This is a genomic window from Paenibacillus oralis, from assembly GCF_003863965.1.
Lineage (GTDB): Bacteria > Bacillota > Bacilli > Paenibacillales > Paenibacillaceae > Fontibacillus > Fontibacillus oralis.
Genome location: NZ_RRCN01000001.1, coordinates 2,013,675 through 2,071,216, shown reverse-complemented (window position 1 = coordinate 2,071,216; position 57,542 = coordinate 2,013,675). Strand labels below are relative to the sequence as shown.

The window sequence follows — 57,542 nt, the reverse complement described above, 5'->3', positions numbered from 1 at the left end:
TCACTCAATATGCATCCTGTTTATGATAATTTATTAATATCCCAGTATCCCCTTTTGGATCAAAATATGATAATATCTCACCCCAAGTATAATCATATTTTATACATGCCAGCTTTCTTTCAGTTGGTTCACCTAATTGATTCATTAACCATTCATCATGACTTTTTCTTTTTAATTCTATTCTATCTTCTGACCAATTGTCATAAGAATTTTTTAGTTTGGGGTCGGCATTTTTCAACTCAATAGACGATATACATTTCTTTTTAAATACAATTCTTATCCACAATGATAGTCCATCAATAATTCGTGGATTTTTAAAATTATATCTTTCAATATCTCCATTGATATAGCTATTTACTTCAGATGAAAATATATTTATAAAAATGATTAGTTTCCCTTCATCTAGTCCCATCGTTCTCATTTAATTAAATAGGCAAAGGGTACCTTTCAAGAAATTTACTTAATAGAGTGTTTTTATTAGAGATAACATTTTCAATTTTTTCATATGGTGAGTCACCATACTCTTCTACAATCTGTTCATTCAAGTCAATCAAAACCTGCTTTACTCTTTGATGTATACTTTCTTGACATCTTATCACAATTGCGCAATACCAGTCCTTTTTATTAAATTTAATTAAAATAAAACTGTGTGGGTCCTTAGGATCCTTTATTAAGCGAATAATCTCTGTATCAGATTCATAATCTTGTATATGTTTCATCATATTGTCTTTAGTTAAATCAACGGGAATCTGCATTATGTCGCCTATATTCATTACTAGCTCATGAGTATAGTCATTCGGAAACTCAAATTCGTATTGCTTTAAAGATCCATGTTCCATATATATATCCCCTCTCTCTTCAATTATTTCATTCCGTAATAATAGAACCATTTTTCAGTTTATAACATTTCCTAGATACTGCCTGTACTTCTTTTGCCATTCGTTTCGTCCTCCTTTGATTTTGGGCATGCAAAAAAAGCTCTTTCCTACTCATGGTTCAAGTGGGAAAGAACTTTTGAAAATTTATCAAACATGTTTGTCAAGCTTTAAATGGAGCTTCTACTTAACGCTTATGGATCAATATATCCCTCAAGCAATTCAATAATACGATCTTGATTGCAGCGTTTTGCCAAAGTAATTGCATCCATATTTCTCATGAATTCATTTGTATATTTGACATTAGCATCCATTCCATATTCCAACAACATCTTAGATGCTTCATAATTACCTTTACGAATAGAAGTAAAAAGCGGATTTAATTTGGGAGTGCTCACATCAATCATAATATTATGTGATAGCAACAGTCTAACAATTTCATTTTCAGATTCAGCAACTGCATTATTCAATTCAATTCCACTGAATTTATTCAAATCGGCCCCTAATAAAATTAATTCTGTTACCAACTCTACATTTCTTGATTTAATTGCAACATTTAATAAAGATCCGTCCTTTGTAATTATGTTATAAAAAGCAGAATGATCATAAATTAATTTTCTATCATTATTTAAGACGCCGTTCCTTAGTTTTTCAGAGATAACTACTATATCGTCTGGTTCCCCCCATAAACAATCAATATTGTAACGTTTCTCATATGCTTCATACTCGTTCGATCCTGGCTTCGGTCCATTAATTACGGCACTCATAAATTCTTCTGGAGGGCAATAGTTATGATCAATTACATAATGAAGTATCATGCTGGGGGCTGCGAATTTCTGTTTACCATCTTCAGTGATTACTCGAATTTCAGATGATCCTAATGCAGTGAAGTCAGTTGAGTTTGATTTGATGGGAACCATTCTTATTTCGTTAAAAGGATTTTTTACGTACAACCACAAGTTTTCAATAAACTCACTTGATACATTCCCTTTGCTATAATCTTTTGCTTCATTTATCCACCCAATGTTTTGTGCATTTTCAAAATGATGAAGAGAATAAAAAGTGAAATCTCTGTAATACTTAGTCATCTGTAACACTCCGGTTATAATTTTGATCAATAAACTACACTATTTCTTTGTCGCCGAGGTTTATAATGCCACACTTCCTCAAACATTAATTTGTATCCTCCTATTGTTTGTATAATCCTGTAAGTACATCAATAGCTGGACTGGTTCTTACCGACCCAAAAATGACCTCTTCCCAAGAACCATTTTTCACAAATAATTGTTGAGGAGTTGGTCCTTCTGCTGCTGGTCCACTTTCATAAGTGCCATGTCTTCCATCGTCTTTCCTTCATTAGTTATTAAACACTGAATCTATCCGTTGACTTATATCCGACATAAATGTACAATACTTATGTCCGGCAAAAGTAGGAGGTGAGTGTTTGGCCGACAAGAAAATGGGTCGTCCAACTGACAATCCAAAGCCTAACAAAATTACCATCAGAATAGACAACGATACGCTTGAAAAACTGGATAAGTACTGCAAAAACAATAATATTGAGCGTTCAGAGGGTGTTAGGCGAGCTATTCATAAGTTGGATGATAAAAAATAAAAGGAAGCGGCGCACTCTCGACAAAGAACCACGCCACTTCCCACCTGCAATCACCTAAAAGGCAGACTGCATAAATATCCTATCATGTGCAGTCGGTCCTTTCAAGGAATTGCAAATATAAGAGACTGAAAGGATGACGTATATGAAAAGCATTTTGGAAGAACTTTTTGACGGGAATATAAACCCGGCTGAACTAATCATTCCAAGACATCCAGAGTATCGTCCTTTAAATCGTAAAATATCCGATACAATACTTATGTGGAAAGACAAGCTGTCTGAACATGATTTTCAAGAGCCCGAAGAATTGTTGGACTTACGCTCCCAAGCGGATTCCATGTACGCCGAAGCTTCCTTTGTATACGGTTTTAAGCTTGCCTTATGGATCATGATTGAAGTGATGACCGGAGAGACGGAGCCTGTGCGTTAGTAAGATTAAAGCCTGCACGTACCAAGAGATTTGATAAAATAAAGCCGCCTCCGACATACACACGGAGGCGGCTCGACTATCGCAAAACGCATGCAAATATTATCTGTATCTTCTGTTTCACAATTTATACTCTTTTATAATAAATCCCCGGTTTTCTTATCTGTTATAAAGAACCTCGAACCTTCCTTGAGTGTGCATTTTTGTTAGCCATGCAAAGAAGTCAACATCATCTTCATTACTCCATGGGTCGAAATCAATGTACTTTTCCCGCTGATATTCTACCTCGTATACTACCTTACATTATTTCTTAGTCTGAATACACGAGCTTAATCATTAAGATTTTCAAACTCCATCGTAAATTTAGAGTTACTGAGATTGTAGATATTATTTTGTAAAACCAATTGAATCTCACCATTATAAGAAAATACAGCAAAAATACCACCATCCTTAAAAATATATGAGCCAATTATTTCCTTCTTATTAGCTTCTTCCTTGCTAAACATCATTTCTTCGCAAAGTTCAACATTAAAAAGCTTTAAATACTCACTGGAATTTCTTAGATAACCTTCTTTTATAGACCATTTTTCGCTCGTAACCATTTTTTAAATCCTCCTAGTTTGTCAACATCAGGATTTGGCCGAGTAGCAGGGTCAAAAATATCAGCCCTATAGCCCCCTAATGAATATCGTCCGAAAGGTGATTTAATACTCTTTTAATTCGCAATTGAAGCTTTTGTTTTTCATCATTAGAAAGTTGTTCGCCTACCTCATCAACAGTAAATTCCTTTAGAGTATTTTTAATATTCTGATATTCCATGGACTCCGTCAAACCATCATTTAGTAAACGTTCAGCAAGCGTAGTGTAAACCACAACTTTTTCACTCTTTGTATTTCTACAATCCCTTGTAAAACGGTTAAGGACGACTTTAGCTATTACATCCTTTGTTTCGCTATCTGAAGAAATAGAACTATAGTAACGATTAACTTCATTGGTCATTTCATCGTAGTACCACATGGCTCTCGCATTATTAGTTACAGGCTTATTGTTGAGATTGTATAAAACCTGAACTTTTCGTGTAATCAAGTCTTGATATTGGATAATCGATAGTTCTTGCTCTAAAGAGTCATAGTCTATTTCGTTTAAATATTGTAACAAGTAGTTTTTTGATTTATAAAATACATACGGTTGCTTTAATACCAGTTCACAATATCTAATTAATACCGTAGCTTTTTCAAGGTCACCCCCACTCATTATTAACTCAAGATCCTCGTATGTTTTGACCAATGCCTCAAGATTACTCATATTTTTATCTTTATACTCTTGAAAAGTCTCATCAAATAAATCGGTTATTTCTTCATAGGTTAACTTTTGACTCATGGCCACTCCCCCTTTTTCTATTATTTGAAGAAAAAATCCGTACTTTCATTTGTTTTCTAAAATGTAAAAAGGCTTATTCTTCAAAAAAGCTCATTCCTAACTTGTAGTCAAGTCGGAATGAGCCTTTGATCCATCCTTAAGTAATTTCGCTTCGCCGTTGCCTTGCTTAGAAAGTGACCAACACACTAAATGTTTTTGGTTCAACTTATATAGACATTTTATGCATCCTGTTTATGATAATTTATTGCTATCCCAGTATCCCCACCTTTTGGATCAAAATATGATAATATCTCACCCCAAGTATAATCATATTTGATACATGCCAGCTTTCTTTCAGTTGGTTCACCTAATTGATTCATTAACCATTCATCATGACTTTTTCTTTTTAATTCTATTTTATCTTCTGACCAATTGTCATAAGAATTTTTTAGTTTGGGGTCGGCATTTTTCAACTCAATAGACGATATACATTTCTTTTTAAATACAATTCTCAACCACAATTGTAATCCATCAATAATTTGTGGATTTTTAAAATTATATCTTTCAATATCTCCATTGACATAGCTATTTACTTCAGATGAAAATATATTTATAAAACTTCCGCTACTCATTCCATGAAATATCTCTTTATTGTTAATGATTATTTTCCCTTCATCTAGTCCCATCGTTCTCCTCCTATTATTATTTTAATTCTTCTAGCAACTCCTCCTTGTTGTTCAAGTTTACAATATTATTCTCTTCATCATAATTTTGTACTATTATGTCGATCAAATTACTCATCTACTTCACCTTCCAATAAAAAAGGAGGTTTATAACCCTCTAGCAGTTAAACTGATACATTCTCCATCTTCACAAGATATCCTATATGAAGTTAAATTTCCTTGAAACTCAAGTTTTTTACCACAACGAGGACAGACAATATCATTATTTCCTTTTTCACAAAAATCTTTGACTGCTTTATACAATACATGGCGTTCAGCCTTTGTTGTTTTTTTCTTACTAGTATCCATAATAGTTTGATTGCCCAAAATCTTATTAATACGCTCGGTTAGTTGCTTTTTTTCTACTTGAAGAAGTTGATCTTTTGTATCGTTAATATTGAAACTTTTTATTTCTGCAAGAATTTCCTCTGGAATTATAAAAAAATGCGATATGAGTAGCTCTCCCAAAGTTGTATATACAATCATTTTTTCGCTGAGAGTATTATTGCAATCACGATTAAACCGACTAAATATATCTCTTATAATTTGTTCTACATTCATATCATTACGTTTAATATCTAAAAAATATCGATTCACCTCTTCTACTAATTCTTCATAATACCATCTTGCTAAACGACAAGTATCTAGCGGCATTCTGTTGATTTTTTCTATAACATCATTGAATTTAGACTGTAATTCATCGTATTGCTCTACAGTGAGCTTCTGCTCTTGCTTAATTGTCATAAAATCTATACTATTTAACTTTTCTAATAGATTGTCCCTTGTATTAACCAACACCCTTGATTGTTCGGAAACAATTAGTTGACCATAAAAAATAAGAATAATGGCTTTCTCAGTTTCACTACGATACATTAAGCCCTCAAAGTCATACAAAGTTCTTGCAATTGCTTCAACCGTACTTAGTTTATCTTCATTTTTGTAATCATCATAACATTCATTGATTTCGGTAATGTAGTCTTCATACAAAATCTTCATCATTTATCCTCCATTGACTTAATCAATTTTCTGCTATACCCGGTCCTCCAATTTATAAAGCAAAGAAAGCTACAGTGAGCACTTGTACTCTACTGCAGCTTATTTTTGGGTAATCTAAATCAACTTACTTTTTGCACTGGAATTCTTCCTCGTTTACAAACTATTTATGCATTGTCCCCGCCATAAAGTTTGATGCTTTAAACTACAGGAAGCCAATTTCATATGGAAATAAATATTGATCCCAGTAACTGCCCTCCGCTAATGCTTCAGGCTCAATTAAAACAAACTTTTCTTTCATTCTAGAAACTGCTGCCATCATTTCTTCTTCTTCGTACGCTTTTACTTTATAAAACTCTGAACGGCAAATTTGCTCAAAAATAATATAATTACGAATAGATGAATTAATGTATACTACATTACTACCATCAAGAATAACAAACTCATCCGTCTCACATTTAATACAATAATAGTCACTTATATCTTTTTGCTTCCCAACAATGATATACTTTTCATTGTTTATAATTTTTTCATCAAAATTTGTACTATCATAGAAATAATGATTTATTCCATTTTTTTTCAATATTTCTTCATTAGGTAAACCTACATCTGTTAGAAATGATATAGTTTCGTTAGAAAGACCAAATTTTTGAAGGCTATTTTCCTCATATTTTATAAATTCATCTTCCCAGAATTCTCTGATAACTTGATTAGATACCAACATTCAATACCACCCTACTTTTTCGTATTTTGTTGTAAAAAATGCTCTTTAAATTTCTCCTTTATGTCATTTATCATTTGCTTTCTGCTTTGAACAGCCTCTTCTTTAGTAGCAAAAGGATAGGTATAGCTCTTCTCAGCGTTTGGATAATTTTCAAAAATAAGTTTTGAACAGTTATGACCTTTTAGATTACAAAAATCTCTTTCTGAATATATTCTTTTAACTTGTGAAGGATCAATTCCTTCGCTTTGAAGATATTCATGTAGAACTCTTTCGGAATGACGCCCTTCAATGAATTTTCCATCAACTACTTTCCCTTCACTATTGGCTATTTTAGAAGTTAAATTCCCGTTGTTATCAATATATTCAAATATAGCATAGTTTTTAGCACTCTTATCGCCCTTTGCTATCCTTTCCTCAATAATCTTTCGCGGGATAGCTTCACTTGTGATACAACATTAGCTTGCCCCCCAGCAACTCTATTCGGCCCTTCCTCCACATCCGGTTTACGATTATTATTAACCTCCAACTCCTCGATAGGAGTCGGCCTGTTCAATGTAGCCGTATTAGGCTTAATTCCCTTTTGGAAAAGACCTTGTACAGCGTTCTTAATAGGCTTGAAGAGTACTAACGCGCCGGAGAACATAGCGCCATAAGCGCCAGCATTTAATGCCCCCGATAAAGTTGGCCGACGTCCATTGATGGATTCCGTCAATACATAGTCAGTATATCCACTGGCAAAACCGGTAGCAAGCATGCCTGTATATGCACTCGTTAGCTGACTTGCCGTCATCGGAGCCAAACTAGATGTAGCCCCACCAATAGGGCCAAAAAGTCCCCCGGTTATGGCTCCGACAATCCCCCCGGTTACCGCACTCCTGAGGTAGGTAGCGCCGCTGCTTAGTTCGCCGCGGGCCAAGTCGCCGATGGCGGTTGCACCCACGGCCGCAATGGCTCCGCAAGCCGCGCCCATTAATATGGCTCCGGCGACTCCACCGGTCACCACAGTAGCGGCGACCACCAAAGCGACGACCACGACAACGGCCACGGCGGCCAAAACTGTATCGAAGAGGCCCCAGCCCTTCTTTTCTTGCTTCTGCGGCGTATAGGTCTGAATATCGTCATCATATTTGGAATAGGTTGTCCGGTCAGCTCCAACCAATTTGACCTGGCTTCCCAATACATGGTACTCGCTTTCCAGCGTAAACCCGCTCTGCTTGCTTAATTTTTTGGCCAAAATCATGTTGGTCGTCCGGAAGACAACTCGTTTGGGCGTATATAGCGAAATCTCCTCACCGGCGTTCATCATAAGCTTCCGATGGCTCGTCAGGGTGACGCCTGCCGCGTCGTCAAAGCTAATCTTTAACGGCTCTTTGGAGCCGCTCACGATATTGATCGCGGTCGGCGTCATTTCAAGCTCGCTGCCATGTTCGGTGCCAAAGTAGCGGTTTTGCGGATTCCCCGTTTTGCTGCAGTCCTCTCCATTGGTACGCACACACCCGGTGACTTTCGCCTTACTTCCGGCATCATCCGGAAAGTAAAGACTGGCCGTCGTGCCCTTCTGGGGCATCGAATACATCACATTCCCCGTCGGTGGAGCAAAAGGAAACCAATACGCCGCGGCCGGCGGCTGCTTTTCATCGATTTCCAGATGCAGCTTGACCTGCTGCCCTTTGACATCGAGCACCTTGCCGTTCAGCGAGACGCCAACCAGTTGACGATTCCATATCCGGTTTTGACGAATGCCCTCGCTTCTCGATAACCGGTAAGTATAGACCAGTTGGCCTTGATCCATCCCGGCTTTTATTTCGCTGATCACCAGCGGTTTCTCGCGAAAAAGAACCTCATCGCCAATCGAGTAACGCTCCCCCGTTCTTACCTCATAAGTAAAAAAATCCGTAGAATGCAACGGGGATGCCCCCGCCGCCATAGCCTCCTGATAGGCGAACAAATCTTTGCTTGCCGTATACGGCAAATCATCCGGAAGCCGAAGGCTGTTCCTGCTGGGCACCCCGATGTAAAGCCGCGGTTTGGCTTCGGAAATATCACTGAACAAAACCGTCTCAAAATGACTCGCCATCCGTTTCAGAAACTCCCAATCCGTCTCGTCATACTGGACAATAGGTTGGCCGATAGGTTCTTTATCGCCGATCAATTGAATCACATCGGACCCGGCATAACCTTTCAACACATTTCGTACAAGCTCGCCGTAGGTCATCCGGGAATCCTGAAAAGACCTGCGCCGCTTCTGGACATCCAGTTGGCTTGTGCCGGAAACGGCCTCCACCTCGACCACATAAACCCCGTTATGATGCTTGGTCTGCACGGCGGAGATCAGGCCGCTAAAAATTTTGCCCTCCCCCGATTCCTGACTTGCAAAAACCTCAATCCGATCATCCGCAGAGGCTTTGAGCACCGCATTCGTCTGATCCTGGTCATCGGCAACACCGCAGATAAACAACCGCCCATGCTCATTGGGCTTCCATTGCATTTGAATATCTTGAACGATCTTAATCCGGTACGGCGATGCTACTCTTAGGCTTTCATACCCTACCATATCCACTAGCCCCCGATCGCATAACTAATCCTTTTCCTGTTGGCCGCTGCTGTTAAACCGGATCACCCCGCCTAATGAGCAGTGTAATTCCGACTCCGTAGTCAACGCTGGTTTCCCATCGACCTTGGCCTGCTCTTTGGTTTTCTCCCATTTACTGCCGTCCAATAGAGCAAATTTACAGGGCTTTCCCTGGATTTCTTTGCCCTCCATCGAGATCAAATAAACGGTCTCACCGCTCTGATTCTCCGGACTGTCGCATGTCCCGAAGCTCGAAATATTCACCTCGGGAACGCAGTCCGCTTCATTCATCATCGGCTTGTCGTTAACAAAGGCCCCATGGCTTTGCGGTAAATTCAACCTTCGGACATGCGAACCGCATTCGCAAAAAATTTTCGCGCCGCGAACCGCATATTCGTACTTATCCATCATTTCTCGCCCCTTTCACACCTGTATTTAGTTCACTCTACGGCAACCTTCTTCAAGCTGACCCCGACCAAATCCCGTCGCATGATACTCTCTGCTACATCCAAACGGACAATGATCAGAGGTTTCTCGCTTTCCCGTACACGGAAAATGCGTTTCTTCACCACCTTATCGCTTTGAAGCACCAGCTTCTTGATCACGCTGCGATCCGCATTAAATTCACTACGCGGACTTAGCGCTTCCACTTCCTCAAAAAAAGGCAGAAAGTACAGGGTCTGCTTGCCATTAAAATGATCCATCAGCGGAATATGCTTGAACATGCAATCCGGCTCGTACATGGCAATCAGCTTCTTCAATGGCTCTGACACCAGAAAGAGCTGATCGCTGAGCAGATCCGGGTACTCGGTCTCGGAAGTGGCCTTCACCTGAAAGATGGTCGTATCCGCGATGTGGTGGGCTTGCAAACGATTCATATGGCGGATATCGATTTTTTGCCGAATATGTTGTAAGACGGGTACATCAGCATAACGTTCATCCTGTTGCATCACAAAGAAATCCATGGCTTGCCTCCTCCCATCACGGCTCCTCCGCGATCCCTGCTGGTCCTGCTTCCGGCTGCCCGTAAATGACCTCGCTGCGATCCCGATATTCTCCCGCAAAAATGCAAAGATTTGGCTTCTTCGCCAGCAGCTTGTAGCCTTCACAATCGAGAACGGCCGGAACCATACTTCGCATAAACTCGATAGCGACCAGATGATAACGCTCCGCTTCCATTTGCAAAATCCGCTCAATGTCCATTGACGATACTTTCCGGGCATAGCTTGATTTGAGCTGGTCCAGCTCCCGCATTCTTTGAAATAATGGAGCGAAAATGAACTCGGCCTGCCAGTTCAAAGAACACTCTACCGGATCAAAAAACCAGCGTTCATCATAAAGGTCGATCCGGTAGTCAGCCTGATGCTCCTTTACACTTGTACGCAGCAAAGAAAGGTAGATAAACTGGATTTCTCCCTTCACTCCCGTATCTTGAAACCCGGCGCCCTTTCGGCAAACCGCGTCCATGACGCCGGCGAATCCCGCTTTAATGGAGTCTTGATTTTTAATAAAGGTCTCTGAAATCGTCTCCAAGTCTCCCTGCCAACGATCCAGCACATGATTCTCCAAAAACAAACCCAGCGCCTCTTCACGGCTCATGACCGAACTCATTTGATATTCACCCGGCCCCCGGTAAACGTCACCTCGTCCTCCACTTTCAGCGACGTGTTCCCTTGAATGAATTCAATACCCGACTCCCCTTGAATCAGAATCTTGGCGCCGCCGGTGATTTCGATATCCTCCATGGCCGTTAGCGAAATTTTCTTGTCGCTGTTAATTTCAATCCCGCCTTCGTCGGTGAGCCTCATCAACAGCTGGCCTCCGCCGATAATTTCAACCGCACCGGGTTTAAATACAATTTCTTTTCCGTATTTGGTGCTGATGCTCTTCACCGCCGGATCGCTTCGTTTCTGCGGATTTGCCGAATCCGTATCGACCGAGCTTGCAGCAAAAGCATGTTTCTCCTGCTCATCCGGAAAATAAAGCCGCACTTCATCCCCTACTTCCGGCATGCAATACCAGCCGCTCCCGTCCGGTGAGGAATAAACCGTCGAATACGCAAACCACATCGCTTCATTTACCGGCTGATCCTGATCGATATGCAGCTTCACCTTTACCTTATCTTTGGCCACGTCAAGGATCGTCCCGAATAACGACGTTCCCGCAAGCGCATAAGGATATTCCGTGCGGCAGCGCAAGCCTTTGGCATCTTTTAAATCATATAAACTGCTCAGTACGCCGTTCTCCAGCTTCGTCTCTACCCGGCCGACATACCATGTCCGCCCCTGAAACGTTACGGCATCACCTAATTCCAGCAGCTTGTGGCTGGCTACCGTGTAACAGATGCTGTCTTGCTCCGAAATATCCTCAACACCGTTCTCGGATTTCAGTTTGTAATCTTGCAAATCTTTTTTCATGGAGTAGTTATATTCATCCAGCTTCCGGGGATTATCGCCGCCCGGCACTCCCACATACAGCTTAACGCCAGGTTGGGAGCTGACCGGAACTAGAGAAGCATGAAAATGCGAGGCCAATCTCCGCAAAAACGTCCAGTCGGTCTCTTGGTATTGAACCAGCAATCCGCCGATGGTTTTGCCTTGAGACGCTTCATCGATGAGGTCCGAATCGGGATAGCTTGCGATCAAGCGGTGGAATAAACTTTTATACGTTAACGTTTTGTTCTGAAAAGATCGGGTCTGCTTGCGAATGTCCATCAGGGCTGAGAGACTATGCGCCTCTATGGTAATGCTTCTTACGCCCCGAGTGGCCTGAACGGAAATATTCGTAATGACCCCGTAAAACAGCGGGACCGGTTTGTCCTGATCCTGAACCGCCACCTGAATGGTATCGCTGGCCTCCGCTTGTTCTATGTACTTATCCTTCAGGTCTTCGGAAATAATGCCGCTGAGGAGCAGCTTCCCATGGTCGTTCATCAGTTTATGGATGACGAGCTCCGTAATTCTCTCGAACTTGTAATGGGACACCACGATATGGGCCGACGTATAAACCGCTTCACTCATACTTGCGCCACTCCCTCATCCTCCGCCTTGACCGTAATGCTGCGAACAGCCTGATAGGCGATATCTCGCCAATCCGGGTAGTCCTCATACCGGCAGCAAAAAGTTCCCATCAGGATCTTGCCGGCAAATTCAAGGAAATACATGATATTAAACAGGGCACCGTCAATCACCATATTTTTGAACTCAAAGTATCCCAACGTTTTCCCGCTGACGGTCTCTACCCCGCTGTTATAGAAAATATGGGAAGGGTTCGATTTTTGAATCATCGTTTTCATGTCCGCTGTGAGCTCTTCGACCATCTCATCTTTGAGGTCAATTTCGACCCGATTCAGCGTAAAGTTTACGGCCCCCGCCTCGTCGCTTCTTATAATTTCCGGCCGCTGCTCATACGGATACTTAATGGAGCGAAACTCCTTGGGCATCTCTTCAAAGTCAGCAGGAAGGTAGAGGGAAAGTTTATCCTCATAAAAAGACTGCAACGTAAATTCATAATACCGCTTGCCGATTTTTACCGGTCCGTCCGTAATCGAGCGGGGAACCATGGATTGCTCCACTTCATTGATCAGTTGGGTAATCTTTTCATCCATAAACGACATCCCTTTTCCTCCTTCTACTTCCGAAGCATCAATTTTGTGAAATTAGACCATCTATCCCTATATTTCGGAAATTTCCTCCGGTAAATTAACCCAGCCTCATACAAATAACCCCAAATCGAAAAAAATCACCCTGACCGACGAAGCTTCCGCTCCGGGGTTAGAGTGATTGGGACTTTCTATATGGACTCCGATCTTTTTTTATACTTCCCTTATCACCATCATTGCCGGTTAAAAAGAGTTGAACGGGAATTTGGCCGTACATGAAGGCGTGAAAATGGGGAATAACCTTCCTTTTTATTCCATGCAGAAAAGCGACCTTGTCAGGCCGCTTTTCTGAAACTATATAGAGGCAAACTTTGGCTGGGGAAGTCCACAATTCGCTATCGCGGTAAGATGAGAGGTAGCTTAATGAGTCGCATACACCTGCATTTTATTTGAATCAATTATGAGTCCTGCTGTCCGAATGAAATCGAATCCAAGAATACCGTCAATTTCTATGCCATAGTCCATAGCGCCGATTTCAATCTTGCATTCGGACACTGTCCAATCACCTAAAACAACAGCGTCAAACCATTTTGTAAAAACAATTTCCGTTCCACCAACACCATGTATAATGGCTGTCCGATCCGTACCTTCCGGTCTCACGCCGATTTCTGCGACCTTATCGGCATCCAATATCGTTCCAGCCGACCCGGTATCCAGCAATACATTTTCTAGATGAAGTTGACGCCCAGAAAAAATAACGTCAATACAAACAATGGGTAATCCGTGTACCACCCTCAGATCTATCGCCATCTCTTGAACCCGACCCATTTCTCTTCAATTTTTAAATCCGGACGTGACGTATGCAGAAAATAAATTTCTTTCCCTGGTTGGTCCCTGTGTAATTGCTTATATCGTTTCATTGCATCAAGCGAGTCTTCATAACGATCAATAACAGTCACTGAATCAATGAACCGGAATCCACCTTCCGAATAAGCTTCGACCGCCTCGAATACTACCCATTCTTCTGGAAATTTTTCCCGAACCTCTTCCCATCGCATTCCAATACCCCCTGCGACCTGAATTCATAACTTCATTATAACATAACAAAAATCGACTTGACCTTCTAACGTGCTGCAAGATTACTGTAAAGACAACGGTATTGAGCGTTCAGAGGGTGTTAGGCGAGCGGTTCATAAGTTGGACGATATAAAGAGGTTCAGTTTTCAGACGGATATCAAGACAGTGCTTCTCTAACCGACATTAACCCAATAATAGAGAATGGATGGTTGTCTTTTTTGTGATAAAGTTTTCCAATAAATATTTAAAATCAAGTTGACAACTCGTAGCTACAGATATATATTTATCTTGTAGCTACAAATTGGAGGTGATATGTTGGTAGCTAAGAAGAAACCGGGGCCGAAAACGGACAATCCTATGGATACTATGCTGCGTGTTCGGGTAGATAAGATTACACTGGAAAAACTGGATAACAGCGCAAAAGAGTTAAATACTTCACGTTCAGAAATCATCCGAAAAGGTATCCATAGGATCCATGACGACCTCAAAAAATAAAAGGAAGCGGCGCACACTCTCGTCAAAGATCACGCCACTTCCCACCTGCAATCACCTTAAAGGCAGACTGCATAAATATCCTATCATGTGTAGTCGGTCCTTTCAAGGAATTGCAAATATAAGAGACTGAAAGGATGACGTATATGAAAAGCATTTTGGAAGAACTTTTTGACGGGAATATAAACCCGGCTGAACTAATCATTCCAAGACATCCAGAGTATCGTCCTTTAAATCGTAAAATATCCGATACAATACTTATGTGGAAAGACAAGCTGTCTGAACACGATTTTCAAGAGCTCGAAGAATTGTTGGACTTACGCTCGCAATCGGATTCCATGTACGCCGAAGCGTCCTTTGTATACGGTTTTAAGCTTGCCTTATGGATCATGATTGAAGTGGTGACCGGAGAGACGGAGCTTGTGCATAAACAAGATTAAAGCCTGCATATACCAAGAGATTTGCATAAAATAGAGCCGCCTCCGACAAACTCACGGAGGCGGCTCCAGCTATCGCAGCCTTACTTCATCTCATAAACCACGTTAACCGTCGTCCGCAACTCGATTTCTCCTGCTTCTACGGGCGTGCTTCCCGCGCTGTCCATGGCAGCCTCGTTAACCGCCTTGTACTGCACCGAAATACTCGGCATACTGGCGTTTTCCAGACTGATGCTTACTGCCTGGCCCAACGTGCGGCCGGCCGCTTTGACAAGGATGCCCGCTTTCCGGCCCGCATCGGCCATCGCTTTTTGGATGACTTGCTCTTCGTATTGCTCCGGTTTCTCGGCGCCAAAGCGGATGTCGTCGATTTGATTGGCCCCCGCAGCGGAAGCCGCATCCAGGAGCTCTCCCACCTTATCAAGGTTGCGGTAGGTTACATCCAGCGAATAACGGGCCGTATACCCGCTGATGGATTCCGCTCCAGTTTTATCGTTATACGTATAATCGGGGCGGACTGAGAATTGGCCGGTTTGGATGTCTTTTTCGTTAATGCCCCAAGTTTCCTTGAGCAGTTTGGTCAGTTTGGCGGCTTTTTCGCCATTTGTTTTTTGCGCTTCCTGAGCTGTTTTCGCTTTGGTGACGACGCCGATGGACAAATAAGCCACATCCGGCTTCACGGTAATCTCGCCTTCACCTCGGACACTGACTACGTTGGTTTGAAAATTGCTCTCGGCGGCAGTGGCCGTTCCGACCACCCCCCATGAACCATTGACGTATGCCCCTCCCATCAGTAAAGAACCGGCAATCAAAATGGACGCAGCAGGCTTTAACCACATTTTCATAACTTATGACCTCCAATGTTGGTTGAATTTAACTACTAAACGTACCCCGCGGACAAATGTTGCAGCAAATAAGAATAACTATCAGAAAAATTTCGCTCCGGCGGCCCTTTGAATTGAAAACCCTTACTTTAACGGATATAGACGCAGCTCCTTTAAACGGGGCATCATTCTAACGGTTGTGAGCAACGTTATTTCGTTAAAAAGCAGGGGAAAATAAATTTTAACGGTTGCGGCAGAGCTTATTTTGCCTTTTTGCTGCGGATTCGAGCCCTTTTCGCCCAAATAAGCGTGATTACAACCGTTAGGAATTGAAATCCCGTCTTTTCGGCTAAATAAGCTCGATTACAACCGTTAGCGCCAAAGCGACATGCTACTTGCTGATCCGGGATACATAAGCGTGTTTAGCTCCAAACAAGTGATTGGCCAACTGATTTTGCAGTCCAAGCGCCGATTTCCAACGCAACGACAAAAAAAGGATGAATCCGCTTCACGAAGCGGAACCATCCTTTTGTTTCCGAAGAAAATCCGGTGATTACTGGTTTTCCAATTCCTCTTTGCTGACCAAATTGATTAAAGCGTTTGCAGCCTGTTCTGCATCCGCACCTTCCGCACTAATGTAAATTTCAGTTCCGGTGCTGATGGCCAAACTCATAATCCCCATGATGCTCTTGGCGTTCACTTTTTTATCGTCTTTTTCAACGAAAATTTCCGAAGAATATTTATTCGCTTCCTGAACGAAAAGCGCAGCCGGCCGAGCGTGCAGTCCCGTTTTCAAACGAACGGTAACCGGGTTTCTAACCATGAAAACTTACCCCCTATACGAATTCAATCATCACGTTACAAATTCGTGGTCATTATAATTTATATCATTATATCATACACAACGTGCAACACACTAGCAAAACCGCTTTAGCCCCCGCGAATTTTTTCCGCCAGCTCGTCAATTTTGCGCAACCGGTGGTTTACTCCGGACTTGCTGACCGTTCCTTTCAGCAGCTCGCCCACTTCTTTCAAATTCATATCGGGATGCGCCAAACGGACCTCGGCGACTTCGCGCAGCTTATCCGGCAAATTTTCCAGGCCCACTTCCTTTTCCAGCAGCTTGATGTTGTCGATCTGACGAACGGCGGCGCCGATCGTTTTGTTCAGATTCGCGGTTTCGCAATTGACGATACGGTTGACCGAGTTGCGCATGTCGCGCATGATCCGCACATCTTCAAATTTGAAAAGCGCCTGATGAGCGCCTATGATGCTGAGCAGCTCGATGATCTTCTCGCCTTCCTTGATGTACAGGATAAAGCCTTTTTTCCGTTCGATGCAGCGCGCATTCAAATGGAACTCGTTGGCCAACTCGACCAGGGCTTTGCAGTGTTCCTCATACATGGAGGCGATCTCCAAGTGGTAGGAGGAGCCTTCCGGATTGTTAACCGATCCGCCGGCCATAAACGCCCCGCGAAGATAAGCCCGCTTACAACAGTTTTTCCGGGTGAGCTCCGGATTAATCCCCGGCGTGAAAACAAATCCTTCGGAAACAATTTTCAGCTCATTCAAAATTTCTTCCACTCGCCCGGGAATCCGCACGATGTACACATTGTTTTTCTTGAGGCGCATTTTTTTGCGCACGAGCAGTTCGGTGTGAATCTGAAAATGCTTCTTGAGCAAAGAATAAATCCGCCTTGCGATCGCGGCGTTTTCGGTCGAGATGTCCAGCACGACCTTTTTGTTGGAGACCTGGACCGAGCCGTTCATCCGGATCAGCGCCGATAACTCGGCCTGCTCGCAGCAATCGGAGGCTTCGACCATGGTCAGCTCTTTTTTGGTTTGCGCCGCAAATGACAAGGGACTCACCTCTTTCGCAAAATCCAGTCATGGACCAGTTGATATATATGATGGCTTAATTTGTCGGCATCATGCCGTAAATATCGGCGGAACAGCACCAGTGTATCCGCAATGACCTTGTAGCCTTGACCGGTGACGTTGTCCCAGTCGACTTGTACCGGTTTAGCCCCTTTTTCGGCGTAAAAATCCTGCACCTGCGCCGGAATTTCCCCGTCGTTGACGATGACATAATCGAATAAGTGCTTGCCCACATGGTTGTAGACCGCCTGCAAATGATCGCTCACCGTATAATCGTCCGTTTCCCCCGGCTGGGTCATGACGTTGCATATAAATATTTTGATCGCCGATGTATTCTCCAATACCGCCTCCGCCAGCTTCGGCACGAGCAGATTTGGAATGATGCTGGTGTACAAGCTTCCCGGTCCGATCAAAATAGCGTCCGCCTGCCGAATCGCTTCGACCGCCTCAGGCAGCGGCTCCACTTCCTCCGGCTCCAGGAAAATACGTTTAATTTTCCTCCGGACTTCGGGAATTTTCGATTCGCCGGTGACGATCGTCCCGTCTTCCATTTCCGCATGCAGCACGACGGCCTGACCGGCGGCGGGCAGCACGCGCCCGCGTACGGCAAATACGCGGCTGAGCTCGCGGACCGCTGTCACGAAATCGCCGGAAATATCCGTAATCGCCGCTAAGATTAGGTTGCCCAGGCTGTGCCCGGCTAGTCCCGAACCGGACGCAAACCGGTAGTTAAGCATATCCGACAGCAGCGGTTCAACGTCGGCCAGCGCCGTCAGCACGTTGCGAATGTCGCCCGGCGGCGGCATCTGAAGCTCGTTTCTCAGAATCCCCGAGCTGCCCCCATCGTCGGCTACGGTTACGATAGCCGTGATATCGAGCGGTTTCTCTTTCAATCCGCGAAGCATGACGGATAAACCGGTTCCCCCGCCCATCACGACGATCCGCGGGACCCTTTCTTCCTCGGCCCGATGTATCACTAATGGTTCACCTCTTAACTTGAGTCCACGCCAGTGAGCGTTCTCTTAAGGCCGGTCCCGTCCTTCGTCCCGGTGGCTCACGCGGACCATCTCCGTTTCGCTGGTTCCGAGCATCCGGCCCAAATATTCGGCGATCGCCACCGAGCGGTGTTTGCCGCCGGTACAGCCGATCGCGATGATGATCTGGCTTTTGCCCTCTTTGTGGTATTGCGGCAGGAGGAAATGCAGCATATCGAGCAGCTTGCTCAAAAACTGCTGCGTCTCCGGCCACTTCATAACATATTCATATACATCGCTATCTCGTCCCGTGTGTGGGCGAAGTTGCTCAATATAATGCGGATTCGGCAAAAAACGGACGTCGAACACCAGATCGGCGTCGATCGGGATGCCGTATTTAAATCCAAACGAAGTAATGTTGACGGATAAATTGCTGCTCTCCAGATGGGAGAATCGGGAAATGATCTTCTCCTTCAGTTGGGCCGGCTTCATGTTGCTGGTATCGATCACCTGGGTGGCCGACATCCGCAGCTCATTCAGCATCTTGCGCTCCAGCTTAATCCCGTCGAGCGGCATGCCTTCCGGCGCCAGCGGGTGGCGGCGGCGGCTCTCCTTGTATCTTTGAACGAGAACCGAATCGGTGGCATCCAGAAACAGGATTTCGCACTTGATGGTGAAGTGGTTCTTAATGTAACCAAGCGACTCTTCAAGCGCCGTAAAAAATTCCCGCCCGCGCAGGTCGATCACAAGCGCCACCTTGGCGATTTTCCCTTTGGATTGCTCAATCAATTCGGCGAATTTGGGAATCAGTACCGGAGGCAGATTGTCTACGCAGAAAAAACCGAGATCCTCCAAACTCCGTACGGCAAGCGACTTTCCCGCACCCGACATGCCCGTAATAATGATCAGGTTGGCAACTGGACTCGTTTCAATATCCGGCATCGTTATTCCCTCCCGCAAATTCTCCATATCCTAAAATCCTATAATCTATATCGGCTTAATCACCAAATCCGCTTAAGAACGCAGGAACAGGCCGGCGGCGCCAACCATGCCGGCATCGTTCCCTAAGGTAGCGGGGACGATTCTCATCCCCCGCTGCACCGGTTCCGGCGTCAGCTTGGCAAATACGCTGCGGATTTCGTTAAACAGAATATCGCCCGCCTTGGACACCCCGCCGCCGATGATAAACAGCTCCGGATTGAGTACCACGGCCACCGCCGCCAGCGATTTACCCAGATAGAAAGCGGCGCGGTTCACGATGCGGATAGCCGCTTCGTCGCCGGCCTTGGCCGCGTCAAAAACGTCCTTGGCCATGATATTCTCCACCTGCGCCAGCGAGGTAAGGTCCCCGCGGGCTACGGCGTCCTTGGCCATGCGGATGATGCCGGTAGCCGAGGAGACCGTCTCCAGGCAGCCCATTTGGCCGCAGCCGCAGCCGATCGCTTCCAGGTCGGGAACGACCGACATATGTCCCAGCTCGCCGGCCATGCCGGAGAAGCCTTGATAAATTTTACCGTCGATGATGATGCCGCCGCCAACGCCGGTTCCCAACGTATAGCAAACGCAGTTGTCGACGCCTTTCCCCGCGCCGCCCCAGGCTTCGCCCAGCGCCGCCACGTTGGCATCGTTGTCTATTTTGATCGGCTTGCCCAGTCGCTGTTCCAAAATCTCGCGAATATGGAAATCTCTCAAACCTACATTCGGCGCCAGAATAATGATGCCTTCACGGACGTTCGTAAACCCGGCGACCCCGGCGCCGACACCGGCCACCTGATCCCAGGAGAACGGAGACTGTTCCACGATCAGCCGGACATAACGCTCAATGTTGGCTACGATCGTATCGGCGCCTTTTTCCGTTTCCGTCGGGCCTTCATAGGTATGAAGGAGCTGTCCTTCTTCATTGCAAATGCCGACTTTTATGGCCGTACCGCCCAGGTCAACACCAATGTAGATTTTTTCAGACATTTCACAAGCCACCTTTATCATAAATAATATGCTGCCGGAACAACGGGTACGCGCATGCCGCGCCCGTAGTATACTCCTACGTACCAACTATAAGCGAACCCTCCCTTTCGGTCAAGTGAAGGCAAGAAACGCCAAAGCCCCGTCGAGACAAGGGATTTCGGTGTGACATAGCTCATGGAAACCGGGCGAATGTACCTAAGAAAAACCGCCGGACGGCGTCCTTTAGTGGGTCTGACTTCTACTTTGGAGCGATTGGAGGCTCTTCCTGAACTTTGGACGCTGCTCTAACGGACACCAGCGACCTTATCCGCCCATTTCCCGGGTATTTCCCAGCCTAACGGACACAAACGCCCCTATTCCGCTCTAAACCCGTTCATCCAGGCCGATTTGAGGTAAATAAGGTCTTCTGTGTCCGTTACATTTTGCAAACCTCCGTTTTTCCCCAAATAACGGCTCTGGTGTCCCTTAGCCCCCAGATTCTTCTTCTCTCCCCCTCTCTACCTGCACTTCGCCCTCTACCATGTCCGGAATTTTATGAATTCTGGAAAAAAACGCCTGACGGCGTCCTTTTATGAATCTGACTTCTACGTTAGAGCGATTGAAGTGTGAAAATACATCCAAATAAGCTTGACTACAACCGTTAGAATTGAATCCTTGTTTTTTCAGTTAAATAAGCTCGTATACAACCGTTAGCGAAAGACTGAAACCTCGGATGCCAAACCATGTATTCCAACTAAAATGATTTGGACGGTTGACCCTGTAGCCAAGCACCGATTTCGAGGTTGGGTCCTTCTTTACCGTCACATGACTTCCACGGCTCCCCTTCACCTCCACAAAACTGCAGGCCGCCTGCTCCCCACTAACCAAAAAGCCCCGGCATTCGCGAAGGCGCGAACGTCAGGGCTTCACCATCAACATTATGAACAAACCTTACCCGAGACGACTTCAGGACAAAATCCGTTTTTGCCCTTCCAAAGCGCGGATCGGGGCGATGTTTTGCGTAAACTCCAACGTACCCAGGTAACGGCCGTCTTCGCTTCTCACCGCAAAATACCGGATATAAACGAACTTGTCCTTGATCGGTATCCAAAAATCCTCGACGTCCTTACGCCCGGCCTTGAAATCCGCCAGCAGTTCGTTGACCACATGCACGCTTTGCGGCGGGTGACAGTTCTGCACAGTGCGGCCGATCACGGCTTTGGTCCGGGCAAAAATCCGCTCCTTACCATGAGAAAAGTACCGGACCACGTCATTCTCATCGATAAACGTCAGATCAACCGGCAAATGGTTCATCACCGCTTCCAGCTGCTCCATGGACAGGATGCCGGTGTCGAATTTGACATATCCCTGCGGCACGCCATGTCCCTGCTCCGCCAACGCGCCGCCCTCCAGGCCTTCTTCCCCGGCCCCGCCGTCACCGGACTCTAGCGGCACCCTTTCCGGGATCCATTCCTGCTCGGGCGCCGTCAAACAATACCCGATCACATCGCTTTCTTGGGCGATTTTGAGCCATTCGTCTTCGGTCAGCTTCTCCAGAGCCATCGGGAGCAAAATATTTTCTTCCTTAAAGATCATTTCATTCACTTCGGTGATGATCCGCTCCAGATCGGTGCAAACCGTCTCTTTATCAGCGCTCCCGTTCGCTAGCTTGGCTTTGGTTTCCTTGATCATGGCGCGGATGCCGTCATCGATGCCCCACATCACCTTGGTCGGCCCGTAAATCCCGTACTTCTCCAGGTAAGGAAACAGCAAGTTTTCCTTGCGGCTGTAATGTTTGTCCAGGTCCAGCAGCAAGTTCAAATCGTCCAGCAGCTTAAAAACAAGCTCCTCCTTATCCTCCTTCCGGAATTTATCGAGATGGAGCTGCAGCTTGAAGTTAACCAGCCGTTCTACCTCGCGGTTTTCCAGCTTGAAGGTATGCACGGGATGGCCGGGCTGCTCCTCCGGCTTCGACGAACGATGGATTTCCTCGATCGAGCCTTTGAAAATCGCCGTATGCACCGAGCAAAGGCGCTGCACCTCCGCCACCGGAATGCCTTCTTCTTCCATCAAAGCGTGCTCCAGCGCCGAAATTTCCGCGACCGTTACGTCGCCAACCGCTTCTTCAAACCGGGCCTTCACTTCCTCCACGCTTTTCCCCTGATGCAGCTCTTTAATGATTTGCTTCAGCAGTTCCTGCCGGCGGCGCTGCTCCGGCTCGCCACCCTCCCGGTTTGCGTCGTATTCCCGGTTATTGATCAACTCGCTCATCTCCGGTTCCTCCTCTTCTTTATTTAGATCAGCCTGGCTGTTTCAAATTTTAGTGATAAACATTCTCACAACTAAAAAGTAACACGCGGCCAAACCAACCCTTGTGACTCAAATCACAAACCGCAAAAGGGAGTAGCGCTGTTTCTTTTTCGGAACGATTTTGCCACAATAGAGACAGGAGGGGTTTTGATGCCAAATGCCAATTTGCTATACATAGAAGACGATATTGAAATCGGAGAATGGGTCAGCCAAAACCTGCAGGAGCGGGGATTTAAAGTCATCTGGCTGACCAGCGGGGAGCGTGCGTTGGAGCACGCCGAAGACTGCCAGCTCGTCATTCTCGACGTAATGCTGCCGGGGCTCGACGGCTTCACCGTCGGCAGCCGGATCAAAGAGCGGTTCCCGAACCTGCCGGTGCTGATGTTGTCCGCGCGCACCTCAATCGACGACAAGCTTCAAGGGCTGCGGTTCGCGGACGATTATTTGACCAAGCCGTTTCACCCGGACGAACTGGCCGCTCGAATCGAGGTGCTGCTGCGCCGCAGCGGCAGTCCGGCCGAAGAAACGCTGAAGATCAAACATCTGCTGGTATATGAAAAAGAAAACCGGATCATCAACGAGGACACCGGCGAGGAAATCGTTCTGACCGGCAAGCAGTTTCACATTTTTACCTATCTGCTGCGCCATCTCGGCCAGATTATGACCAAGGAACAAATTTACGAAGCCGTCTGGGGCGAACCGTATTTCGACGGGGACAAAACGCTGATGGTCCATATCCGTCACCTGCGCGAAAAGCTGGAACGCGATCCGGCCAATCCCGAAGTCATCGAGACGGTTCGCGGCATCGGCTACCGGGTGAGAGCATGAAGCTGCACCCCGTTCGAAAATACCGCAAATCGCTGCTGAACAAATACATCCTGATCTTGATGCTGGCCTTCGTATTCATTCCCGTGCTCATTCCGTTCAGCTTCGTGGCTTCCTGGGGCGTCAACATTCTGCTGTATCCTCCGCATACCGGTGAAACCACGCGCCCCTATTACGGCAGCGGGCTCGATATTGAAACGGCTTGGCACAAGGAAGCGGCGGCGCTGCGGGATGCAGCCCCAGAGACAATCGACGCCCGGCTCGAAGCATGGAAAAAGCAGTATCCCGACGCCGCGCTGTACTGGGTGGATTCGTCCGGAACAACCCGGCTGCAAATCCCCAAGCAAGCGAATGTGCCGGCAAAGTGGACCCTGGAAGATACAATCGCTTTCATGAAAAAGCGGGTCAACGCCGACCCGTTTACCGTCGTGGCCTTTATTGGCGGGGACGAACAAGCGAAGCAGGGAGTTATGGTGTTCGAGCTCCCGCGTAAATTCATGACGAGAGACATTGCGGACCGGAACGACGGCCGCTTTTACGGTGTGTTCCTTGGAATCATGCTGGCCATTTTCGTGCTGCTGTCGTATTTGTTTTTTCGCGATATCCGAAAAAGGCTGCTGCGCCTGGAAGCCGGCATGACGCACACCGGGCCTTCCGGGCTGCCGTCCCCGATCGAGGAAGGGCGGCCGGACGAAATCGGCCGGCTCGAGCAGGCGTTCAACCATATGGTGTACGAGCTTCAGGACAGCCGCCAGCGCGAGCGCGAGGAGGAAGAGCTGCGCAAAAACCTGATCAGCCAGCTGTCGCATGATTTGCGGACGCCGCTGACCGTGCTGGGAGGCCATCTGTATAAGCTTCGCAAGGAGCCTTTGACCGAACAAGGCCAGCAATCCCTGGCTCTGATGGAAGCCAAACTAAGCGACCTGTCCGGCCTGATGGATCATTTGCTGTCCTACAGCCTGCTCTCCTCCGGAAGGTACGCCATGTCGCCGGAAAAACTCGACGTCCTGCGGCTCGTGCGGGAAAGCGCGGCGGCCTGGTATCCGCTCTGGGAAAAAGAAAGCATCGCCGCCGACATCGAGCTGCCGGATCAGCCTTTATACTGGAACCTCGATGCGCAGGGCTTCCGCCGCGTCCTGGATAACCTGTTCCAGAACCTGGTGCGGTACGCCCGCTCCGGCAGTTATGTCGGCATCTCCTTGCAGCCACGCGGGGAGGCCATCGCCCTGACCATCAGCGACCGCGGCCCCGGCATGAATGCCGATTCGCCCTCCGGAGGGGCCGGACTTGGCCTGCAAATCGTCGACCTGCTGCTCCGGGAAATGGGCCTGGTCCGGGAGACGGAGTCTTCCAGCGCGGGGACGAATGTATACATTTTTCCGAGCCGGCCGCTTTCGCAACATTTAAACAAAACTTAAACTTGCCCCACCTTCCCGTTTAAACTCATCGCGGTATCATGTTTCCCGAGGTGATAAATCGTGAATGAATTGATTATTCAAACGGAAGGTTTAACGAAAAAATACCGCGGCCGCGCCGCGGTGGACAATTTAAGTCTGAAAATCGCCAAAGGCGACATCTACGGTTTCCTTGGGCCCAACGGGGCCGGGAAAACGACGACGATCCGGATGCTCCTCGGCCTGATTCAGCCGACGGCCGGGACGATCCGCATGTTCGGCAAAGATCTGCGCAAGGACAAACTAGCGATTTTGCGCCGCATCGGTTCCCTGGTGGAGTCGCCGTCTTACTACGGGCACCTAAGCGCGATCGACAATCTTGAGGCCATCCGCCGCATTCTGGAGGTGCCGAAATCGCGCATTGACGAAGTGCTCGACATCGTCTCGCTGCGCGGCGAAGCGCGCCGCCCGGTCAAGGGCTTCTCGCTTGGCATGAAGCAGCGGCTTGGCATCGCCGCCTCCTTGCTGGGCAGCCCCGAGCTGCTTATTTTGGACGAGCCGACGAACGGCCTCGACCCGACCGGGATTCACGAAATTCGCGAGCTGATCAAAAACATGCCGAAGCAGTACGGCATCACCGTGCTCGTCTCCAGCCACCTGCTCGGGGAAATGGAGCTGATGGCGAATACGGTCGGCATTATCCGTCAGGGCCAGATGGTATTCCAGGATACGATCGACAACCTGCGCCTCACTGCGGCGCATGATATGGAGCTGGTCGTCTCGGAGCCCGATGCGGCCCTGTGGATCGCCCGTGATTTGGGGACGGTCGGGAAGCTGCAGGACGGCACGCTCAAGTTCCCCGGCCTGCCCGACGCGCAGGTCGCCCGTTTGGTGAAGGCCCTGGTGGAGAACGGACACGCCGTCTACCGGGTCGAGCAAAAGAAAAAGTCCCTGGAGGACATCTTCATGCGGATCGTCGGGGAGGGAAGCTCTCTATGATGCTGCGCGCGTTGTCGGCGGACTTTTTGAAAATCCGCCGCAAAGGCATATGGTTCCTGATCTTTCTCGCCCCGCTCGGGCTGGTGGCCATGCAGGCGCTGAATTTCGGACTCCGCTTCGACTATTTAATGAAAAGATACGCCGACGACCCTTGGGGCGGCTTGTTGCAGAACATTTCCGGGTTCGTCCCGATCGCCCTGTTTCTGGGCTGCACGCTGGTCAGCTCCCTGGTGGCGAATGTGGAGCATCAATTAAGCTCCTGGAAACAGCTATTGGCCTTGCCGATCTCCCGCACGGCCGTATTCGGCGCCAAGTTCCTGCTCTGTTTGCTGCTGCTGTCCGTTTCCTGCATTTTGCTGCCGATCGCCACGATAATCCTCGGCCTTGTCTTTGGCTTCGCCCCGGACGGAATGCCGCTGGCGGATTTGGCGCGGATCGGATTTTTCCCGCTGTTTGCGGCACTGCCCTTACTCGCGTTGCAGCTGTGGCTTTCACTCACCTACCGCAATCCGTCGCTGCCCGTATCGCTTGGCGTGGTCCTGTCGCTCGTATCCCCGTTTACGCTGGACCTTTCCGAGTGGTTCCCGCTCAACTGGCCGGTGTTCGGGTATCTTGGTCCGCATCGCGAATGGTTCGTTGCGCTAGGCATCGTCGTCGGCGCGGTGATACTGCTGGCCGGACTCGTTCATTTCAACCGAAAGGATGTGGATTGACATGAAGACGTTTCTGAACGTGCTTGCCGCGGAACGGCTTAAAATGTCGCGTTCCCGCCTTTGGCTGGTTTTGCTCGCCAGCCCCGTGCTGTCCGCCCTGATCGGCCTTCTCATGAACCTGCCGGACGGGGCCGAGGCCTGGCCGGCGCTCCTTGGCGGAATGTCCATGCTGCACGGCTTGCTGTTCCTGCCGATCATGGCCGGGTTGTTTGCTTCGTTCATCTGCCGATACGAGCATACCGGCGGCGGCTGGAAGCAGCTGCTTGTCCTGCCCGTTTCGCGCCCGGCCGTATATATGGCGAAATTCACCGTCGTGATTTCTTTATTAGCCGCAACCCAACTGCTATTTCTGGTCATGCTGCTGATCGTCTCCCAGGTGCAAGGCCTCGTTTGGCCAATTCCCTGGAGCATGATCGCCGTCAGCCTGATCGGCGGCCTTGTCGCCTGCTTGCCGCTGGTGGCGCTGCAGCTCGGCGTCTCGCTGGCTTGGTCCAGCTTTGCCGCCCCGCTCGCCGTCAACGTCTCGCTGACGATTCCGAGCCTCCTGATCGTCAACTCGGACAAAATCGCCCCCTTCTACCCTTGGACCCAGCCGGTGCTAGCGATGATGCCGAAAGGGGAAGCCGATTACGGCGCATTTAATCTGCCCATAGAAAACCTGCTTATCACAGTGCTGGGCAGCTTCCTGGTTTTTCTCGCCGCGGGCATGCTGTATTTCCGCCGGAAGGCCGTCTGATAGCGGCCTTTTAAACTGCAGCCTTGCTAGCCAGCGCTCTTACTGACAGACCTGCGACGGCGTTCTCATGACAGACCCGCTGCGGCGTTAGCACACGCCAGCTTGCTTCTCCATAGCACACCTTCCTCCATCAAAAAAATCTTCCCGGCCACACCACGCGGCCCGGAAGATTTTTTCGGTTAATTTGTTACTTTAAACGTTCAATCGACAGACTGAGCTTGTAATTGCCAAAGGCCAGTAAACTGTTCAGCAACTCATTTAAAGCGGCTTGCGTGCCAACCTGTACCCGCAAAAGATAGCAGCCCTCCCCGCCGACCCGGTGCGCTTCGGCAATGCTGCCGTTTTCGGCGACGAACCGCTGAAACTTGGAATGGGTCGAACCCGAAGCCATAAATACCGTAATAAAAGCGTGGACCGCAAGGCCGATCCGCTCCGGATTCCAGCGCAGAGTGTACCCTTCGATCACGCCGAGGTCCTGCAGCCGGCGAACCCGGGCACCGACGGCCTGGCCGGTCAGATGCACCAAACGGCCGATATCTTTAAAAGATAAACTCGCATCCTCAAGCAAAATCCGTAATATTTGCAAATCCGTTTCATCCACTTCCGGAGTAGCAGTCGACATCATCCCGTCATTCCTTTCATCGCGAAAGCGCCCCGCGCCTTTTTCTTTCATCAGGTTATGGGTAAACTGCTCGCGCTCCCTTACAATGAATTTTAACAAATAACTTTTTGGGAAATAAGAGGTGTTATTGATGAAATTACAGTTAGTGCGTCATGCTACCTTATGGCTCGAATACGCAAATCGCCGGTTTTTGATCGATCCGATGCTGGGCGACGCCGGCTCCAAACCGCCGATCGACAATACGCCAAACGACCGGCGCAACCCGCTCGTTCCGCTGCCCCAGCCGGTTGAGCATTGGCTTCGTCCCGACCTCGACGCCATCATCGTCACACATCTGCATCCCGATCATTGGGACGAAGCTGCCGCGGAAAAGCTGCCCAAGGACATCCCTGTCCTCTGCCAGCCGGGAGATGAAGAGACCTTGCGCTCCTGCGGATTTACCCGCGTAAAGGCGATCCAGGATCAGTTGGAGCTGGAAGGCGCCGAAATCTCCTTAACGCGCACGGACGGCCGGCACGGGACCGGTGAGATCGGACAGCGGATGGGCCGCGTTTCGGGCTAAGTGTTTCGGGCCGCCGCCGAACCTTCGCTCTATTTGGCCGGAGATACGATTTGGTGCGATGAAGTGAAGCAGGCGCTGGATCTGCATCATCCGGACATCTCGGTCGTCAACGCCGGAGGGGCGCGGTTTAACGTCGGGGGGCCGATTTCGATGGACGCCGAACAAATCGTCGAGTTATGCCGTTACGACTCCGCCACCCAGGTCATCGCTGTGCATATGGAGGCGATCAACCACTGCCTCGTCACCCGCAGCGATCTGCGGCAGCGCCTCGAAGCCGAAGGTTTGCTGCAGCGCGTGGCGATCCCTGAAGACGGGCAATGGGTGTAACAGACAGCTATTGAGAAAGGCCTGGCCATAACGGCCAGGTCCCTTGGTGACCAGACAGAGGTCATGCGAAAGAAACCCCTCACCCCCACGAAATGCAAAAGTGCAGTCCTTATGCGCCCATATGCCCCGAAAATGGTTCGCCAAATGCAAAACTGCAGTTCATTTCCGGCCAAAAGACCCTTTTTTCTCGAACAGCCCCAAAACAGATGTACTTTTGCATTTCAATCGCTCTAAAGTGGCAATTTACCGCAAATAGAATGCACTTTTGCACCTGATCCAGTCAAGCCGCCCTTCCTTCAAACCACTCCCCGATTTATACACGTAAGAAAAACGCATGACGGCGTCCTTTAGTGGCCCTGACTTCTACTTTGGAGCGATTAGAGGCTCTTCCCAAACTTTGGACGCCGCTCTAACGGACACCAGCGACCTTATCCGCCTATTTCCCGGGTATTTCCCAGGCTAACGGACACCAACGACTCTATTTCGCTCTAGACCAGTTCATTCAGGACGATTTGAGGGAAATAAGGTCTTCTGTGTCCGTTACATTTTGCAAACCTCCGTTTTTCCCAAAATAACGGCTCTGGTGTCCCTTAGCCCCCACCTGCGCATCGCCCTCTACCATGCCCGAAATTTTATAAATAAGGTCAAAAAAGACGCCTAATGGCGCCTCTTCTTAAATTCCGCTTCTCTTACATCCCGCTTCCCTTAGTTTCCGCTCCAATCGTGCACCATGCTGCCTTCGAGGAATTTCTCGCAGTCCATCGCCGCCATGCAGCCCGAGCCCGCCGCCGTAATCGCCTGGCGATAGCGCATGTCCTGGACATCGCCGCAGGCGAACACGCCCGGCACGTTCGTCTCCGTCGTTCCTGGCTTCACTGCTATGTAGCCGTGATCATCGGTGGCGATCGCCCCGCCCAGGAACTTCGTGTTCGGCGTATGGCCGATCGCCACAAACACCCCTTGCGCCTCCAACAGTTCCTCCTGGCCGTACGCGTTGTTGCGGACCTTCAGTCCCTTCACGACCCCGGTCTCGTCCGTGGCCACCTCAAGCGGCGTCCGGTTCAGCGCCCAACGGATCTTCCCGTTGCCCCTAGCGCGATCCTGCATAATTTTCGAAGCGCGCAGCTCCTCCCGCCGATGCACCACCGTCACCTCGGTGGCGAACCGGGTCAGGAAATTCGCTTCCTCCATCGCGGAGTCGCCGCCGCCTACGACGATGATTTTTTTGCCGCGGAAAAAAAATCCGTCACAAGTCGCGCAGGTGCTGACGCCGCGCCCGACATTGTCCTGTTCGCCCGGGATGCCCAAATATTTGGCCGAAGCGCCCGTGGAGATAATGACCGCCTCCGCCTCCAGCTCTTCACCGCCTTCGAGCTTCACCTTAAACGGACGTTTCGAGAAATCAACCTGTTCCACCCAGCCGTTTCGGAATTCGGCGCCAAAGCGTTCCGCTTGCTTGCGCATATTATCCATCAGCTCCGGGCCCATAATGCCCTCCGGAAAACCGGGGAAGTTCTCCACCTCCGTCGTCGTGGTCAGCTGCCCTCCCGGCTGCGTCCCTTCAATCACGATAGGACTCAAGTTGGCCCGAGCCAAATAAATCGCCGCCGTCAGTCCGGCCGGACCGGTGCCGATCACCATCGTTTTACGCATATCGTTTACCTCCTTGGTTCCCTTAGAAATAAAAAATCAATCCGTCATGCTCGCCATACATGCCATTGATTCGCCATTACAAGTTTTCCCCAAGTTGGACCGACTTACCCCTAAAACTACCGTACCGATGGAAAAATCGCCTCGATCTTCTCCTTCACGCCGCACACTTCATCAACGCGGGAGGCATACCGGCGGGCTGTCGAAGCGGAGATATTGTATTTACTCGCCACCTGCTCATAGGTTACGGTCCGGCGGTGCATTTTGGCCGTCAAATACTCGAGCGCCGCCGCCCAGCCTTCCAGGTGCGTAATTTTCGGGGTATCCGGATAGAGCCGGGTCAAAAAATCAACCCACAGCGTCTCCATATCATGCTGCTGCTGGAGATCATAACCAGGCCGCATCTGCCTCATCGCCAGGTTGATCACCGATTGCCACTCGCGCTCCCAAACCGGCAGCTTCGTCGTGACGCGGCTTGGATCGACCATCGTCGTGGCCCCTCCGAAGCGGACCGGAAGCATTTTGCTCACACCCAGGCTGCGCAGCACAAAAAGAGCCATATCTTTCAAATACTCGTCTTCCTCCGGTTCCAGCAAAAAAGCCTGCAGCGCTTCCTCGACCTCCTGATCGGCAATCAGGCCCAGCGCTTGAATGACCTGCAGCTTCGTCTTCGCATCCCCGTGGCGCAGCGCCCAGAAGAACGAGGAACGGACGAGCGGGTTATCCTTGAGATCGGCAGGGAAGCCGTCCTCGGACTTCTCCCAACGCTTAAGCTGCTCCTCAAACGGCAACAGGTACTGATAATTAACCGAAAAAATCTTGGTCGCGTCAGCATCGCCGCCGCGCTGATCCATCTGCGCCAGATAAAAGTCGGCCACGGAAGAGTCGGGATCAATCCTTTTCACGTGCTGCCACAGCCTGCGGGCCTCGGCATACCGCCCGGTGTAATAAGCGGCTACCGCCGCATAATGGGAAACGCTTGGTTCGCGGCGCATCTCGTCGTTTTGCAGCAGGCGCTTGAAGTGCCCGAAGGCGGCTTCGTGCCGGCCCAACATGCCCATCGTCGTCGCCAGCTTGAACACATGCTCCTGGTGAAACGGCACGATGTTGCCCAAGCGTTCCGCCAGCTCCTCCAGCGCTTCCTCGTTCCCCTCATGCTGATAAAACACGGCCAGATTGCACAGCCCGTGCAGATTGCCGGCATCCTGCGCCAGCACCTCATGAACCGTATCCATCGCTTTGTCGAACAACCCGAGATAGTAATAGCCAAGCGCCAGGTTGTTGCGGGCGGCCAGGAAGTCGGGACGGCTTTGCACCAGCTCCTCCAGCAGCTTCACCGCCTGGTTGAACTTGCCTTCCTCAAGCAGGGCTCTGGCCTGGTCATGCTCGTACAAGCCCTCCCGCGACTTGATGCTTCTCAGCTTGGTCGGACGATCCAGCTCGTATTGGAGCAGATCCATCATCTCTTCCGCTTCGGCCAGAAAATGCCCGCCGGCATCCTCCTCCAAATACGTCACCAGCGCTTCCTCCGCCGCTTCGAACAAGTCCATATTGGCGTAATTGTTGGCCATATAGAAATAACATTCCGTCATGGCCGGATCGATTTCCCGAAGCACGGTCGCCAACACCTCGTTGGACGCCTCGTAATCTCCCATCTCCGAAAGAATGCCCGCCATATTGCAGTGGTTCACCGGATTATCCGGCTCATATTCCACGGCTTTGCGAAAATATTTCAATGCCTTGTCATAGTGATAGCGGTCTAACGAAGAGACGGCTCTCTCAAAGAAAAAGCCCGCATCCATCGAGAGCGGCAGCACTTTTCCGCGCGTGTCCCCGGACGGTTGTTTTTTCTCGTGCAAGCAAGGCACCTCCTCTGGTTTTTAATTTTATGCGCTCTATTTTAAGATCGAATCGTCAGCTTAGTACGTGGTCGTAAACTCTCCACCACACAGTATACCATAGGTAAAGCTGTCCTCCCATGGGAAATCAGGGCGGAAAATAACGGTTTTTCGAAAGCAAGAGGAAAATCGGAGAAAAACGCAGAATTAGTTGGCAGAGTTATTATTTACAATGAGGCAGAATGAGGGGATTTTTTGCGAAACAGAATCAGAGTTTTTGTAGTGGCTGCCGTATTGGCGGGCGGCGGCATGCTGGGCGGGTGCCTGGGTCAGGACAAACCGACCGTGCCTAGCGTTTTGGAGATGCAGATTTACAACAGCAACGAAGCGGGCTATGAGAAGATTGAAGAAGGCGCATACGAAGAAGCTTTGCCATTTTTGAACAAAGCCATTGAGTACGTCTATGAACTCGACCCGAGCCTTAAAGATCTGAAACAGGAGGTCAAGCGCTCGGAGCTAATCGACTCTCCCTTTAGCAATATAAGCTGGGCTTATTACGAACTCGGCGATTATGCCAAAGGGCTTGACTATATCGAGAAATCCCTGTTGATTCTCCCCAATACCGATGAGGAGTATGTCAACCAAGGCAACTTGCTGAGCGGTCTGCACCGGAATGAGGAAGCGCTGGCCAGTTACAAGCAGGCTATTGCGTTGAACAGCCAGAGCGCCAATGCCTATTACGGCCTGGGGCTGGTTTCCTACGAGGAAGGCGACTATGAGGAAGCGCTGGCGCAGTTCAAGAAATACCTGGATCTCGTGCCGTCCGATACCGACGCGGCGGAGATGGTCATCGACTCCCTTTTGGCGCTGGAGCGGGATGAGAAGGCGGTTAAGTTTGCCGATTCCTTTTTCAAGAAATATGAGGATAGTTATGACGGATACATGATCAAAGGATATATGCTGGAAGCAACCGCGGAGCACGATGAAATCGAGCAGTTCTACAAACAGGCCGGGGAGAAATTCCCCGATCTTCCGGAAGCTCAACTGAAGCTGGGCGAGCTGTATTACGGTAACGGCGATTACGATTCGGCGGCGGACCATTTTAACCGGCTGCTGAATAAGTTCCCGGACGAACCCGAAGTATACACGTGGCTGATCTGGACTGCCAGCGCTCAGGGGGATCTGGACCAAGCCGAGACGGTGTACGCGAAAAGCCCGGACATGCCGGAAATCCATAATGCCATGGGCAATGCCTATCTGGATCAAGGGTTATACATAGAATCGGTACCGTATTTCGAACGGGCGATCAAGCTGGCTCCGGCCGCCGAAACCGGTTATATCTACAAGCTCAAAGCCCTGGATTGGGGTAAAAGATACTATCAGTGCGTCGAGTTCGGCCAAAAGCTTGACGACCTGGCGTTCGCCGACCCTGATATTCCGTGGTACATCGGGCAATGCCAGCTTGAGCTGGAAAATGATGAGGAGGCTATTCCTTATTTCGAACAAGCGGTGAGCCTCAATCCCGAAGATTATGAATCGTTGTCGCAGATCGCATACGCTTATTTACTGCTCGGGGACGATGCGAAGGCCAAGGAGTACAGCGACCGGGCGTTGAAAATCTATGACGAAGACTCGACAGCTCTGTATGTGCAAAGTTCGCTTGAAGAGAATCGGGAGCCGCTGGGCGAGCGGATCCGCCAGTTTTTCCTGGACAACTACCTGTACCGGAACAATGGCGATCAATTGGAGCGGGCCTTGGAGAAGCTGAAACAACCCGGCCTGTCCATTGAACAGATCGGACGGGTGATTAACAACGCCAAGCTGGCGGACGACAGGTTTACCTTTGCGATCTACGGGGACGCGTACGACCAAATGACGGCGGCACAGGACGAAACTATCACTTATAAAGAAAAGGAAAATCAGTACTACTTCGCCTTCGACAGCTTTACGGGGACAACCGATGATCAATTCATTCGGCTCCTGGACCGGATTCCGAATCCCGGCGACAAGACGTTGGTCATCGATCTGCGCGGCAACGGCGGCGGTCTGTCCTATAGCGCCAACGCCATGCTGGACGTGTTGCTGCCCGATTTGGTGACCAGCACGATCATTTATCAGGACGGCTACACCAGCAGCTATTACTCCGACGCGTCCCATACCGAATTCAAGAAAATCTACATTTTCGTCGACGAAAATACGGCCAGCGCCGCCGAGCTTTTGACCCTGGGGCTCAAAACGTACCTGAACAACGTCACGGTCGTCGGCCGCGATACCTTCGGCAAAGGCGTGGGCCAGGTCGTTTTTGAAGACAAGCGAAACCGCATCATGGTCTACGTCGTAAACCACTATTGGAACGTCAAACAGAACAATATCATGAACGCGCACATCAAACCGGACATTTACGTGAAGGGCAATAAACTGGACGACTTTATGCGGGCGGTGAAGTAGCCGGCCGGAGAGTAGGGGGCGATTATCGATGACTTTTGTCTGGGAAAATACGATCATCAGCCTGCTGTTTATCATATTGCTGATGATTGTGGTGTGGATGGCGGTCAGGTCGATTAAGAAGAAAAAATAACCCCCCGGAAAGGGGCGCCTAAGGAGGACCTATGGAAGGAAACAAGCCGATATTTGCCACATTCGATGAATATATCGCCCAATTTCCGCCGGACGTTAGCGGCAAGCTGCAGCAGATCCGCAGTACGATCCAGGCAGCCGCGCCGGACGCCGTCGAGAAAATCAGCTACCAAATGCCCACCTTTACGCTGGCCGGCAAAAACCTGGTGCATTTTGCCGCTTTTAAAAACCATATCGGTTTTTACCCGACCCCCAGCGGGATTGAGGAATTCCGGGAGGAGCTGTCCTTGTACAAAAACGCTAAAGGTTCCGTGCAATTCCCCTTGGACGAGCCGCTGCCGCTGGAGCTGATCGGCCGGATCGCCCGTTTCCGGGCCGCCGAAAATATCGAACAGGCCGCGGCCAAACAGAAGAAACGGTAGGGAGTTCGCCAATAAGCCGACGGTGCTTTTGGTGAAAATTATAAGGGCAAAACATGGCGTTATTCCGGCGATATCCGTCCATTTGAGAGAAATAGGGGTAATTTATGTCGTTATTTTCTCGAACCGCAAGAAAATGCCCCCGTCCTGGACCATTCCTGGGAGAATAAGGGCAAAAAATACCGCTAATGAGATGAGCATGCCAAGGCACCGGTAAATAAGTACATAAAGTACCGCTATTTTGAAGGTCGGCGGTTCGTCGTTCCGGTTTTACGCTTTTTCTTAGTCAAATCCCGCGATCTTTAAACAAAGCGGCGATAGACCCGCCCTCCAGAATAAAATGGATGGCCTTCGCCAGCATCGGCGCAACGGAGAGCACCTTAAAGTGGGGAAGATGCTCCGGCTGGGCGATCGAATCGGTCACCACGACCTCGCGGATGCTCTCGTGCTGCAGCTTTTGCAGCGCCTCGCCGGAAAACAATCCGTGCGTGGCGCACACGTAAGCGTCCTCCGCCCCCCGCTCCTTCAGTCCTTCCACGACGTTGACGATGGTCGACCCGGTGTCGATCAAATCTTCGATAATGATCGGGGTATGTCCCGCCACGTCGCCAATCACATGCGTGATGACCGACTGGTTATGGGCTGGACGTTTTTTGATCATGATCGCAAACGGGGAATCGAGCCCGTTCGCCAGCTTTTCGGCCATCGAAGCCCGGCCGGCGTCGGGCGAAACGATGACCGGGCGCTGAATATTCCGGGATTTCAAATATTCGGTCATCAAATCGAGCGCGGTGAGATGATCAACCGGGATGTTGAAAAAGCCCTGGATCGCCGGGGCGTGCAAGTCGATCGTGACCACCCGGCTGGCCCCCGCCGTGGTCAGCACATCGGCTACCAGCTTGGCCGAGATCGGTTCCCGGGGCGCCGACTTACGCTCCTGGCGGGCGTAGCCGTAATACGGCAGAATCACATTGACCGTCCGGGCGGAAGCCCGCTTGGCCGCATCGATCATCACCAGCAGCTCCACGAACAGCTCGTTGATCGGGTGGGACAACGCCTGAACCAGAAACACGTCGGAATTGCGGATGCTTTCCTCATAATGGACGTAGATTTCCCCGCTTTTGAACCGCGAAAGTTTGATTTTCCCCGGCTCCACGCCGAGCCGCCCGCAAATGTCCGCCACCAGCTTCGGATTGGACGAACCGGAAAAAATTCGCATTTTGCCTTCCATAACATCCTCCCGGAATATCGATAAATTAGGCTGAAGCGCCCGAGCTTCTGATTCCTATAGTGTTCCATTTTCGCGGCATACATGCCTAATACCTGCTCCGGTTGGCTTTGGGCCCTACTAAGGCTGAAGCGGCACCATCGTTCTTTGGCGCCCCGCAAACGTCGCCAGCTCGCGAACCCCCAGACGGTACAAAGTCGCCCGCGCCGTATCCAGATGTTCGCCCAGCTTCATCGGATCATGGGCATCCGAGCCCAATGTCAGCGGAATCCCCAGCCCGATCGCCGTTTGCAAAATCCGCTCGCTCGGGAACATTTCCGCGCAAGGCTTGGACAACCCGGAGGCGTTCAGCTCCATGGCCACCCCGGCTTCCGCCACGGTGGTCAGCGCCTGACGCTCCAGCCGCACATTTTCCGCCTGCAATGCGGGCTCCGGTTTATATCCAAACCTCTTGATCACGTCCAAATGGCCCATAATATCGTAAAAGCCCGTTTTGGCCGCCTTGGTTACGGCATCGTAATACCGCTCATAAACCGCGAAAACGTCCTGGCCTTCCCAATGGTGCACCTGACGGAAATCGGAAACATCCCATTCCCCGAGAAAATGCACCGAACCGATCACATAATCCCATGGATAACCGCGAACGATGCTTTCGATACGTTCCTCCCAGCCCTCGATGTAATCGGCCTCCAGGCCGACCCTCACCTCGATTTGGCCGCGGTATTTCTCCTTCAGCGCCAAAGCTTCCTCCACGTAACGCGGCAGTTCGTCCTGCGGCATAGCCATCTCCGGATAATATTCGGCCGGATCGACATGCAGCAGCGGCATATGATCCGATACGCCGATCTGGGACAAGCCGATTTCAATCCCCCGCCGAATGTATTCCTCCAGCTTGCCGACGGCGTGGCCGCAGCGTTCATGATGCGTATGGTAATCGATCAGCATTTTAAGGCCTTCCTCCCCGCTTAATCGCGGCGCGGACGCTCATGGCGCCGCTCCAGCTCCCGCATGATTTCGTCCAGCGGCAAGCCCCGCTCGCGCAGCAGCACGAGCAGGTGGTAAATCAAATCGCTCACCTCGTACCGCAGCTCGTCATTGTCCCCGTTTTTCGCCGCGATGATCGATTCGGCCGTTTCCTCGCCGACCTTTTTAAGGATTTTGTCGAGCCCTTTCTCGAACAAATAAGTCGTGTACGCCCCTTCCGGCCGCTGCTCGTAACGCTCAGCAATCAACTGCTCCAGCTCGGCGAGCACCGTGAACCGGCCAGCGCCGGTTGGGTTTGCCGCCAGACCGTCCCCAGCGCCGGTAGAGCCGTCCGCGGAGCCCGCTCCCGAAGCCGCTGCTCCAGTCACCGCTGATATTGTTGCACCCTCTGCTGTCCCGACTCCTGCCGTTGACGCCACTACTCCTCCTGCTGTCCCCGCTCCTGCCGCTGCTCCCCCCGCATCCGCCGTCGCCGCCGTACGGTAAAAGCAAGTATTTTCACCGGTATGGCAGGCTGGACCGTTCGCGTGAACTTCCACCAGCAGCGTATCGCCATCGCAGTCGTAGCGAAGCGCGGCAATCCGCTGCGTGTTGCCTGAAGTGGCGCCTTTGTTCCACAGCTCCCGGCGGGACCGGCTCCAAAACCAGGTTTGCCCCGTCTCCAGCGATTTGCGCAGCGACTCGCGGTTCATATACGCCAGCATCAGCACCTCTTTGCCGGCCGTATCCTGCACGATTGCCGGTACGAGCCCTTGGCCGTCCCATTTGATCGTTTCCTCCAGCTCTTCGATCGAATACGTATATTGCAACGGTTGATTTTCCGTCATCGTATCTCCACCCCTTTGGCTTTCAGATCTTGTTTCAGATCCGGAACCGCAATTTCTTTATAGTGAAAAACCGTCGCCGCCAGCGCCGCGTCCGCCTGCCCTTCGGTGAACACCTCGTAAAAATCGCCGATATCCCCAGCCCCGCCCGAAGCGATCACCGGAATGCCCACCGCACCGCCAACCGCCCGGGTCAGCGGCAGATCAAATCCGTCCTTGGTGCCGTCGGCATCCATGCTGGTCAGCAAAATCTCCCCCGCGCCCAGCTTCTCGGCTTCCCGCACCCAAGCGAGCGCCCGGATGCCGGTCGCCTTGCGGCCGCCATGGGTATACACTTCCCATTCGCCCCACTCGGGATTATATTTGGCGTCCACGGCCACCACGATGCACTGCGAGCCGAAACGGCGCGCGCCGTCCGCGATGAGCTGCGGGTTCAGCACCGCCGCCGTGTTGATCCCGATCTTGTCGGCCCCGGCCCGCAGCATGCGCTTCATATCGTCCACCTGGGAAATCCCCCCGCCTACCGTAAACGGAATGGCGATTTCCCCGGCCGTTTGCTTTACGACCTCAACCATCGTGGCCCGCCCTTCATGCGAGGCGGAAATGTCCAAAAATACAAGCTCATCCGCTCCCTCGCGGTCATACAGCGCCGCCAGTTCCACAGGATCTCCAGCATCGCGGAGGTTCACAAAATTGACGCCTTTGACGACCCGGCCGTCTTTGACGTCAAGACAGGGGATAATTCGCTTTGCGAGCATGGTGGTTCGACTTCCTTTCTATTTCAACTTGAATCCCACTTGGAACTTGGATCGGATGGCCTTGAGAACCCGGCCTCACTCTACTTCAAAGCTTGAATCGCGGCAATCGCCTGCGCCAGCTCGATGTTGCCGGTATACAGCGCTTTGCCGACGATCGCGCCGCCTACGCCCTCGTTCGCATGCGCGGCCAGGCGGAGCAGATCGTCCTGCACCGTGACACCGCCGGAAGCGATCACCGTTTTGCCGGAAGCTTTGGCCAGCGACAAAATCGCTTCAACATTAGGCCCCTGCATCATCCCGTCGCGGGAAATATCGGTAAAAATAAACGTCTCCGCCCCTTTGCCCGCCAGCTCTTTTGCCAGCATTTCGGCCTGCACCTCCGACGTTTCCAGCCAGCCGCGCGTCGCCACCAGCCCGTTCCGGGCGTCGATGCCGATCGCCGCTTTGTCCCCGTAGGTGCCCAGCACCGCTTCCGTAAAAGCGCGGTCCTCGATCGCCGCCGTGCCGAGAATAACCCGGCTGACGCCCAGCGCCAGCAGCCGTTTCACGTCCTCCAGCGTGCGCAGCCCGCCGCCTACCTGCACGGGCACCTGCACACTGCGGGCGATCTCGCCGATCAGCTCGTCATTGACGGGATGGCCGGCCTTGGCCCCGTCCAAATCGACCACATGGATAAACGCCCCGCCCTGGGCTTCCCAGGACTTGGCCACCTCCACCGGATTAGCGTTATATACGGTTTCCCGGTCGTAATCGCCCTGCACGAGACGGACGCACTGGCCGCCCCGAATGTCGATTGCCGGATATATAGTAAATGATGATGACATCGGATTTAGTTCCTCCCGCCGCAAATAAATTTCCTTGAAAAATAAAGGTAATTTATGGCGCTATATTGGCACTTTTCCGAGACTGGCCCGAAATAGCGGACATTTTTGTCGTTATTTTCTCAAACGGGAGCGATTGGGGGGGCCTTTTGGAGCGCTCTCGTGAAAATAAGACCATTTTTTACCGCTATTTACGGCCAGGCCGGAAATCGAGCCCATATAAGGCCAAAAATTACCGCTACTGAGCCAGCAGCGATCCACTAGCGCTGCATTAACTCTTACACAAGGACAACTTGTTGCCCTGATACGTACTTTCCGGATTTCGCCAAAGCTCAGGTTTTCGAGCCGATACTATAGACTATCACCCACGCCCGCCGGAAATAACGGTTGTAGCAGCTGCTATTTTACGAAAAAAGACCTTTTCCAAACTCTAACGGTTGTGAGCAGCGTTATTTGCCTTAATCTAGTTAAAATAGCCGGATTTCAGCGAAATAAGCGCCATGGCAACCGTTAGAGTTTGAAATCAACGTTTTTGGAGCAAATAGCGGTTGTGGCAACCGTTAGAATCGTCTTGTGCAACGTTACTGCCAGCGCACAAGACGTGCTCCTGCCCCGCCACCACCTACCGCTCGCACACCGCTGCCGCAAGCTACCTGTGCCGCCGCCTTACGGCCGTGCGACCGCCGGCTTTCGCGCCGCCGCTGCCTACGCTAGCCGCCCGCCCGGGCCGTCTCCTCCAGCCTTCGCCGCGGCCTACCGCCGCAGGCTGCCCGTGCTTGCCGCCTTACAGCCGTGCGACCGCCGGCTTTCGCGCCGCCGCTGCCTACGCTAGCCACCCGCCCGGGCCGTCTCCGCCAGCCTTCGCCGCGGCCTACCGCCACAGGCTGCCCGTGCTTGCCGCCTTACGGCCGTGCGACCACCGGCTTTCGCGCCGCCGCTGCCTACGCTCACCGCCCGCCCGGGCCGCTCCGCCAGCCTTCGCCGCGGCCTACCGCCGCAAGCTGCCCGCCCCGCTGCCGGCACGGCGCTCCACGAGCGCCAGAAAATTCCGCAGCAGCGCCATCCCAAGCTGGCCGCTTTTCTCGGGATGGAACTGCATCCCGTACACGTTGCCGCGGCCGACGATCGCCGTGACCGGGTGGCCGTAGTCCGTGACCGCCAGCAGGTCCTCCCGCCGCCCGGGCAGCACATGGTAGGAGTGCACGAAGTACACGTGCCCCTCCTCCAGCCCGGCGAGCAGCGGGTTTTCCGGCTGTAAGAATTCCAGCCGGTTCCAGCCCATGTGCGGCACCTTCAACCCCGCGCCGCCCGCAAAGCGCACCGCCCTGCCCGGCAACAAGCCAAGGCCCTCGTTCCTTCCATGCTCTTCGCTCTCGTCGAAGAGCAGCTGCATCCCGAGGCAGATGCCAAGCAGCGGTTTGCCGCTCCCCGCCGCCTGCCGCACCACGGCGTCCAGGCCCGACGCGCGCAGATGCTCCATCGCGTCCCCGAAAGCGCCGACGCCCGGCAGCAGCACACCGTCCGCCGCCAAAACCCGCGCCTCGTCCCCGGTGACGATCCCCTCGTAGCCGAGGCGCTCCACCGCTTTGCCCACGCTGTGCAGATTGCCCATGCCGTAATCGACGATCGCGAGCTTCATTGCTACAGCACTCCCTTCGTCGACGGCACCCCGCTGACACGCGGATCGATGCCCGTCGCCTCGTCCAGCGCCCGGCCGAGCGCTTTAAACACCGCTTCGATCATATGATGCGTATTTTGCCCATAATGGACAATAACGTGCAGCGTGATCCGCGCTTCCAGCGCCAACTTCCACAAAAACTCGTGCACCAGCTGCACCTCAAAGCTGCCGACCCGGTCCGACGGATACTCCGCACGGTACTCAAAATGCGGACGGTTGCTGACGTCGATCACGACCTGGGCGAGCGCTTCATCCATCGGAATAAAAACGCTGGCATAACGTTTGATGCCTTTTTTGTCGCCGAGCGCTTCCCGGATCACCTGACCCAGGCAAATGCCGATATCCTCGACCGTATGGTGGTCGTCGATCTCGATGTCGCCGTTAGCCCGTACCGCCAGATCGAATTGGCCATGCTTTGTGAACAAATCCAGCATGTGGTTCAGAAACGGCACATCCGTCTCCAAACGGGTCTGACCGCTGCCGTCCAGGGCAAATTCCAACTGAATGTCCGTTTCATTCGTTTTCCGGCTCACCCCGGATTTCCGTACCGTTCCCGCTTCTTTGTTTGCCGCCATCTTGATTCCCCGCCTTTCCTTCCTTATTCAGCCGGATTTCAATCGCCCGGGCATGGCCTTCCAGCCCTTCCCGGCGCGCCAGCTCCATGATCGTCGCCCCGCTCTCCAGGAGCGCTTCCTTGCTGTAGTAAATCAAACTCGATTTCTTGATAAAATCGTCCACATCGACCGGCGAAGAAAACCTTGCCGTCCCGTTCGTCGGAATGATATGGTTCGGACCGGCGTAATAATCGCCCACCGGCTCCGAGCTATATGGGCCGAGAAAAATCGCCCCGGCGTTTTCGACCAGGCCGAGATAATTCATCGGATTCTCCACGATCAGTTCAAAATGCTCCGGCGCCAGCCGGTTGATCGCGCGAATGCCTTCCTCAACCGAGTCGACGAGGATGATCGCTCCGTACCGTTCAATCGCCGCTCCGGCAATGTCCCGCCGCGGCAATTCCGCAAGCTGCCGCGCGATCTCCGCTTGGCACGCCTGCGCAAACCCCTCCGACGGCGTCACCAGGATCGCCGACGCCATTTCGTCGTGTTCGGCCTGGGACAGCAGATCCGCCGCCACATAGGCGGGATCGGCGCTGTCGTCGGCCAGCACGGCGATTTCGCTCGGACCGGCGATGCTGTCGATATCGACGGCGCCGTACACTTCGCGTTTGGCAAGCGCGACGTAGATGTTGCCCGGCCCGCAGATTTTATCGACGGGCGCGATCGTGTCCGTGCCGTAAGCGAGCGAGGCGATCGCTTGCGCCCCCCCGACCCGGTAAATTTCGTTTACGCCGGCCTCCGCGGCGGCTACGAGAATGTACGGGTCGATGCCCGCTTTGCCGCCCGTCGCCGGCGGCGTCACCATCACGATCTCCGGCACGCCGGCTACCTGCGCCGGGATGACGTTCATCAGCACGGAGGAAGGATATGCCGCTTTCCCGCCGGGAACGTATACACCAACCCGCTTTAAGGGGCGGATAATCTGTCCCAGCAAGCTTCCGTCCGGCTGCAGATCCATCCACGAATTGCGCTTCTGCCGGACGTGAAAACGGCGGATGTTGTCCGCCGCCGCCGCGATCGCCTGAACGAACGACGGCTCCACGGCCTCGTACGCCGCCTTCAGCTCCTCCTGCGTCACCCGCAGCGAAGCGGCGTCAAGCTTCATACCGTCGAACCGCTCCGTAAACGCCAGCAAAGCCGCGTCCCCCTGCTCTTTGACCGCTTTGACGATCGAGCGCACCGTTTCGTTTTGCTCCGGCGATCCGTATTCGACTTCCCGCCGCAAATCAAACTCTCGCGCCGACACTATTTTCATTCGCCATTCCCCCCGCCTCGTTCATCCTTCTATTAATATTGGCCCCTCTTGCCTAATTCCCGTTCTTAAGCTTTAGCTCGACTTATTTCGCTTTTCATAACTTTCGCAGCCTCGCGGCTTACGCCCTTACCTGTTCCCGTACGATCACCTTGGCCAGCGCATCGCATACCGCCTGGATTTCCGCGTTTTTCATCCGGTAGCTCACCCGGTTGGCGATCAGGCGGCTGGTGATGTCAAATATCCGTTCAAGCTCGACCAGCCCGTTTTCCTTTAACGTCTGTCCCGTCTCCACCATATCGACAATGCGGTCGGCGAGGCCGATTAGCGGCGCCAGCTCGATCGAGCCGTTCAGTTTAATGACCTCCACCTGCTGACCATGCTCCCGGAAAAACTGCGACGCCACGTTCGGATACTTCGTCGCCACTCTTTGCTGAATGCCGGGCTTCCAGTCGGGCAGCGCGATCACCGACATGCGGCAGCGGGCGATTCCAAGATCGAGCAGTTCGTATACATCCCGGTTTTCCTCCATCAGCACGTCTTTGCCGACGATGCCGATATCGGTCACCCCATACTCCACATAAGTCGGGACGTCCACCGGCTTCGCCAAAATAAATTCCATCCCGATCTCCGGCAGCGGAATGACCAGCTTACGCGTCTCGTCGACGTCGTGCGGGATATCGATCCCCGCTTCGCGGAACAGGGCCGCCGCCTTTTTATAAATACGCCCCTTGGGCATCGCTACTTTGATAATTTGTCCCAAGTCCATGGCCCTCCTTTCTTGCCTTTGCTCGCGAAGAAAAGTCCGTTCAAAAGCTCGTGATCGTGCGGACTTCGCCGTACAACGGGCCAAGCGGCCCCGTACGGGCGCGCTCCGCCTGATCGTCCCCCGGCAACAGCTCATCCGGCCCGCCCACATGCCGCATCAGCACATTGCGCCCTTCCTGGCGCAGCCGCTCCGCTTCGGCAAAAGCCCGCTTCCGGTTCGGCGCATCGTATTGCAGCAAGATCGGCAGCTCCCGCTCGGCCGAAATCCCATCGACACCGTCCAAAATCCGGTTCGTTTTCAGCGAGAAGCCCGTCGCCGGAGCCGGACGCCCAAACTGCTGCAGCAAATTGTCGTACCGCCCGCCGTTGCATACCGGGAACCCCAGCTCGGCGGCATACCCTTCAAACGTCATGCCCGTATAATACGAAAAATCCCCGATCATCGTCAGATCGATCATCACATGTTCGGCCACGCCGAAATCCTCCAGCGCATCCCAAACGCGGCTAAGATGCTCTACCGCCGCCTGGGCGGTCGGATTTTCGCTCAGCTCCAGCGCCTGGCCGCAAATCTCCTTGCTCCCCCGCAGGCGTAAAATCCCTTCCAGCACGGCATGCTGCCGCTCCTCCAAAGCAAGCTCGGCGAGCGTTTCGCGGTAGCCGACGAAATCGCGGTGCAGCAGCCCGTCTTTGAGCGCATCGCGGATGTCCTCTCGTCCGGGCACCGCTTCCTCCAGCAGCCCGTTCAGAAAACCGACATGCCCCAAAGCGATTTTAAACGATCTGACCCCGGCCGCCTGTAATGAAGCCACCGCCAGCGCGACCACCTCCGCGTCCGCGTCGGGCGAGTCGTCGCCGACAAGCTCCACGCCGGTTTGATAAAACTCGGCTTCCTTCCCCGCCTCTTCTTCGATCGCCCGGAATACGTTCGCATGGTAAGACAATCTTAAAGGAAGCGGCTCTTCCTTGAGCAGCGAAGCAACGACCCGAGCGATCGGAGCCGTCATATCCGAACGAAGAACCATCGTCGTTCCCCGGTTATTCAACAGTTTAAACAGCTTCTGATCCGATGTCGAACTGGCCACGCCCACCGTATCGTAATATTCCATCGTCGGCGTCATGATTTGCCGGTATCCCCAGCCCTCCATGCAGTCGAGGACGCGCCGCTCGATCGCCCGCAGCTTATCCACGGCGAAAGGCAGATAATCCCGGACGCCGGCGGGCTTCTCAAATCCTTTTGGTTTAGACAACCCCTTCACCTCACCCGTTCACAACTCGCTTTATTATATTAAAGTGCTAACAAATTAAAGTGTTTGATCTATATTATCATATTTTTTTTGAAACCGTCAATGCGCCGCGGCCAATTTCAAAGCATAACGTCCATCTCTTCATTATTCCCGAATCCGGACAAAAAGAAAGCCCGGCCATCCCGGGCCGGGTCTTTGAAGCGTATCACATATTCGCGTTAACCGACGGAGTTTGGCCGCCGTCAGGCTGTTTCGGCAGTTTCTTTTTGCGCAAGGAAGCGGGGACGTTCCCCAGGAACACCCAGGCAAAAGGCAATCTGCGGAAGCAAAATTGCACGAAAACCCAAGAGATAAACAAGGCGCACAAGGACCCGCCGATGATGTACGGCAAGTAGAGCGGCGAATCTCCGGGCAGATTTTTATTCGTGCGGAATACCCGGTATACGAGCAAAACGGCCGGATGGAACAAATAGATGGCAAACGACAGCTCGCCCAATCGGGTCAGCGCTTTTATCCAAAACGCCGAACCCTTGCGGTGAATGAAAAAGGCCGCCCTCATCAGCACCATCGCCGAGAACATGGCCTGCACATTCCAGGCCAGTTCGAACCAAAACGTGTTGGGCCTGCTTAGTCCCAGTCGGTAGGTATGCCACAGCTGGATATGGGAAAACGCGACCGCCAGCCATCCGAGCCACACCGCGGCCGTTAATATCCGCTGCGTTTTGGCCATATCCCGCCAGTCGGTCTGCAGCCAACCCTTGATCCGGTCAAAGCAGATGGCGACCACGGCCCCCATAAAGTAATACGCCATATAGGTCGGAGCGTAACTTCCCTTATTCGGCAAATGAAGCTGGTATTTGTTCAAGAACACGAAACCCCATTGGATGGCCAGTCCCGCCGGCAAAATCAGCCCGATCAGCACCTTGTTGTTGCGGAACGACTTGAACAGCCAGAGCAGGAGCGGGAACAGGATATAAAACTGGATGCTGATAAATACGAAATACAAATGGGTGTACGACGTACCCGTTAACAATCCCTTGATCAGTTTTTGCAATTCATACATTTTCGAGTTGTTGATAAGATCATGACGCTGGATTGCCACCACCAAAAAATAACAACAGGAAACCAAAATGTACGGCAGGATAATATTAAGCAGCCGCTTCTTGTAAAACCCTCCGATCAGCTCCTTATTGAGCGGCCGGTCATAGTAATTATAGAAAAGAACGAAGCTGCTCAAAAATATAAACGTTGGGGTACCAAACTTAAAAAAGATGTTCATCCAACTATAAAAATAATAGATGGGTGAATTCAGAGCTTGCTCCGCAGCCGCAAATGAAGAAGCATGCACCTGAATGACGGCAAAGATGGCAATTGCGCGAAATATGTCGAGCTGTGGCAATCGCTCCTTGACCACTTTGTTCACTAGATCAACTCCTAATCGTTATGTAAAAAATACGTTTACCCATGAAATTAGACGCTCATTTGCATGAAAAGGTTACATTCGCCGCCTTATTTACTATACTCGCATCTCCTTGTGTTTTCAAAACCTCTTTTCAAATTGACAAACTTTTTCCTTTACTTAAGCCTTTACTTAAAACCGTTTCCTTCCTTACGGCGTCTTTATATTGAGCGTTGAATTACCCGGCCGGGATTGCATCGGCGCTCCATGAATTAGTAGAAAGGGAAGGAGCCCGCTTGTGGAAGAGAGAGAATGGGCCGCCGCTGCCTGCAAGGGGGATGAACAAGCCTTTTGCCGGTTGATCGCCGCGCATCAGCGAAAGCTTTACGGCATCGCGTACAGCTATTTACGCAGCGAGCCGGACGCGCTCGAGGCGATCCAGGAGACCGTGTGCAAGGCTTGGGTGAAATGCCGGCGTTTAAAGGATCCGGGCGCTTTTATCCCCTGGCTGATCCGCATTCTAATCCATTGCTGCATCGACGAGCTGAAAAGACGGAAACGGGTTCTTCCGTTCGTTTCGGCTTCGCTGCAGGGAAACGGAGAGATGGTCAGCGTATACAAACTCGATTTGGATTCGGCGCTGGACCGGCTGAAACCGAAGTACCGCCATGTGATCACCTTGAAATATTACCAGGACATGACGTTAGCGGAAATTGCGCGGGTGCTGGACTGCCCGGAAGGCACCGTCAAATCGTGGCTTCATCAGGGGCTTAAGCAGCTTCGCCGCCACATGAGCATAGGAGGTGAGTTGTATTATGGTCGAAACGAGGGAAAATCAGCTGGTCCGTTATTTTGACGGCGCCCGTCAGGCGGAGCAGCAAATATCCGAAGGCGCACTGGCATCCGCTATTGGGGCCGGGCTTGCGCGCGGCAAGAATGCTCGCCGCAAGCGGGCGGTGCAGCGCGGGGCGGTAGCGGCCGGTCTGTTGGCTTGCTGCCTGCTGATTGCAGCCGTTTGGCCGGTCTGGACCATGCCCGGTACATCTACCGTCATGAGCAGCCCACCCGGAATTCCCGGCTATGTCTTAAGCCAAATGACGACCCCGATGGAGCAGGCCGCGGACCAAGGCTTGTATCAGCCAATCAATAAGTCGGCGGAAGTCGAGGGCTATAAGGTTACCGTGGACGGGGTGTTGGCGGACAACGAGACGATGATCGTATTTTACACTTTGGAAAATTTATCAGGTTCGGACCAGTCCAAAGATATGTATATCGATTTTTTTGATACGGATGGGAATCTCCTGATTGTGCCTGATATTTGGAACGAAAGTAATTCTTCCGTAAATAATACGGAACGAATTAAACACGGCTTTATTAGACTAACCTTTTCAGACACTACGCCTGGGCATATCATTTTCGCGGCTGGCACAGAATTTATTTATAAGGATGAATCCAGCGTTAAAATTCCCATCGAATTGGATACCCGCCGATACGCCGGTTTGGAACGAACCATCCCTGTGAATCAATCCGCGAAGATCGGCGGACGGCATATTACCATCGGCGACGTGATCCTTCGGCCCTTAAGCACAACCATCCGGTTTGATCCGAAAGTAACCGTCAGCATTTATGAGCCAGCGAATATGCAAGCCAAGCTTTACTTGGGGGAAAAACGGGAGAAGCAGTTCCGATATTACATCAAATCGAGAACCGCAATTTACAGTGAAGGTCAAAATGAAGCCGATACTTTATTATCAGCCATCGTATTTGACAGTCTTTATTACGAGGATTGGAACGAAGTCACCCTGCAAGTTGACGGCTGGGGGACAAGCGACAATCAACCCCAGGAATTCAAAATTAAATTAAAATAACGGAAGTCGCCGCCCTTTAGCGAGGCTGTCGTTGTAACGGTTGCTATAGAGCTTATTTTGCCCTATTTCTATGGATTCGGGCCTTTTTCACCCCAATAAGCGCACCTGCAACCGTTAGAAATTGAATCCCCGTCTTTTCAGCTAAATAAGCGTGATTACAACCGTTAGCGAAAGACTGGAGAGCCGGGTGTGCCGAGCGCCGATTTCCACGAAAAAAAGCCGCCTCAAGACAGATTGTTATCTGACCTTGAGGCGGCTTTTTTCGATCTGGATTTACTTGAGTATTACTTCCCCTCAGGGTCCGCTCCCTCCGGGCTTTTCCGCTCCAGCAGCCGCAACGGATTTCCGCCAACAAAAGCGCCCGCGGGCACATCCTTATGTACCACCGACCCGGCGGCGACCACCGCGCCGTCCCCGATCGTCACGCCCGGCAAAATCGTGCAATTAGCCCCGATCAGCACCTCGTCGCCAATATGCACTTCGCCTAGCCGATACTCTTTAATCAAGTACTCGTGCGCCAGAAGGGTCGTATTGTAGCCGATGACCGAATTCCGTCCGATCTTAATCAATTCCGGAAAAAACACATCCACCATCACCATCAGGCCAAAAGCGGTGTGCTCTCCGACCTTCATGCCGAGAATGCGGCGATAAATTGCATTTTTTAAGGATAGTACCGGACAATAACGCGCAAATTGGATAAAAATAAAATTCCGCACGCCCTTCCACGGACTTACCGTCCGGTACAGTTGCCACAATGCGTTTGGTCCTTCGACCGGATGACGCTTCACCTTTCTCACTGGTTCACGGGCTCCCAACCTAATACACCGTACAAATCGGTCATGTCTTTCAGGATATAATCAGGCTCGTGTTTTTGCAGCTCCTCCACGCCTTTAAGCGACCAAGCCACACCTGCCGAAAGAACCCCGGCGGCATGCGCGCACTGCAGATCGGCCGCGCTGTCCCCGACCATTAATGTCCGTTCCGGATTGGCCTTAAGCTTCTCCAGCGCCGTCAAAATCGGCTCGGGATGAGGCTTCGGATGCTGGACATCCTCCACCGTCACAATCGCTTTCATGTACTTAAGCAGCCCGAACCGTTCCAAGGCGAGCATGGCTGTCTCCCTTATCTTCGTCGTCACCACGCCAAGCGTAATCCCTTGCGCATGGAGCTTACCGATCACTTCCTGGACATACGGAAACTCCCCGACCAGTTCGTCGTGACGCTCCCGGTTGTATTTCCGGTAATCGGCGACCAGGTCCGCAACCTCTTCCCGGCCCGAGAAAACTTGCAGCTGGTGCTCAAGCGTCAGCCCCATGTACGGGATGATTTCCTCCCGGGTGTGAGGACGCAACTGATTTTTCTGAATGACATGCAGAAAAGTCGTAATGATCAATTCATTCGTATCAATAATCGTTCCATCGAGGTCAAATAGCACCGTGTCGATCATGCAGCAGCTACTCCTTTTTCTCTTCTGGGCTGTCCGTCAGTTCCTTCGTTTTATCGGAAATAGACTCGGCTTGTTCCGGTTCGTCCGACTCCACCTCCGACAATTTTTCCGCTGCGGCCGCTTTGGTCGAAACGATCGGATCGCTGTAATGCGGCAAATCCCGTACGGTTCGGCGGCGGACAATCATAAACGCTACGGCGGCCACCACAATAAGCAGGGCAAGCAGCTGCGATATTCTCACGTTGCCGTAAGAAGGAGCAAGATACCCTTGTTCAAAGCCGAGCCAGGTCATCGGCGCCCACAGACCATTAACGAACGCAGCCAGCCAAGCCGCACCTTGAAACGCCAAGCTGTCCGTACGCAATGCTTCGATGAAGAAGCGGCCGATGGAATACCAGATAAAGTAGGAAGCAAACAGCTCCCCGGCCCGCAAAAATTTCTGTCTGCGCAAAATCAGCAGCAAAACAAGGCCCGCCAAGTTCCACAACGATTCATATAAAAATGTGGGATGATGATAGGTCCCGGCCACATTCATCTGATTGACGATAAAGGACGGCAGGTTCAGATGGTCGAGCAAAAAGCTTTCCGTCGTCGGTCCGCCATAGGCTTCCTGGTTCACAAAGTTGCCCCAGCGTCCAATCATTTGTCCGATGATCAGGGAAGGCGCGCAAATGTCGGCGATCCGCCAAAAGTTGTACCCGCGGCGCCGCACGAAGATGACCGCGCATATTATGGCGCCGATCAGTGCACCGTAGATGGCGATGCCGCCGTTCCAGATTTTAAAAATATCCCACAGGTTGTCCTTATAGTCTTCCCATTTAAACGCGACAAAATAAATTCTCGCGCCGATAATGGCCGAAGGTACGCCAAGGAGCAGCAAGTCCATAAAAAATTCCTGGGGAATACCGAAGCGTTTCCCCTCGCGGAGCGCCAGCAGAAGTCCAACCAATGCGGCGCTCCCCAAAATCAGGCCATACCAATGCACATTCAAAGCACCGATAGAAAAAGCTATCGGGTCCAATAACAAGGTACCCATCGTTCACGCTCCTAATCCAAATCGTCGATATCTTCGGCTATCGTCTCCGTAAGCTTCGTCGTAAATTGCAGCGCCGCGTTATACCCCATCCGTTTGAGGCGGAAGTTCATTGCGGCAACCTCAAGGATCACGGCGAGGTTCCGTCCGGGACGCACTGGAATCGTAGCCAGCGGCACATCGGTGTCGATGATGCGCGTCGTTTCCTCATCCAGTCCCAGCCGGTCATACTGTTTCTCCTGCTGCCAGGCCTCCAGCTTAACGACCAGCTGTATCCGTTTGTTGTTGCGGATCGCCCCGGCGCCAAACAACGTCATAACGTTAATGATCCCGACCCCGCGGATTTCCAGCAGATGCCTGATCAGTTCAGGCGCCGAACCGTGCAGCTGATTGTCGGACGTTTGGCGGATTTCCACGGCATCGTCGGCAATCAGACGGTGGCCGCGCTTCACCAATTCCAGCGCCGTTTCGCTTTTCCCGATGCCGCTGCTGCCGGTAATGAGCATACCGACCCCGTACACATCGACAAGCACTCCGTGAATCGTTGCCGTAGGCGCCAACTTCCGCTCCAGGAAGCTGGTAATCCGGCTTGACAGGATCGTTGTCGCCATACTGCTTCGCAGCACGGGGATTTGCTTAATCGAGCTGATTTGGATGAGCTCCTCCGGCACTTCCCAGGAGCGGGTGACGATGATGCAAGGCGTCTCATCGCTGCTGCACAATCGTTCCATCCGTTCCTTTCGTTCGTTCGCCGGAAGCATTTCGTAGAAAGCCAATTCCGTCTTCCCCAAAATCTGCACCCGCTCCGGCGGATGATATTCAAAATAGCCGGCCATTTCCAAGCCTGGGCGATACAGATCATCCACCGTAATCGCCCGTTTTAATCCCTGCTCTCCGGAAACAACCTCGAGCCCGAATTGGTTGACCAATTCCGACACCTTTACTTTTTTAACCATGTTGTTCTTCCTTTCCCCTGCACGCGGTCCAAACTAAACAGTCTGTCCTAGTCTTCAGTACCAATATCCAGTGTAAAACAACACAAATTCACCATAGGCTTAGATCTTCCAATGTATTCATCGTAATGGAAATTGCAACGTAAATCAATCTTCGCGGCAATATCCCATTGTTAGATCATCGTCATTCGTTCTCCGCGCGCTATTTCTGCCGGCCCAACAACAACATTTTCCCGATAACAGCAAAAAAACCGCCCCGAAGGACGGTTTCTTCTTAGTTGTCTAACGAATTAGCCGAAAAATACGTTGCGTTCCGTTTCTTTGTCAAAGATATGAATTTTGTTCATATCGATGGCCAGTTTCACGTTGTCGCCTTCACGTGTATTGGAGCGGCCGTCCACGCGAGCGATCAAAGTGTCGCTGCCTGCGCCGTTCAGGTACAATTGCATTTCGTGACCCAGGTTTTCCGTCAGGTACACGTTTGCGGTGAAAGCCGTTTGCGGAGAAGCTTCCAGGAATACCGGCTCTTCATGAATATCTTCCGGACGGATCCCCATGATCACGTCTTTGCCGATATAGCCTTTATCTTTCAGAATGGTAGCTTTGCCTTGAGGCACAACGACATCCAGATTAGTCGATCTGAATCGAACGGCGCCGGCTTCTTCCACCAAATTACCGTTTACGAAGTTCATCGTAGGCGAACCGATAAATCCGGCCACGAAAATGTTCCCTGGCTGGTTGTACAGCTCTTCCGGAGAAGCGGCTTGTTGGATGATACCGTCATGCATAACAACAATCCGGTCGCCCATCGTCATAGCTTCAATTTGGTCATGTGTTACGTAGATGCAAGTCGTTTCCAGACGTTTAACGAGCTTCGTGATTTCGGCGCGCATTTGACCGCGCAGTTTAGCGTCCAAGTTGGAAAGCGGTTCGTCCATCAAGAACACTTGAGGATCGCGGACGATGGCGCGGCCCAAGGCAACCCGTTGACGTTGACCACCTGACAGAGCCTTCGGTTTGCGGTCCAGCAAATGCTCGATATCGAGGATTTTTGCCGCTTCGCGAACGCGGCGGTCGATTTCGTCTTTCTTCACTTTACGCAGTTTCAAACCAAACGCCATGTTTTGATACACGTTCATGTGCGGATACAAAGCGTAGGATTGGAACACCATCGCGATGTCGCGGTCTTTCGGAGCTACGTCGTTCACGACGCGGTCACCGATGTACAATTTGCCGTCGGTAATTTCTTCAAGGCCAGCGATCATCCGAAGGGTCGTGGATTTACCGCAACCGGACGGTCCGACCAGCACGAGGAATTCTTTATCTTTAATGTCGAGGTTGATGTCTGCTACTGTTGCCTTGTCGGCACCCGGATATTTCTTGAAAATGTGTTCTAAACGTACGCCTGCCATGGATTTTGGCCTCCCGTTAAATGAATTTAGTATGATGCTATCAGCTTCATGTAATCGGATACATTTTATATTTATATCTTAATCGATAGGAGGCGGCCCATCCATCCACAAACTGCACAAAAAAACTAGCGGGTTTTCGTCACTTTATACAATAAGAGCTCCAGCTTCACCAAAACGGCGTCGTGAAATGTCCTGACATCCAGTCCCGTTTCCTGCTTGAATTTATCGATCCGGTACAGCAGCGTGTTTCGGTGAATATATAAACGCTTCGCGGTTTCGCTGACGTTGCAGTCCAGTTCAAAAAAAGTTTCCAGCGTCGTCAGCGTCTCCTCATCTTCGAATACTTTGGCGTGATCCCCGGTTTCTTCGATAAAATGCAGTCTCTCATTTTCCGGAATGCTGTACACCAGCTGCTCCAGCTTTAACTCCCACGGCAGGTGAATTTTATTCGCAACATTAAAAATGCGGCCCAGGGTCATAGTCTGGCGCAGCGCCAATGCAGCCGACGTCAGTTCCCTTTCTTCCACCAACGCGTTGCCTACAGCGATATGTATTCCGCCGACCCATTCATTCGTAATAAGTTCGTACAGTCCCTGACATAACGCTCCGAGCATATCCCTTTCCGTCTCGGCGGCCTCTTCGCTTTCTTCGCGCAGATTCGCCAAAAGTTCTTCCCCAAGCAGGATCAGCCATTCCTCTTTAAGCGGAACTAACACAATATCCCCGCCAAAATAACTGCGCAGCAGTTTATGGAGTTTTGCAAACGATACTGTCTGCCCCTGGCCTGCATGGTCCCAACTTAACAGAAAGGGAAGCATGTGTCCTTTTAACCGGGACTTGATCGGGAATGCGGCCGGAACGGAAAGGTTGACTTCATGACGGCTCATACGTTCGAGCAACCATTCTCCAAGCTGGATACTCCGGGATTCATCATCCTGTTTTAAAGGGAAGGTTTGAGACCGCTGATCGCGCGCCGCGGATAACAACAACTGAATCAGCAGCGCTTCCGCATCCGTCACTTGTCCCACATCCGTCTCCAACACCTGAACGGCGTCCGCCTTCGTGTTCCAAAGCCAGACAACCCGGCCATCCTTGCGTACGGGCCCGTTTCCCGCAATGCCGCTGGCTTCTACGGACTCGCGCCAAACTTGAACATCCCAAGTTGACTCTGTAATTGAAGTGCCGATGATACCCTCCACTTGCTGCTTCAGCTTTTTGATCTCCATGATTACGCCTTTCCCATCTTTCCATTTTAGCGTTCGCCATTTTATTTTATCATAACCGGGCTTTTAACCATAAATTTGAACGCTCTGATTGGAAATATCCAATTGATTTGAAAATTCATTGGGATGCAGCAGCTTGATTGGATATTTCCAATAAAGTTTCAAAATTACGTTCGACATCGGTCAATCTAATGGATTTTTCCAATTAAAGGGGCAGCGATGATCCAACTCATTATACAATAAGAAAAGTGGCTATCCTGGATCTGGAGTTAATACTGGATTGTAGGAGGAAGCTATCCCCGGTGAGAAAGTTATTCCCGGTTTTCGAGGCGACTTCGTGGATCATCTTCAGCAAGCCGTTGTAGCAAAGCGATCGCCCCACTCGAGCGTACCTGCTCCCTACTCCAACTTTCTTGAGATCTATTGTTGAATGGAATAGTTGCAAAATATACAGTTACTTATCCGGAAATGCGGCCACTGCGCTTGATTAAGTGTAAAACCTGCAGTTACTCCGCTATCTTTCGAAGAATGAGGCAAAGAAACGAGGAAATAGATGTATGAAATGCAATTAAACGAATGATTGGTTAAATGGATATAAAGTTAGTTGTATGATTTGCAATTCATGGTCAGAAGTGGGGCCGATCAAGCACATTTTTGCCCGCCATCCGACCAGCCCACAAGGCAAAATAAATGGATCAAAACCGAAAGCGTCCATCCCGGTCTACTCGTTCAGGGCTTGGCAGAGGCTGAACAAAACTATTCGGAGTACGTGAGGCGGCTAACGGACCCCATTGACCTTATTTGGCCTTATTAGGCATATATTTAGCTTTCGGACAAATAAGGGCGCTCCGGTCCCTTAGCAAGCCCTGGATGAAGTCCCCCGTTCCATAACCGACCATCAAACACCGATTTTTAGGTTGAGCCAAATAAATAGGCTAAGATTTTCTTCGTACTCCGTCTGTACAGCAACAGCGGTTAAGCCTATTTTGGCTTTGCGAAAGTTTTATTATAAATTCTATAAACTAAAAAAGCCGCCAACCCAAAGGTCAACGACTTTTGATGAGCCATGAAGGACTCGAACCTTCGACACCCTGATTAAAAGTCAGGTGCTCTACCAACTGAGCTAATGGCTCATAAAAACTGGTGGAGGCTGATGGATTCGAACCACCGAACTCGTCAGAGAACAGATTTACAGTCTGCTGCGTTTGGCCACTTCGCTAAGCCTCCATGTGATATATGCTGCCCTTCTTGACCGGTTACGATCCAAAAGGGGGCATAAAAGTGGCTCGGGACGGAATCGAACCGCCGACACGAGGATTTTCAGTCCTCTGCTCTACCGACTGAGCTACCGAGCCGTATGTAATTTGGTCAAAAAAATAAAGCGGTTAAGTTGGTAACTTTCCCACTTCATTGTGGAAATATTCAATAATGTAAATGGCGGAGCCGACGGGATTCGAACCCGCGGTCTCCTGCGTGACAGGCAGGCATGTTAGGCCTCTACACCACGGCTCCGCAGTAAGAAGGTACTTCATGGTGCCGGCGAGAGGACTTGAACCCCCAACCTACTGATTACAAGTCAGTTGCTCTACCAATTGAGCTACACCGGCACAGTGCAAAAGAATAATATGAATAGTTCATGGTGGAGGCTGAGGGGATCGAACCCCCGACCCTCTGCTTGTAAGGCAGATGCTCTCCCAGCTGAGCTAAGCCTCCAAATCAAAATTGTTGGTAGCGGCGGAGGGGATCGAACCCCCGACCTCACGGGTATGAACCGTACGCTCTAGCCAGCTGAGCTACGCCGCCATATAATAAACTTGTACAAATGGCGGAGAGAGAGGGATTCGAACCCTCGCACCGCTTACGCAGTCTAACCCCTTAGCAGAGGGTCCCCTTATAGCCACTTGGGTATCTCTCCAAGCCATAAATTCAAGGTTAATCCTTGAAAACTGGATACGAAACAAATTTGCCTTTTAGATGAATTTGGATAAGCCCTCGACCGATTAGTACCTGTCAGCTCCATACATTGCTGCACTTCCACCTCAGGCCTATCAACCTCGTCGTCTTCAAGGGGTCTTACTAATTGGGAAATCTCATCTTGAGGGGGGCTTCACGCTTAGATGCTTTCAGCGCTTATCCCGTCCGCACTTAGCTACCCAGCTGTGCTCCTGGCGGAACAACTGGTACACCAGCGGTGCGTCCATCCCGGTCCTCTCGTACTAAGGACAGCTCCTCTCAAATTTCCTACGCCCACGACAGATAGGGACCGAACTGTCTCACGACGTTCTGAACCCAGCTCGCGTACCGCTTTAATGGGCGAACAGCCCAACCCTTGGGACCTACTTCAGCCCCAGGATGCGATGAGCCGACATCGAGGTGCCAAACCTCCCCGTCGATGTGGACTCTTGGGGGAGATAAGCCTGTTATCCCCAGGGTAGCTTTTATCCGTTGAGCGATGGCCCTTCCATGCGGTACCACCGGATCACTAAGCCCGACTTTCGTCCCTGCTCGACTTGTCAGTCTCGCAGTCAAGCTCCCTTTTGCCTTTGCACT

At 51.1% G+C, this 57,542-nt stretch carries 57 protein-coding genes, 8 tRNA genes, 1 rRNA gene and 1 pseudogene (1 of these 67 only partly in view); 14 read left to right on the top strand and 53 right to left on the bottom strand.

Annotated features, from left to right (window positions below; genetic code table 11):
* Positions 1-4: 4 nt before the first annotated feature.
* The 3 genes from EHV15_RS09835 to EHV15_RS09825 form a co-directional block, all read right to left on the bottom strand.
* A complete protein-coding gene (locus tag EHV15_RS09835) occupies positions 5-412 on the bottom strand; it encodes a hypothetical protein (RefSeq protein WP_128631033.1) in 408 nt (135 codons plus the stop codon).
* Positions 413-425: 13 nt separating this feature from the next.
* Positions 426-839: a hypothetical protein gene (locus tag EHV15_RS09830; protein ID WP_124333549.1), complete on the bottom strand. Its 414-nt coding sequence runs from the start codon at positions 837-839 to the stop codon at positions 426-428.
* 230 nt (positions 840-1,069) lie between these two features.
* A complete protein-coding gene (locus EHV15_RS09825; RefSeq protein WP_128631032.1) occupies positions 1,070-1,963 on the bottom strand; it encodes an ankyrin repeat domain-containing protein in 894 nt (297 codons plus the stop codon).
* 356 nt (positions 1,964-2,319) lie between these two features.
* Between EHV15_RS09825 and ccr1 the strand changes: the two genes are divergently transcribed.
* Together ccr1 and EHV15_RS09815 are read left to right on the top strand one after the other, a co-directional pair.
* Positions 2,320-2,490, top strand: coding sequence for an aCcr1 family cell cycle regulator (gene ccr1, locus EHV15_RS09820; RefSeq protein ID WP_124333547.1), 171 nt, complete (start codon positions 2,320-2,322; stop codon positions 2,488-2,490).
* 142 nt (positions 2,491-2,632) lie between these two features.
* Entirely contained in the window at positions 2,633-2,917 is a 285-nt protein-coding gene (locus tag EHV15_RS09815; protein ID WP_124333546.1) for a DUF6809 family protein, read from the top strand.
* 326 nt (positions 2,918-3,243) lie between these two features.
* Here EHV15_RS09815 and EHV15_RS09810 read toward each other — a convergent pair whose 3' ends face one another.
* The 14 genes from EHV15_RS09810 to EHV15_RS09745 all read right to left on the bottom strand — a co-directional run bounded on the left by EHV15_RS09810 (position 3,244) and on the right by EHV15_RS09745 (position 13,943).
* Complete coding sequence (locus EHV15_RS09810) at positions 3,244-3,516, bottom strand: hypothetical protein (protein ID WP_128631031.1); 273 nt, start codon at positions 3,514-3,516, stop codon at positions 3,244-3,246.
* 76 nt (positions 3,517-3,592) lie between these two features.
* Positions 3,593-4,294 (bottom strand): Imm3 family immunity protein, encoded by a 702-nt coding sequence (locus EHV15_RS09805; RefSeq protein ID WP_128631030.1) that lies wholly within the window; start codon positions 4,292-4,294, stop codon positions 3,593-3,595.
* A gap of 218 nt (positions 4,295-4,512) precedes the next feature.
* Positions 4,513-4,959, bottom strand: coding sequence for a hypothetical protein (locus tag EHV15_RS09800; protein ID WP_124333543.1), 447 nt, complete (start codon positions 4,957-4,959; stop codon positions 4,513-4,515).
* Between the two features lie 144 nt (positions 4,960-5,103).
* The gene (locus EHV15_RS09795; RefSeq protein ID WP_124333542.1) at positions 5,104-5,994 is read right to left on the bottom strand and encodes an Imm3 family immunity protein; all 891 of its coding nucleotides are present in this window, start codon (positions 5,992-5,994) and stop codon (positions 5,104-5,106) included.
* A 199-nt stretch (positions 5,995-6,193) separates the two neighbouring features.
* A complete protein-coding gene (locus EHV15_RS09790) occupies positions 6,194-6,712 on the bottom strand; it encodes an SUKH-4 family immunity protein (RefSeq protein ID WP_124333541.1) in 519 nt (172 codons plus the stop codon).
* Positions 6,713-6,723: 11 nt separating this feature from the next.
* Positions 6,724-7,083 carry a nucleic acid/nucleotide deaminase domain-containing protein gene (locus EHV15_RS38295; RefSeq protein ID WP_425464468.1) on the bottom strand — a complete coding sequence of 120 codons (360 nt, stop codon included), beginning with the start codon at positions 7,081-7,083 and terminating at the stop codon, positions 6,724-6,726.
* Between the two features lie 32 nt (positions 7,084-7,115).
* Positions 7,116-9,266: a contractile injection system protein, VgrG/Pvc8 family gene (locus EHV15_RS09780; RefSeq protein ID WP_128631029.1), complete on the bottom strand. Its 2,151-nt coding sequence runs from the start codon at positions 9,264-9,266 to the stop codon at positions 7,116-7,118.
* Between the two features lie 24 nt (positions 9,267-9,290).
* Positions 9,291-9,695, bottom strand: coding sequence for a DUF4280 domain-containing protein (locus EHV15_RS09775; protein WP_306436807.1), 405 nt, complete (start codon positions 9,693-9,695; stop codon positions 9,291-9,293).
* Between the two features lie 29 nt (positions 9,696-9,724).
* On the bottom strand, positions 9,725-10,249 hold the full coding sequence (locus tag EHV15_RS09770; protein ID WP_128631028.1) for an imm11 family protein: 525 nt from the start codon (positions 10,247-10,249) through the stop codon (positions 9,725-9,727).
* Between the two features lie 16 nt (positions 10,250-10,265).
* On the bottom strand, positions 10,266-10,895 hold the full coding sequence (locus tag EHV15_RS09765; RefSeq protein ID WP_128631027.1) for a hypothetical protein: 630 nt from the start codon (positions 10,893-10,895) through the stop codon (positions 10,266-10,268).
* Entirely contained in the window at positions 10,892-12,304 is a 1,413-nt protein-coding gene (locus tag EHV15_RS09760; protein WP_128631026.1) for a phage baseplate assembly protein V, read from the bottom strand. The genes EHV15_RS09765 and EHV15_RS09760 overlap by 4 nt, the downstream gene beginning before the upstream one ends.
* Positions 12,301-12,900: a hypothetical protein gene (locus EHV15_RS09755; protein WP_128631025.1), complete on the bottom strand. Its 600-nt coding sequence runs from the start codon at positions 12,898-12,900 to the stop codon at positions 12,301-12,303. The genes EHV15_RS09760 and EHV15_RS09755 overlap by 4 nt, the downstream gene beginning before the upstream one ends.
* 405 nt (positions 12,901-13,305) lie before the next feature.
* Positions 13,306-13,695, bottom strand: coding sequence for a retropepsin-like aspartic protease (locus EHV15_RS09750; protein WP_128631024.1), 390 nt, complete (start codon positions 13,693-13,695; stop codon positions 13,306-13,308).
* Positions 13,686-13,943 carry a hypothetical protein gene (locus EHV15_RS09745; RefSeq protein ID WP_128631023.1) on the bottom strand — a complete coding sequence of 86 codons (258 nt, stop codon included), beginning with the start codon at positions 13,941-13,943 and terminating at the stop codon, positions 13,686-13,688. Before EHV15_RS09745 ends, EHV15_RS09750 begins: the two co-directional genes overlap by 10 nt.
* Positions 13,944-14,274: 331 nt before the next feature.
* Between EHV15_RS09745 and EHV15_RS09740 the strand changes: the two genes are divergently transcribed.
* Positions 14,275-14,457 (top strand): ribbon-helix-helix protein, CopG family, encoded by a 183-nt coding sequence (locus tag EHV15_RS09740; protein WP_218571216.1) that lies wholly within the window; start codon positions 14,275-14,277, stop codon positions 14,455-14,457.
* Between the two features lie 143 nt (positions 14,458-14,600).
* Positions 14,601-14,894: a DUF6809 family protein gene (locus EHV15_RS09735; protein WP_128631022.1), complete on the top strand. Its 294-nt coding sequence runs from the start codon at positions 14,601-14,603 to the stop codon at positions 14,892-14,894.
* An 80-nt stretch (positions 14,895-14,974) separates the two neighbouring features.
* Here EHV15_RS09735 and EHV15_RS09730 read toward each other — a convergent pair whose 3' ends face one another.
* From EHV15_RS09730 to EHV15_RS09700, 7 genes are all read right to left on the bottom strand, one after another.
* Positions 14,975-15,736, bottom strand: coding sequence for an SIMPL domain-containing protein (locus EHV15_RS09730; RefSeq protein WP_128631021.1), 762 nt, complete (start codon positions 15,734-15,736; stop codon positions 14,975-14,977).
* A 532-nt stretch (positions 15,737-16,268) separates the two neighbouring features.
* The gene (locus tag EHV15_RS09725; protein ID WP_036627138.1) at positions 16,269-16,538 is read right to left on the bottom strand and encodes an HPr family phosphocarrier protein; all 270 of its coding nucleotides are present in this window, start codon (positions 16,536-16,538) and stop codon (positions 16,269-16,271) included.
* Positions 16,539-16,645: 107 nt separating this feature from the next.
* Positions 16,646-17,575 (bottom strand): DNA-binding protein WhiA, encoded by a 930-nt coding sequence (gene whiA / locus EHV15_RS09720; protein ID WP_128631020.1) that lies wholly within the window; start codon positions 17,573-17,575, stop codon positions 16,646-16,648.
* Between the two features lie 5 nt (positions 17,576-17,580).
* Complete coding sequence (locus tag EHV15_RS09715) at positions 17,581-18,525, bottom strand: gluconeogenesis factor YvcK family protein (RefSeq protein ID WP_128635261.1); 945 nt, start codon at positions 18,523-18,525, stop codon at positions 17,581-17,583.
* A 90-nt stretch (positions 18,526-18,615) separates the two neighbouring features.
* Complete coding sequence (gene rapZ / locus EHV15_RS09710; RefSeq protein ID WP_128631019.1) at positions 18,616-19,509, bottom strand: RNase adapter RapZ; 894 nt, start codon at positions 19,507-19,509, stop codon at positions 18,616-18,618.
* 72 nt (positions 19,510-19,581) lie between these two features.
* Positions 19,582-20,532, bottom strand: a complete 951-nt coding sequence (locus tag EHV15_RS09705; protein WP_128631018.1) for an ROK family glucokinase — start codon at positions 20,530-20,532, stop codon at positions 19,582-19,584.
* A 945-nt stretch (positions 20,533-21,477) separates the two neighbouring features.
* Positions 21,478-22,782 carry a DUF438 domain-containing protein gene (locus tag EHV15_RS09700; protein ID WP_128631017.1) on the bottom strand — a complete coding sequence of 435 codons (1,305 nt, stop codon included), beginning with the start codon at positions 22,780-22,782 and terminating at the stop codon, positions 21,478-21,480.
* 189 nt (positions 22,783-22,971) lie between these two features.
* Between EHV15_RS09700 and EHV15_RS09695 the strand changes: the two genes are divergently transcribed.
* Genes EHV15_RS09695 through EHV15_RS09675 form a run of 5 tightly spaced genes read left to right on the top strand, consistent with a single transcriptional unit; the run spans position 22,972 to position 27,488 of the window.
* Positions 22,972-23,649 carry a response regulator transcription factor gene (locus tag EHV15_RS09695; protein WP_128631016.1) on the top strand — a complete coding sequence of 226 codons (678 nt, stop codon included), beginning with the start codon at positions 22,972-22,974 and terminating at the stop codon, positions 23,647-23,649.
* On the top strand, positions 23,646-25,064 hold the full coding sequence (locus tag EHV15_RS09690) for a sensor histidine kinase (RefSeq protein ID WP_128631015.1): 1,419 nt from the start codon (positions 23,646-23,648) through the stop codon (positions 25,062-25,064). Before EHV15_RS09695 ends, EHV15_RS09690 begins: the two co-directional genes overlap by 4 nt.
* A gap of 60 nt (positions 25,065-25,124) precedes the next feature.
* The gene (locus tag EHV15_RS09685) at positions 25,125-26,039 is read left to right on the top strand and encodes an ABC transporter ATP-binding protein (RefSeq protein ID WP_128631014.1); all 915 of its coding nucleotides are present in this window, start codon (positions 25,125-25,127) and stop codon (positions 26,037-26,039) included.
* Positions 26,036-26,752, top strand: coding sequence for an ABC transporter permease (locus tag EHV15_RS09680; protein WP_128631013.1), 717 nt, complete (start codon positions 26,036-26,038; stop codon positions 26,750-26,752). Before EHV15_RS09685 ends, EHV15_RS09680 begins: the two co-directional genes overlap by 4 nt.
* Before the next feature lies 1 nt (position 26,753).
* Positions 26,754-27,488, top strand: coding sequence for an ABC transporter permease (locus EHV15_RS09675; protein WP_128631012.1), 735 nt, complete (start codon positions 26,754-26,756; stop codon positions 27,486-27,488).
* A 187-nt stretch (positions 27,489-27,675) separates the two neighbouring features.
* Here EHV15_RS09675 and EHV15_RS09670 read toward each other — a convergent pair whose 3' ends face one another.
* Positions 27,676-28,113 (bottom strand): Lrp/AsnC family transcriptional regulator, encoded by a 438-nt coding sequence (locus EHV15_RS09670; protein WP_246061444.1) that lies wholly within the window; start codon positions 28,111-28,113, stop codon positions 27,676-27,678.
* Positions 28,114-28,240: 127 nt separating this feature from the next.
* Here EHV15_RS09670 and EHV15_RS09665 point away from each other — a divergent pair.
* Positions 28,241-28,999: pseudogene (locus tag EHV15_RS09665) on the top strand (MBL fold metallo-hydrolase).
* 705 nt (positions 29,000-29,704) lie between these two features.
* On the opposite strand, the gene trxB reads toward EHV15_RS09665, so the two are convergent.
* On the bottom strand, positions 29,705-30,652 hold the full coding sequence (trxB, locus tag EHV15_RS09660) for a thioredoxin-disulfide reductase (protein ID WP_128631011.1): 948 nt from the start codon (positions 30,650-30,652) through the stop codon (positions 29,705-29,707).
* Between the two features lie 116 nt (positions 30,653-30,768).
* Positions 30,769-32,508, bottom strand: a complete 1,740-nt coding sequence (locus EHV15_RS09655; protein ID WP_178075807.1) for a tetratricopeptide repeat protein — start codon at positions 32,506-32,508, stop codon at positions 30,769-30,771.
* 234 nt (positions 32,509-32,742) lie between these two features.
* Between EHV15_RS09655 and EHV15_RS09650 the strand changes: the two genes are divergently transcribed.
* Both EHV15_RS09650 and EHV15_RS09645 read left to right on the top strand, forming a co-directional pair.
* Complete coding sequence (locus tag EHV15_RS09650; RefSeq protein ID WP_128631010.1) at positions 32,743-34,935, top strand: tetratricopeptide repeat protein; 2,193 nt, start codon at positions 32,743-32,745, stop codon at positions 34,933-34,935.
* Positions 34,936-35,096: 161 nt separating this feature from the next.
* Positions 35,097-35,486, top strand: coding sequence for an iron chaperone (locus tag EHV15_RS09645; protein ID WP_128631009.1), 390 nt, complete (start codon positions 35,097-35,099; stop codon positions 35,484-35,486).
* 283 nt (positions 35,487-35,769) lie between these two features.
* Here the strand turns inward: EHV15_RS09645 and EHV15_RS09640 are convergent, their stop codons facing one another.
* From EHV15_RS09640 to EHV15_RS09590, 11 genes are all read right to left on the bottom strand, one after another.
* On the bottom strand, positions 35,770-36,714 hold the full coding sequence (locus tag EHV15_RS09640) for a ribose-phosphate diphosphokinase (protein ID WP_128631008.1): 945 nt from the start codon (positions 36,712-36,714) through the stop codon (positions 35,770-35,772).
* Between the two features lie 117 nt (positions 36,715-36,831).
* On the bottom strand, positions 36,832-37,656 hold the full coding sequence (hisJ, locus tag EHV15_RS09635; protein ID WP_128631007.1) for a histidinol-phosphatase HisJ: 825 nt from the start codon (positions 37,654-37,656) through the stop codon (positions 36,832-36,834).
* Positions 37,657-37,676: 20 nt separating this feature from the next.
* Positions 37,677-38,522, bottom strand: coding sequence for a phosphoribosyl-AMP cyclohydrolase (gene hisI / locus EHV15_RS09630; RefSeq protein ID WP_128631006.1), 846 nt, complete (start codon positions 38,520-38,522; stop codon positions 37,677-37,679).
* Positions 38,519-39,277, bottom strand: a complete 759-nt coding sequence (gene hisF / locus EHV15_RS09625) for an imidazole glycerol phosphate synthase subunit HisF (protein WP_128631005.1) — start codon at positions 39,275-39,277, stop codon at positions 38,519-38,521. Before hisF ends, hisI begins: the two co-directional genes overlap by 4 nt.
* An 80-nt stretch (positions 39,278-39,357) precedes the next feature.
* Entirely contained in the window at positions 39,358-40,101 is a 744-nt protein-coding gene (gene hisA / locus EHV15_RS09620) for a 1-(5-phosphoribosyl)-5-[(5-phosphoribosylamino)methylideneamino]imidazole-4-carboxamide isomerase (protein WP_128631004.1), read from the bottom strand.
* 985 nt (positions 40,102-41,086) lie between these two features.
* Positions 41,087-41,737, bottom strand: coding sequence for an imidazole glycerol phosphate synthase subunit HisH (gene hisH, locus EHV15_RS09615; protein WP_128631003.1), 651 nt, complete (start codon positions 41,735-41,737; stop codon positions 41,087-41,089).
* Between the two features lie 2 nt (positions 41,738-41,739).
* A complete protein-coding gene (gene hisB / locus EHV15_RS09610; protein ID WP_128631002.1) occupies positions 41,740-42,351 on the bottom strand; it encodes an imidazoleglycerol-phosphate dehydratase HisB in 612 nt (203 codons plus the stop codon).
* The gene (gene hisD, locus EHV15_RS09605) at positions 42,290-43,648 is read right to left on the bottom strand and encodes a histidinol dehydrogenase (RefSeq protein ID WP_128631001.1); all 1,359 of its coding nucleotides are present in this window, start codon (positions 43,646-43,648) and stop codon (positions 42,290-42,292) included. Before hisD ends, hisB begins: the two co-directional genes overlap by 62 nt.
* 118 nt (positions 43,649-43,766) lie before the next feature.
* Positions 43,767-44,408, bottom strand: a complete 642-nt coding sequence (gene hisG, locus EHV15_RS09600) for an ATP phosphoribosyltransferase (protein WP_128631000.1) — start codon at positions 44,406-44,408, stop codon at positions 43,767-43,769.
* A 46-nt stretch (positions 44,409-44,454) separates the two neighbouring features.
* Complete coding sequence (locus EHV15_RS09595) at positions 44,455-45,660, bottom strand: ATP phosphoribosyltransferase regulatory subunit (RefSeq protein ID WP_128630999.1); 1,206 nt, start codon at positions 45,658-45,660, stop codon at positions 44,455-44,457.
* Between the two features lie 202 nt (positions 45,661-45,862).
* Positions 45,863-47,080 (bottom strand): acyltransferase, encoded by a 1,218-nt coding sequence (locus tag EHV15_RS09590; RefSeq protein ID WP_128630998.1) that lies wholly within the window; start codon positions 47,078-47,080, stop codon positions 45,863-45,865.
* A 274-nt stretch (positions 47,081-47,354) separates the two neighbouring features.
* Here EHV15_RS09590 and EHV15_RS09585 point away from each other — a divergent pair, with 274 nt between their 5' ends.
* Positions 47,355-47,912, top strand: a complete 558-nt coding sequence (locus EHV15_RS09585; protein WP_128630997.1) for a sigma-70 family RNA polymerase sigma factor — start codon at positions 47,355-47,357, stop codon at positions 47,910-47,912.
* Positions 47,872-48,924: a DUF4179 domain-containing protein gene (locus EHV15_RS09580; RefSeq protein WP_128630996.1), complete on the top strand. Its 1,053-nt coding sequence runs from the start codon at positions 47,872-47,874 to the stop codon at positions 48,922-48,924. Before EHV15_RS09585 ends, EHV15_RS09580 begins: the two co-directional genes overlap by 41 nt.
* A 284-nt stretch (positions 48,925-49,208) precedes the next feature.
* Here the strand turns inward: EHV15_RS09580 and EHV15_RS09575 are convergent, their stop codons facing one another.
* The 15 genes from EHV15_RS09575 to EHV15_RS09505 all read right to left on the bottom strand — a co-directional run.
* On the bottom strand, positions 49,209-49,721 hold the full coding sequence (locus EHV15_RS09575) for an acyltransferase (protein ID WP_128630995.1): 513 nt from the start codon (positions 49,719-49,721) through the stop codon (positions 49,209-49,211).
* Complete coding sequence (ppaX, locus tag EHV15_RS09570) at positions 49,718-50,371, bottom strand: pyrophosphatase PpaX (protein WP_128630994.1); 654 nt, start codon at positions 50,369-50,371, stop codon at positions 49,718-49,720. The genes EHV15_RS09575 and ppaX overlap by 4 nt, the downstream gene beginning before the upstream one ends.
* A 7-nt stretch (positions 50,372-50,378) precedes the next feature.
* A complete protein-coding gene (lgt, locus tag EHV15_RS09565) occupies positions 50,379-51,407 on the bottom strand; it encodes a prolipoprotein diacylglyceryl transferase (RefSeq protein ID WP_128630993.1) in 1,029 nt (342 codons plus the stop codon).
* Between the two features lie 11 nt (positions 51,408-51,418).
* On the bottom strand, positions 51,419-52,360 hold the full coding sequence (gene hprK, locus EHV15_RS09560) for an HPr(Ser) kinase/phosphatase (protein WP_128630992.1): 942 nt from the start codon (positions 52,358-52,360) through the stop codon (positions 51,419-51,421).
* Between the two features lie 287 nt (positions 52,361-52,647).
* The gene (locus EHV15_RS09555; RefSeq protein WP_128630991.1) at positions 52,648-53,769 is read right to left on the bottom strand and encodes an ABC transporter ATP-binding protein; all 1,122 of its coding nucleotides are present in this window, start codon (positions 53,767-53,769) and stop codon (positions 52,648-52,650) included.
* A 125-nt stretch (positions 53,770-53,894) separates the two neighbouring features.
* A complete protein-coding gene (locus EHV15_RS09550) occupies positions 53,895-54,995 on the bottom strand; it encodes a PucR family transcriptional regulator (protein WP_128630990.1) in 1,101 nt (366 codons plus the stop codon).
* 1,057 nt (positions 54,996-56,052) lie between these two features.
* Positions 56,053-56,125, bottom strand: a tRNA-Lys gene (locus tag EHV15_RS09545).
* Between the two features lie 8 nt (positions 56,126-56,133).
* Positions 56,134-56,219, bottom strand: a tRNA-Tyr gene (locus EHV15_RS09540).
* 55 nt (positions 56,220-56,274) lie between these two features.
* Positions 56,275-56,347 (bottom strand) — tRNA-Phe (locus tag EHV15_RS09535).
* An 80-nt stretch (positions 56,348-56,427) separates the two neighbouring features.
* Positions 56,428-56,504: transfer RNA gene (locus EHV15_RS09530), tRNA-Asp, on the bottom strand.
* A gap of 19 nt (positions 56,505-56,523) precedes the next feature.
* Positions 56,524-56,599, bottom strand: a tRNA-Thr gene (locus EHV15_RS09525).
* 30 nt (positions 56,600-56,629) lie between these two features.
* Positions 56,630-56,705, bottom strand: a tRNA-Val gene (locus tag EHV15_RS09520).
* 13 nt (positions 56,706-56,718) lie between these two features.
* A tRNA-Met gene (locus EHV15_RS09515) sits at positions 56,719-56,795 on the bottom strand.
* A gap of 20 nt (positions 56,796-56,815) precedes the next feature.
* A tRNA-Ser gene (locus tag EHV15_RS09510) sits at positions 56,816-56,907 on the bottom strand.
* Positions 56,908-56,972: 65 nt separating this feature from the next.
* A 23S ribosomal RNA gene (locus tag EHV15_RS09505) occupies positions 56,973-57,542 on the bottom strand; it runs 2,362 nt beyond the window's last position.

Bases quoted from the DNA above. Each gene is read 5' to 3' on its own strand.
- EHV15_RS09835 (WP_128631033.1), bottom strand. From the start codon at position 412: ATGGGACTAGATGAAGGGAAACTAATCATTTTTATAAATATATTTTCA.
- EHV15_RS09830 (WP_124333549.1), bottom strand. From the start codon at position 839: ATGGAACATGGATCTTTAAAGCAATACGAATTTGAGTTTCCGAATGAC.
- EHV15_RS09825 (WP_128631032.1), bottom strand. From the start codon at position 1,963: ATGACTAAGTATTACAGAGATTTCACTTTTTATTCTCTTCATCATTTT.
- EHV15_RS09815 (WP_124333546.1), top strand. From the start codon at position 2,633: ATGAAAAGCATTTTGGAAGAACTTTTTGACGGGAATATAAACCCGGCT.
- EHV15_RS09810 (WP_128631031.1), bottom strand. From the start codon at position 3,516: ATGGTTACGAGCGAAAAATGGTCTATAAAAGAAGGTTATCTAAGAAAT.
- EHV15_RS09805 (WP_128631030.1), bottom strand. From the start codon at position 4,294: ATGAGTCAAAAGTTAACCTATGAAGAAATAACCGATTTATTTGATGAG.
- EHV15_RS09800 (WP_124333543.1), bottom strand. From the start codon at position 4,959: ATGGGACTAGATGAAGGGAAAATAATCATTAACAATAAAGAGATATTT.
- EHV15_RS09795 (WP_124333542.1), bottom strand. From the start codon at position 5,994: ATGATGAAGATTTTGTATGAAGACTACATTACCGAAATCAATGAATGT.
- EHV15_RS09790 (WP_124333541.1), bottom strand. From the start codon at position 6,712: ATGTTGGTATCTAATCAAGTTATCAGAGAATTCTGGGAAGATGAATTT.
- EHV15_RS09780 (WP_128631029.1), bottom strand. From the start codon at position 9,266: ATGGTAGGGTATGAAAGCCTAAGAGTAGCATCGCCGTACCGGATTAAG.
- EHV15_RS09775 (WP_306436807.1), bottom strand. From the start codon at position 9,695: ATGATGGATAAGTACGAATATGCGGTTCGCGGCGCGAAAATTTTTTGC.
- EHV15_RS09770 (WP_128631028.1), bottom strand. From the start codon at position 10,249: ATGGATTTCTTTGTGATGCAACAGGATGAACGTTATGCTGATGTACCC.
- EHV15_RS09765 (WP_128631027.1), bottom strand. From the start codon at position 10,895: ATGAGTTCGGTCATGAGCCGTGAAGAGGCGCTGGGTTTGTTTTTGGAG.
- EHV15_RS09760 (WP_128631026.1), bottom strand. From the start codon at position 12,304: ATGAGTGAAGCGGTTTATACGTCGGCCCATATCGTGGTGTCCCATTAC.
- EHV15_RS09755 (WP_128631025.1), bottom strand. From the start codon at position 12,900: ATGTCGTTTATGGATGAAAAGATTACCCAACTGATCAATGAAGTGGAG.
- EHV15_RS09750 (WP_128631024.1), bottom strand. From the start codon at position 13,695: ATGGCGATAGATCTGAGGGTGGTACACGGATTACCCATTGTTTGTATT.
- EHV15_RS09745 (WP_128631023.1), bottom strand. From the start codon at position 13,943: ATGCGATGGGAAGAGGTTCGGGAAAAATTTCCAGAAGAATGGGTAGTA.
- EHV15_RS09740 (WP_218571216.1), top strand. From the start codon at position 14,275: ATGTTGGTAGCTAAGAAGAAACCGGGGCCGAAAACGGACAATCCTATG.
- EHV15_RS09735 (WP_128631022.1), top strand. From the start codon at position 14,601: ATGAAAAGCATTTTGGAAGAACTTTTTGACGGGAATATAAACCCGGCT.
- EHV15_RS09730 (WP_128631021.1), bottom strand. From the start codon at position 15,736: ATGAAAATGTGGTTAAAGCCTGCTGCGTCCATTTTGATTGCCGGTTCT.
- EHV15_RS09725 (WP_036627138.1), bottom strand. From the start codon at position 16,538: ATGGTTAGAAACCCGGTTACCGTTCGTTTGAAAACGGGACTGCACGCT.
- EHV15_RS09715 (WP_128635261.1), bottom strand. From the start codon at position 18,525: ATGGGCGGGGGAACCGGTTTATCCGTCATGCTTCGCGGATTGAAAGAG.
- rapZ (WP_128631019.1), bottom strand. From the start codon at position 19,509: ATGCCGGATATTGAAACGAGTCCAGTTGCCAACCTGATCATTATTACG.
- EHV15_RS09705 (WP_128631018.1), bottom strand. From the start codon at position 20,532: ATGTCTGAAAAAATCTACATTGGTGTTGACCTGGGCGGTACGGCCATA.
- EHV15_RS09700 (WP_128631017.1), bottom strand. From the start codon at position 22,782: ATGAGCGAGTTGATCAATAACCGGGAATACGACGCAAACCGGGAGGGT.
- EHV15_RS09695 (WP_128631016.1), top strand. From the start codon at position 22,972: ATGCCAAATGCCAATTTGCTATACATAGAAGACGATATTGAAATCGGA.
- EHV15_RS09690 (WP_128631015.1), top strand. From the start codon at position 23,646: ATGAAGCTGCACCCCGTTCGAAAATACCGCAAATCGCTGCTGAACAAA.
- EHV15_RS09680 (WP_128631013.1), top strand. From the start codon at position 26,036: ATGATGCTGCGCGCGTTGTCGGCGGACTTTTTGAAAATCCGCCGCAAA.
- EHV15_RS09675 (WP_128631012.1), top strand. From the start codon at position 26,754: ATGAAGACGTTTCTGAACGTGCTTGCCGCGGAACGGCTTAAAATGTCG.
- EHV15_RS09670 (WP_246061444.1), bottom strand. From the start codon at position 28,113: ATGATGTCGACTGCTACTCCGGAAGTGGATGAAACGGATTTGCAAATA.
- trxB (WP_128631011.1), bottom strand. From the start codon at position 30,652: ATGCGTAAAACGATGGTGATCGGCACCGGTCCGGCCGGACTGACGGCG.
- EHV15_RS09645 (WP_128631009.1), top strand. From the start codon at position 35,097: ATGGAAGGAAACAAGCCGATATTTGCCACATTCGATGAATATATCGCC.
- EHV15_RS09640 (WP_128631008.1), bottom strand. From the start codon at position 36,714: ATGGAAGGCAAAATGCGAATTTTTTCCGGTTCGTCCAATCCGAAGCTG.
- hisJ (WP_128631007.1), bottom strand. From the start codon at position 37,656: ATGCTGATCGATTACCATACGCATCATGAACGCTGCGGCCACGCCGTC.
- hisI (WP_128631006.1), bottom strand. From the start codon at position 38,522: ATGACGGAAAATCAACCGTTGCAATATACGTATTCGATCGAAGAGCTG.
- hisF (WP_128631005.1), bottom strand. From the start codon at position 39,277: ATGCTCGCAAAGCGAATTATCCCCTGTCTTGACGTCAAAGACGGCCGG.
- hisA (WP_128631004.1), bottom strand. From the start codon at position 40,101: ATGTCATCATCATTTACTATATATCCGGCAATCGACATTCGGGGCGGC.
- hisH (WP_128631003.1), bottom strand. From the start codon at position 41,737: ATGAAGCTCGCGATCGTCGATTACGGCATGGGCAATCTGCACAGCGTG.
- hisB (WP_128631002.1), bottom strand. From the start codon at position 42,351: ATGGCGGCAAACAAAGAAGCGGGAACGGTACGGAAATCCGGGGTGAGC.
- hisD (WP_128631001.1), bottom strand. From the start codon at position 43,648: ATGAAAATAGTGTCGGCGCGAGAGTTTGATTTGCGGCGGGAAGTCGAA.
- EHV15_RS09580 (WP_128630996.1), top strand. From the start codon at position 47,872: ATGGTCGAAACGAGGGAAAATCAGCTGGTCCGTTATTTTGACGGCGCC.
- ppaX (WP_128630994.1), bottom strand. From the start codon at position 50,371: ATGATCGACACGGTGCTATTTGACCTCGATGGAACGATTATTGATACG.
- lgt (WP_128630993.1), bottom strand. From the start codon at position 51,407: ATGGGTACCTTGTTATTGGACCCGATAGCTTTTTCTATCGGTGCTTTG.
- hprK (WP_128630992.1), bottom strand. From the start codon at position 52,360: ATGGTTAAAAAAGTAAAGGTGTCGGAATTGGTCAACCAATTCGGGCTC.
- EHV15_RS09555 (WP_128630991.1), bottom strand. From the start codon at position 53,769: ATGGCAGGCGTACGTTTAGAACACATTTTCAAGAAATATCCGGGTGCC.
- EHV15_RS09550 (WP_128630990.1), bottom strand. From the start codon at position 54,995: ATGGAGATCAAAAAGCTGAAGCAGCAAGTGGAGGGTATCATCGGCACT.